The 54764-nt window shown below is 71.7% G+C and carries 32 protein-coding genes; 17 read left to right on the top strand and 15 right to left on the bottom strand.

The annotated features are described in order from the left end of the window. Window positions 1–186 precede the first annotated feature (186 nt). Window positions 187–984, bottom strand: a complete 798-nt coding sequence (locus ACFQV6_RS07770; RefSeq protein WP_378026652.1) for a patatin-like phospholipase family protein — start codon at window positions 982–984, stop codon at window positions 187–189. Between the two features lie 172 nt (window positions 985–1156). Here ACFQV6_RS07770 and ACFQV6_RS07775 point away from each other — a divergent pair, with 172 nt between their 5' ends. Further along, complete coding sequence (locus tag ACFQV6_RS07775) at window positions 1157–1696, top strand: DUF5565 family protein (protein WP_378026653.1); 540 nt, start codon at window positions 1157–1159, stop codon at window positions 1694–1696. 70 nt (window positions 1697–1766) lie between these two features. Here the strand turns inward: ACFQV6_RS07775 and ACFQV6_RS07780 are convergent, their stop codons facing one another. The 4 genes from ACFQV6_RS07780 to ACFQV6_RS07795 all read right to left on the bottom strand — a co-directional run bounded on the left by ACFQV6_RS07780 (window position 1767) and on the right by ACFQV6_RS07795 (window position 6543). Next, the gene (locus ACFQV6_RS07780; protein WP_378026654.1) at window positions 1767–2498 is read right to left on the bottom strand and encodes an HAD family hydrolase; all 732 of its coding nucleotides are present in this window, start codon (window positions 2496–2498) and stop codon (window positions 1767–1769) included. An 83-nt stretch (window positions 2499–2581) separates the two neighbouring features. Further along, window positions 2582–3328, bottom strand: coding sequence for a hypothetical protein (locus ACFQV6_RS07785; RefSeq protein ID WP_378026655.1), 747 nt, complete (start codon window positions 3326–3328; stop codon window positions 2582–2584). After that, window positions 3325–4851, bottom strand: coding sequence for a type VII secretion protein EccE (eccE, locus tag ACFQV6_RS07790; RefSeq protein ID WP_378026656.1), 1527 nt, complete (start codon window positions 4849–4851; stop codon window positions 3325–3327). The genes ACFQV6_RS07785 and eccE overlap by 4 nt, the downstream gene beginning before the upstream one ends. Before the next feature lie 33 nt (window positions 4852–4884). Continuing rightward, window positions 4885–6543, bottom strand: coding sequence for a right-handed parallel beta-helix repeat-containing protein (locus ACFQV6_RS07795; protein ID WP_378026657.1), 1659 nt, complete (start codon window positions 6541–6543; stop codon window positions 4885–4887). Between the two features lie 254 nt (window positions 6544–6797). Between ACFQV6_RS07795 and ACFQV6_RS07800 the strand changes: the two genes are divergently transcribed. Continuing rightward, entirely contained in the window at window positions 6798–7115 is a 318-nt protein-coding gene (locus tag ACFQV6_RS07800) for a WXG100 family type VII secretion target (protein WP_378026658.1), read from the top strand. 50 nt (window positions 7116–7165) lie between these two features. Further along, window positions 7166–7471 (top strand): WXG100 family type VII secretion target, encoded by a 306-nt coding sequence (locus ACFQV6_RS07805; protein WP_378026659.1) that lies wholly within the window; start codon window positions 7166–7168, stop codon window positions 7469–7471. A 217-nt stretch (window positions 7472–7688) separates the two neighbouring features. Here ACFQV6_RS07805 and ACFQV6_RS07810 read toward each other — a convergent pair whose 3' ends face one another. Then, window positions 7689–8999 (bottom strand): S8 family serine peptidase, encoded by a 1311-nt coding sequence (locus ACFQV6_RS07810; RefSeq protein WP_378026660.1) that lies wholly within the window; start codon window positions 8997–8999, stop codon window positions 7689–7691. Between the two features lie 229 nt (window positions 9000–9228). On the opposite strand from ACFQV6_RS07810, the gene ACFQV6_RS07815 reads away from it, so the two are divergent. The 4 genes from ACFQV6_RS07815 to ACFQV6_RS07830 are packed head-to-tail and all read left to right on the top strand — an operon-like array spanning window position 9229 to window position 28438. Beyond that, window positions 9229–9573, top strand: a complete 345-nt coding sequence (locus ACFQV6_RS07815) for a YbaB/EbfC family nucleoid-associated protein (RefSeq protein ID WP_378026661.1) — start codon at window positions 9229–9231, stop codon at window positions 9571–9573. Window positions 9574–9583: 10 nt separating this feature from the next. Further along, window positions 9584–9910, top strand: a complete 327-nt coding sequence (locus tag ACFQV6_RS07820; protein WP_378026662.1) for a hypothetical protein — start codon at window positions 9584–9586, stop codon at window positions 9908–9910. Window positions 9911–9920: 10 nt separating this feature from the next. Beyond that, complete coding sequence (locus tag ACFQV6_RS07825) at window positions 9921–27569, top strand: hypothetical protein (RefSeq protein WP_378026663.1); 17649 nt, start codon at window positions 9921–9923, stop codon at window positions 27567–27569. After that, window positions 27566–28438, top strand: a complete 873-nt coding sequence (locus ACFQV6_RS07830) for a DUF6406 domain-containing protein (RefSeq protein ID WP_378026664.1) — start codon at window positions 27566–27568, stop codon at window positions 28436–28438. Before ACFQV6_RS07825 ends, ACFQV6_RS07830 begins: the two co-directional genes overlap by 4 nt. Before the next feature lie 25 nt (window positions 28439–28463). On the opposite strand, the gene ACFQV6_RS07835 is transcribed toward ACFQV6_RS07830, so the two are convergent. From ACFQV6_RS07835 to eccCa, 5 genes are all read right to left on the bottom strand, one after another. After that, the gene (locus tag ACFQV6_RS07835; RefSeq protein WP_378026665.1) at window positions 28464–29048 is read right to left on the bottom strand and encodes a hypothetical protein; all 585 of its coding nucleotides are present in this window, start codon (window positions 29046–29048) and stop codon (window positions 28464–28466) included. 19 nt (window positions 29049–29067) lie between these two features. Beyond that, on the bottom strand, window positions 29068–30159 hold the full coding sequence (locus ACFQV6_RS07840) for a WD40 repeat domain-containing protein (protein WP_378026666.1): 1092 nt from the start codon (window positions 30157–30159) through the stop codon (window positions 29068–29070). A 134-nt stretch (window positions 30160–30293) separates the two neighbouring features. Then, the gene (locus ACFQV6_RS07845; protein ID WP_378026667.1) at window positions 30294–32090 is read right to left on the bottom strand and encodes a hypothetical protein; all 1797 of its coding nucleotides are present in this window, start codon (window positions 32088–32090) and stop codon (window positions 30294–30296) included. Window positions 32091–32126: 36 nt separating this feature from the next. Beyond that, a complete protein-coding gene (locus ACFQV6_RS07850) occupies window positions 32127–32954 on the bottom strand; it encodes a hypothetical protein (protein ID WP_378026668.1) in 828 nt (275 codons plus the stop codon). An 89-nt stretch (window positions 32955–33043) separates the two neighbouring features. After that, complete coding sequence (gene eccCa / locus ACFQV6_RS07855; protein WP_378026669.1) at window positions 33044–37006, bottom strand: type VII secretion protein EccCa; 3963 nt, start codon at window positions 37004–37006, stop codon at window positions 33044–33046. A 106-nt stretch (window positions 37007–37112) separates the two neighbouring features. Between eccCa and eccD the strand changes: the two genes are divergently transcribed. Beyond that, the gene (eccD, locus tag ACFQV6_RS07860) at window positions 37113–38504 is read left to right on the top strand and encodes a type VII secretion integral membrane protein EccD (protein ID WP_378026670.1); all 1392 of its coding nucleotides are present in this window, start codon (window positions 37113–37115) and stop codon (window positions 38502–38504) included. Window positions 38505–38524: 20 nt separating this feature from the next. Further along, window positions 38525–39913, top strand: coding sequence for a type VII secretion protein EccB (gene eccB / locus ACFQV6_RS07865; RefSeq protein ID WP_378026671.1), 1389 nt, complete (start codon window positions 38525–38527; stop codon window positions 39911–39913). A 111-nt stretch (window positions 39914–40024) separates the two neighbouring features. On the opposite strand, the gene ACFQV6_RS07870 is transcribed toward eccB, so the two are convergent. The 4 genes from ACFQV6_RS07870 to ACFQV6_RS07885 are packed head-to-tail and all read right to left on the bottom strand — an operon-like array spanning window position 40025 to window position 44165. Continuing rightward, window positions 40025–40645, bottom strand: a complete 621-nt coding sequence (locus ACFQV6_RS07870; RefSeq protein WP_378026672.1) for a hypothetical protein — start codon at window positions 40643–40645, stop codon at window positions 40025–40027. Then, entirely contained in the window at window positions 40645–41808 is a 1164-nt protein-coding gene (locus ACFQV6_RS07875; protein ID WP_378026673.1) for a hypothetical protein, read from the bottom strand. The genes ACFQV6_RS07870 and ACFQV6_RS07875 overlap by 1 nt, the downstream gene beginning before the upstream one ends. A 10-nt stretch (window positions 41809–41818) precedes the next feature. Beyond that, window positions 41819–42364, bottom strand: a complete 546-nt coding sequence (locus ACFQV6_RS07880; RefSeq protein ID WP_378026674.1) for a hypothetical protein — start codon at window positions 42362–42364, stop codon at window positions 41819–41821. A gap of 40 nt (window positions 42365–42404) precedes the next feature. Next, complete coding sequence (locus tag ACFQV6_RS07885; protein ID WP_378026675.1) at window positions 42405–44165, bottom strand: hypothetical protein; 1761 nt, start codon at window positions 44163–44165, stop codon at window positions 42405–42407. 169 nt (window positions 44166–44334) lie between these two features. On the opposite strand from ACFQV6_RS07885, the gene ACFQV6_RS07890 reads away from it, so the two are divergent. The 8 genes from ACFQV6_RS07890 to ACFQV6_RS07925 all read left to right on the top strand — a co-directional run. Then, on the top strand, window positions 44335–45336 hold the full coding sequence (locus ACFQV6_RS07890) for a hypothetical protein (RefSeq protein ID WP_378026676.1): 1002 nt from the start codon (window positions 44335–44337) through the stop codon (window positions 45334–45336). 48 nt (window positions 45337–45384) lie between these two features. Then, on the top strand, window positions 45385–46836 hold the full coding sequence (locus ACFQV6_RS07895) for a glycosyl hydrolase family 28-related protein (RefSeq protein ID WP_378026677.1): 1452 nt from the start codon (window positions 45385–45387) through the stop codon (window positions 46834–46836). A gap of 75 nt (window positions 46837–46911) precedes the next feature. Beyond that, window positions 46912–48711 carry a hypothetical protein gene (locus ACFQV6_RS07900; RefSeq protein WP_378026678.1) on the top strand — a complete coding sequence of 600 codons (1800 nt, stop codon included), beginning with the start codon at window positions 46912–46914 and terminating at the stop codon, window positions 48709–48711. Beyond that, window positions 48708–49850, top strand: a complete 1143-nt coding sequence (locus tag ACFQV6_RS07905) for a glycosyltransferase (RefSeq protein WP_378026679.1) — start codon at window positions 48708–48710, stop codon at window positions 49848–49850. The genes ACFQV6_RS07900 and ACFQV6_RS07905 overlap by 4 nt, the downstream gene beginning before the upstream one ends. Beyond that, entirely contained in the window at window positions 49847–50935 is a 1089-nt protein-coding gene (locus ACFQV6_RS07910; protein ID WP_378026680.1) for a glycosyltransferase family 4 protein, read from the top strand. The genes ACFQV6_RS07905 and ACFQV6_RS07910 overlap by 4 nt, the downstream gene beginning before the upstream one ends. Before the next feature lie 46 nt (window positions 50936–50981). Next, complete coding sequence (locus ACFQV6_RS07915) at window positions 50982–52157, top strand: glycosyltransferase (protein WP_378026681.1); 1176 nt, start codon at window positions 50982–50984, stop codon at window positions 52155–52157. Then, window positions 52154–53611: a hypothetical protein gene (locus ACFQV6_RS07920; RefSeq protein ID WP_378026682.1), complete on the top strand. Its 1458-nt coding sequence runs from the start codon at window positions 52154–52156 to the stop codon at window positions 53609–53611. Before ACFQV6_RS07915 ends, ACFQV6_RS07920 begins: the two co-directional genes overlap by 4 nt. Continuing rightward, the coding region (locus ACFQV6_RS07925; RefSeq protein WP_378026683.1) for a hypothetical protein at window positions 53608–54764 on the top strand (1157 nt) is incomplete at its 3' end. The genes ACFQV6_RS07920 and ACFQV6_RS07925, both read left to right, overlap by 4 nt.

Here is a 54764-nt window from a genome sequence, read left to right on the forward strand (position 1 = left end):
CTGGCTCTCAGAGGCACCTCGCGGGCGGTGAGGCAGCGCTCACGACCAGCTGGAGGTGCCCGGCTGGCTCTCAGAGGCACCTCGCGGGCGGTGAGGCAGCGCTCACGACCAGCTGGAGGTGCCCGGCTGGCTCTCAGAGGCGCCTCGCGGGCGGTGAGGCAGCGCTCACGACCAGCTGGGGCGGGGTTAGGGGTTTTGCCAGGTTTGGCGGGCTGCGGCTGCGGCTACGAGGGCGTGGAGGAGGGGTAGGGCGCGTTCGGTGGCGGCGCGGCCGGCTTCCTCGAATTCGGGGATGCGGGAGAGTTCCCAGAAGGCGTACTCGTCGACGTCGGGGCAGAGGACCAGGTCGGCGTCGTCGGCGAGGGTGTCGGTGCCGCCGGGCTGGAGGGTGCTGACGGCGACCATGATGTGCAGGAGTGTCGTTGGTGGGCGGCGCGGCAGGGGGCCGGAGACGTCGACTGCCACGACTATGTCGGCGCCCAGTTCGCGGGCGAGGGCGGCGGGGACCATGTTGACCAGGCCGCCGTCGACCAGGAGGTGACCGTCGCGGTCCACCGGGGGGAAGACGCCGGGGATGGCGGCGCTGGCGAGCACGGCGCTGCCGACCGAGCCCTCGCGCATCACCACCTCGCGGCCGGTGGTGAGATCGCAGGCCACGGCGGCGAAGGTGCGCTCGAGCTTGTCGAAGGTGAGGCCGCCGACGGCGTTGTCGAGGAAGGCGGCCAGCTTGGCGGTCTCGAAGAGGGCCTTGCGGGTCCGGGCGGGGCGGATCAGCTTCGCCCAGCGGAGGGCCTGCGCCAGCTTGGCGATCTCGGACGGTGTGCGGCCGGCGGCGTAGAGGGCTCCGACCAGGGCGCCCGCGCTGGTGCCGGTGATGACGGCGGGTTCGAGGCCGGCGCGGTCGAGGACGTCTAGGACGCCGATGTGGGCGGCACCTCGAACGGCGCCGCCGCCCAGCGCCAGGCCGATCCGGATGTCGTTCACCTTCCCACCCTGCGGTCCGATCGGCTCGGAGACAAGAACGTATTCCGCCTCGTCCTGACGGGAGACAGGAGCGAATTCCGTTTTGTCCTGGTGGGAGACCGGGAGGCATTCCGTTTTGTCCTGGTGGGAGGCGGAAGAGTATTCCGTTTTGTCCTCGTGGGAGCATGCCGCCATGAACAAGATTCCGACGGTGTTCCTGCGTGATCCGGATGATCGTAAGCGGACGCTGCCCGAGGTCAACCCGGTCTGTCAGTGGGTGCTCGACGGCGCCGGGACGCCGACCCGGAAGTACGACGGGACCTGCGTGATGCTCGACGACGACGGGGTGTGGTGGGCCCGCCGGGAGGTGCGGCCCGGGCGGACACGGCCGCCGGGTTATCAGGCGGTGATGACGGACGAGGTGACCGGGAAGACCGTGGGCTGGGAGCCGATCGCGCAGTCGACCTACGCGGCGTGCCATGTGGAGGCTGTCGCGGCCGGGAACGAGTGGCGGCCGGGGACGTATGAGCTGATCGGGACCAAGATCAACGGGAATCCGGAGCGGGTGGACGGGCATCGGCTGGTGGCGCACGCGGAGGCTGACGTGCTGGAGGTGCCGCGGGACTTCGACGGGATGCGGGCGTGGGTGCTGGCGCATCCGCAGTTCGAGGGGATCGTGTGGCATCACCCCGACGGGCGGCGGGCCAAGCTGAAGTACCGGGACTTCGCCTGAGCGGCGACCGTCGGGTCAGGTGGAGCCCGGCAGAACTGCGGCGGTGAGGCCGGGGACGGCCACCGTCGGGTCAGGCGGGGACCAGCAGGGCAGCGGCGGCGGTGAGGTCGGAGACGACGGCGGTGGCGGGTGGGTCGTCGGGGGTGAGGGCGTGCTCGCCGGTGCGTACGCGGATGGAGCGTGCGCCCAACGTGGCGGCCATCGCGATGTCCTTGGTGGGGCGGTCGCCGATCATGACGAGCTGCGAGGGGGCGGCGCCGAGGGCCGCGGCGGCGTGTCGCAGGCCTTCGGGGTGGGGCTTGCGGGCTGCCGGGCCGCCGAGTTCGTCGGTGATGACGACGGCGAGGAAGGCGTCGGTGAGGCCGGTCGCGGCGAGTTTGGCGCGCTGGATCGCGGGGGTGCCGTCGGTCAGGCAGACCACCGGATAGTGAGCGCTGATCGTGGCCAGGGCGTCGGCGGCGCCGGGGTAGAGGGGCAGCCTGCGGGGGCGGTAACCGGTGAAGGCGGCCACGAGCGCGGGGATCAGTTCGGTGGCGCGGGCGGTCGATACGCCGTACGCGAAAAGGGCTTGATCGAAGATGCCGTCACGATCGGAACCGGCGATGAGCTGGCGCCGGACCGCTCGGGCCAGGCGGAAGGGGCACAGTCCTTGGGCAGCGCCGGCGCGGCCGACTGCGCGGGAGGCGCCGTAGAGGTAGGTGGACTGCGGATAGAGCGTGTCGTCGAGGTCGATCACGACGCCGGCTGGTGCGGGGCCGGTCCAGCCGGGCGGAGTCACGGGCGGCGTCACGGGCGGGTGCATCGACAACCTCCGCTGATCCGGCGACCACCGGTTCCGGTGGCGACGTGTTCATCGGCGGCGGAACGGCCGGTATGAGGGTTGTGTCAGCGAGGGCCGCGCGCCGGTGCCGGCGGGTGCACGGACGGTGCGGTCATGACGGGGTAGGCGAAGCGGTCGAGAGGACCGACCACGCCGGCCTCCACGTCGGTCGGGCCGAGCATCACCCAGCGGACGGTGCGCTGGCTCAGCACGGCGACCATCGACGGCCTGATCTGAGTCAGCCACTGCTCGATCTCGGACAGCCCGGTGGTGGGTGCGGCAACCGCCGCCTCGGCCGGGGTCAGCTGCTGCATGATGGCCGCGTCGACCCGGGTGAGCAGGTCGGCGTCGACGGCGGTGACCTCGTGCCGGACGACGAGCGCGGGAACGTCGGCCGGCACCGGGCGAAGGTAGTCGCCGGTCACCGGGCCCACGTCGATGACCACGGCGCGCGAGCGGCCGGCCGGGGCGACCTGGATCGGCTCACCCGGTTGCGCCGGGATGAGCAGCTGCGGGCCGATGCCGGTGCGGTGCACGAACGGCGCCCACTCCTGCGGGCGCAGGGACTGCACGATCACCTGGACGCCGAGCGCCACCAGGCGGAAGACCATCAGCTGGGCCATCGGCAGGCCACCGACGAGCAGCAACCGGGTCGGCTCGGGCCGCAGCACCCGCAGGGTGACCGGGCGGCTCTCCCGGTCGCGTCCCACCATGAGGCCGTCGCCGGCGACGGTGGGCGTGAGATCGGCGAGCGCCGCCGCCGGTGCGAGGTGAGGCGCGACCTTGCTGACCGCCGACGGGTATCGGATCACAGCAGGAAACCTCCGAACGGTAGGGTCGCCGCCAGCCCGGCGGCCTGACGGCCGTCCAGCCGCTCGACCTCGCCGCCGATCGCGCCGAACAACTCGGCGAGCCGCTTGCCGGCCGTCTCCAGCGCCACCTGGTCGGGTGCCGCGAGCCGGATCACCAGCTCCATGGCGATCTTCCCGCTGTCGCCGGTGTGAACCGGGTCGCTGGTCGCGGCGACCGCGACGGTGGCCGTCGTGGTCATGTTGCTCAGCAGCCGGTCGATGGTCCACTGCTGGGTGGGCCACCGCTTGATGCGGAACGAGGCCTGCACGGTCCGTCCGGTGGTGACCCTGTTCCAGCTCTCCCGGGCCGGCACGGCACCGTTGGCGGACGGGCCGGACACCCCGGGTTCGAGGCGGGCCAGCACGGCGGCGGCGACCAGCAGCTCCTCGGGGCCGAGCAGGCGGTTCGGCAGCTTGTCCTGCCGCAGGCGGCGGCGTGCGCGCTGGATCGCGTTCAGCAGGGCCGGCCGCAGGTCGTCGTCGTGGCACGCCTCCGGCGTACGCCTGACCTGTACGCAGAGCCAGCCCTGCCGCTCGGTCGGCACCTCACCCTCGGTGAGAAGCCGGTAGGAGTCGAAGGCGGCGCCGGCACCCGGCCACGCGGTGACCGCCTCGGCCCGGATCAGCGACTGGACGACAACCGGCGGAAGGTCGGGTTCGCCGACGGGCAGCAGCGACACCAGGTCGGGCAGCCGGCGCGACTCGGCACCGAACAGCGTGTGGTTGCCGGGCGCCAGCTCGAGCACCGCGGTGATGCCGCTCGGGTGGGCGATCGTGGCGACCGCCTGGCCGTCGACCTGGAGCTCGCCGACGACGACCGACGGCTGCAACTGCTTGAGCAGCGCCAGCCGGGGATCGTCGAGCGCGCCCGGCCGGGGGCTGTGCCGGGTCCGCCAGGAGTAGCGCATGCGGAGCCCGAGCCACTGGTAGAGCCAGACACCGCGCCACGGCAGGCCGGTCACGATCAGGCAGACCGCGGCCACCACGGACGCCGCCGCGGTGACGGCCGGGTGCCGGCCCCAGGTGACCAGGATGGCCACGATCGCGATCTGCCAGGACAGCACCTGGGCCACACCGAGGCGCCGGGCGCCGGGGGTCTCGGGCCTGGCGAACCCGGCCGGATCGCTGACCGGGCCGCGCGGGCCCGACGAGGAGGACGCCGCGCGGGGAGCACCCACCGCGGCCGCACTGCCGGTGGCACCGACTCCGGTGGCCGTGACCGCGGCGCGCGCACCGGCGGCGACGCGAGCCGCCTGCCGGGCGGCCTCCGCACCGGCGGTGCTCGTTCCGGCGGCACCGGCATAGGCCCGCTGGTCGGTACGCGGCGCGTACTGCGCCGGGACGGCGGCACGTGCGTCCTGCTGCTGGACCGCCTGTCCACGCTGGTCAGCCTGGGGCACGGGCACCCGTGCCGACCCGCGCACGGCGGCCCCGCTCTGCTGCTGCCACTGCGGTTCGGACTCCGGCACCTGTGGTGCGGTCATGACGGCACCACCCCCCGTGGGACGAAGACCATGTCAGCGCGCCTGGATCGCGGCGAGCACGTCCGGCACCGCGATGTGCCGTAGGTCGTCCATGCTCGGCATCCGGCCCAGTGCCCGGAGTCGCTGCGCCTGATATTTGCGGACGACTTCGAACAGGGTCCGGGCCTCACGGGCGTTACCGAAGTTGGGCCCGCGGTCGACGGTGGTGAAGTGCTCCACCAGCACGCTGAGCACCTCGGGCGACAGGACATAGGAGTCGGCCTCGGCGATCCGGACGGTGATCTCGCCGAGCTCCTCGGCGGAGTAGCTGTTGAACTCGATGGTCCGGGTGAACCGGGAGGCGAGACCCGCGTTGGCGGCCAGGAAGTCGAGCATGTCGGCCGTGTAACCGGCGGCGATCACGGCCACCTCGTCGCGGTGGTCCTCCATCAGCTTCACCAGCATGTCGATGGACTCCTGGCCGAAGTCGGCGCCGGCGCCGGCCGATCGCGACAACGTATACGCCTCGTCGATGAAGAGCACGCCGCCGAGCGCCTCGTTGAACACTCCCGCCGTCTTCTCGGCGGTGTGGCCGATGTACTGACCGACGAGGTCGCGCCGCGACACCTCCTTCAAGGTGTCCTTCGGCAGCACACCCAGGGCGAACAGGAGTTTGCCGTAGAGCCGGGCGACGGTGGTCTTACCAGTACCGGGGGCGCCGGCGAAGATCAGGTGGCGGCTCACGCTGGAACTGCCCAGACCCGCCAGCCGGCGCCACTCGCTGACCTGCATCTCGTCGATCAGGCTGCGGACCTCGGCCTTGACCTCGGCCAGACCGGTCAGGCTGTCCAGCTCGGCGAGCAGCTCCTCGACCTTCTCCGCGCCGTCGCCGCTGGTGTCGGCGCCGACACCGACCCGGGCCGTGACGGGGGCCTCGACGATCTCCAGGGTGGCCCCGGGGTCGATCGACATGCCGGCCGAGTCGACCTTGCAGCCGTCCAGGACGCCGCCGCACCCCGCGTCGGCGGAGATGCCGAAGTCGTCGGTGTCGCGGACCGCCGTGCCGCGGATGGTGGGGCTGCTGCCGTGCGCGATGGCGATGCCGACACCACGGGTGCCGATCACCTCGCAATTGGCGATGGTGGGCTTGCCATATTGGTAGATGTAGATGCCGCGATTGCCGCAGTTGCGCACCGTGGTGTCGGAGATGACCGGGTCGGCGCCGAGGCTCACGATGATGCCGTCGCCCCCGATCTCCTCGACGGTGCAGCTCTTGACGGTGCCGGAGCAGCCCTCGAGCGACAACCCGTACTGCGAGCCGCTGAACTTGGAGGACTCCAGCGCCAAACGGGCGCCCTGGCCGACCTGGACGGCCACGCCGTATTCGGCGGCGGCCTCGCAGTTGTTCAGCCGGATCTCGCCGCCGTCCACGGCGATCGCGGCGCCGTAACCACCGCGGACGGTCACGTCGGACAGTGTCACCGTACCGGACTCCACGCGCAGCACCGGCTCGGAGGAGTCGGAGCAGAGCACGACGGTGCCGGGGCCGTCAGCGGCCGACAGGGTCACGTCGCGGCCTCGCAGGAGGAGCGCCTCGCGGTATTCCCCGGGGGACAGAGAGATGGTTCCGCCGTCGGCGGTGACCTCGAGTGCCTCACGAACGGTCGGGACGGCACCCGGGCGGTCGGACGAGACGATAACGGTGCGTGCCATGGCTCCGAGAGGGGGTCGAGGAATCGTCAGGCGACACTACAACAGCCGCCTCTTCGTGGTGCGGAGCCGTCAGACTACTCGCCTCCGGCACGCCTTCGTCGTCCCCCGCGTCGCCATTGTCGCCATTGTGGAGATTGGGGCCTCCCCCGTCTTTGAGCGGTCCGGTAAGTTCGATGTCTGAACGTAGAAGACCATCACTCCGGCCGGTCGCCGCGGCGCCGCTGCCGGAGGACGACCGAAACGGGTGGATGACCTTGGCCAACGAAGTCAATGCGGTAACCGATCAGCTGCTGGCCGGAGCGAAGGACGCCGACCAGACCGCTGAGAACATCACGGCGAGCCTCGCCCGGCTGATGGGCCAGCTCGACGATCTGCCGGGCGGCTTCAAGGGCGCGGCGGCGACCACGTTCGAGCAGACCAAGATCTCCATTCAGGGCAAGCTCACCAACATCACCGACGCACTGCACAGCGTCTCCAACGGCATCACGAGCTCGAGCCACCAGTTCGAGGCCGCCGACGTGGAAGCCGAGCGCGAGGTCTCGAGCATCCTGTCCGCCCTCGGCGGATCCTGACCCGCCGCACCACAACCGGCACCGACAAAAGCGGAACAGAGGAGACGAGAATGAGCGGCGACGGTTACGGCGGCATCACTTATACGTACGCCACGATCGAAAACGCGGCGGGGAACATCGATCAGTTCATCAGCTTCATGAACTCGGAGCTGAGCGACATCGAGAGCAAGCTCAAGCCGCTGGAGACCGACTGGACCTCCGACGCCCAGCAGGCCTACCTCGCGCAGAAGAACAAGTGGAAGACGAACGCGGAAGAAATCGTGCAGGTGCTGGGCCAGCTGAAGTCGGCCCTGAACTCCGCCGGCACGCGCATGCAGGAGGCCGATCAGGCCGCCACCCGGATGTTCCCGGGCTGACGCCGGTCCGCCGCCGCCGGCCCCGGCCGGCGGCGAACGCCGGGTCTCCGCTTGTCGGATATCCGATTGCCCCACCATCGGCGCCCGTGGCCGGTCGGCATCAGCGACCAGCCGCGGGCCCGATGCGTTCGCGGGTACGGGATCGTTTTTCGCGCAGTGCGGAAAACCGGCCGCCGTTTCCGCGTACGAAATGATCGGTGGTCTTCTGCCTGGTGAGTCAGTCTTCCTCGAGGTCGTCGAAGAGGCGGCGGTTGCCCTCGGCGGGTGTGCGCGGAGCCGGCGGTTGCGCCCGGCCCGGACGCCAGCCACGGCGCCTGCCCCGGGGCATCGCGAAGCCCGCCACGCCGGCCGCGGCTGCCACCGCTATCACCACGAGGGCGATCACCAGGGCCCAGCGGATCTGGCGGGCCCGGACCGGGTCGGTCTCCTCCGGTACGTAGACGCTCAGTGCCTGCGGCTTGCGGGGCTCGGCCTCGACCGGCCGCTCCATCACGGCGCGCAGCGGCTGCACGATGCCGAACCCGTACCCCGTGCCGTTCGCGGGGGCGCGCACCGGCGTACCACCGAAGCTGGGGTCCGCGGTGGCCAGGAGGCGCTTGGTGACCTGGTCGGCCGGCAGGTCCGGTTCCCGGGAGATGACCAGCGCGGCGGCGGCGCTGACGAACGGCGCGGCGAAGCTGGTGCCGGTGTAGCGGGTGTATCCCGAGGCGCGGGCGGCGGCCACCACCTGGTCGCCCGGTGCCATCAGGTCCACCCAGGGTCCCACCGGGGAGGTGGCGGCCCGTGCCCCGGTCTGGTCGACCGCGCCGACCCCGATCACGCCCGGATAGCCGGCCGGATAGGGCGTCCGGGTCTGCTGTGCGCCGTCCTTGCCCACGTTGCCGACGGCGGCCACCACGACCACGCCGGCGTCGACCGCCTCCCGCACCGCGTTGCGCACGGGGGTGACGTCGTCGTACAGGACCAGCGAGATGTTGATCACCCGGGCCTTGGCCTGTACGGCGAAGCGGATCGCCGCGGCGAACCCGGAGGCGGTGCCCGGCTCGCCCTCGCCGTCGTCGGCGCCCTTCTCGCTGACCACGACCGGAAGGATCTCCGCCCGGGGCGCGTAGCCGCGGAAGGCGATCCCCTCCTCGCCGCCGCCGGCGATGATGCTGGCAACCGCGGTGCCGTGGCCGATGCAGTCGAAGTCGCCGGCTCCGCCACCGGGGAACAGCAGGTCACGCCCCGCCCTGACCCGGCCGGAGAGCTGCGGGTGGCCACTGTCGACACCGGAGTCGATCACCGCGACCGTGACGCCGCGGCCGTCCGACAGCGGTGCCACCTTCTCCGGGTCGAGGCTCGCCTGATGCCACGGCAGGTCGGCGATCGGCTCGCCGGGATCGGAGCACTGCCGGTCGGCCGGGGGCCGCTGTGCCACCCGCTCACCAGGTGTGGCCAGCGCGATTCCGGGCGCGAACATACCGCTGAGAACCGTTACCAGCGAGACGGCGGACAGCCGTCGCAGCAGCAGAAACCCGCGCCGCACATCGCCTCCCTCCGCCGTGTCAGTCGCCGCGATGGTAGTACTGTCGGGCAGCCCGCCGCGGGCCGGGACATCGCCGCGTGCCGACATTGACTATCGTCGGAGGGCGATACGTGATGGCGTGTTGCGGGGTGCGTTCGTGCGGTGCGCTGGTTCTTCGGTGCGCTGGTTCTTCAGTGACGGGGGAGATATGGATCCGGCAGGAGGAGAGTCTCGGCAGCGTCTCGAGTCGATGCTGGAGGACGCCCACAAGCTGCTGGGCAACGCCGCCGAGATGAAGCGCAAGCTCGAGGAGCTCAGCGTGAGCACGAAGTCCGAGGACGGCTTCGTGGTCACCACTGTCGACGCTCGCGGCCGCCTGGTGCAGCTCGACCTCGACCCGAGGATCTACCGGTCACCCAACGCCGGCGCCCTGGCCCGCCAGATCATCGAGGCCTATCAACGCGCTGTCGACAAGGTCGACCAGGACAGCCGTACAATCCTGGAGAAGTACCTGCCACGGGATTTCGACGTCGATCAGTTCTCCAACATCGACTTCGACAAGTACGCGTCCCGCCGCGACGTGGCTGACTACTGAGGGGGTCGCGATGTCCAACAACCTTTGGCTCGACGCTCGTGGAGTGGCCGCCGGCACCGCTGACCTCAAGGCCAGCGGCGACGACCTGAAGTCCAAGTTCACCGAACTCGCCGCCGCGACCTCCCGGATCAACGATCTGGCCGCCGCGAAACCGGCCGGCACCGACGAGACCGGCACCGAGTTCGACAAGACGCACCAGGAGCTGCTCGCCGGCTTCATCGAGCAGGGCAAGCAGGTCGCTGACGTGATCAAAGGGCTCGGCCTGGACGCGGAGCAGGCGCTGGTGTTCTTCACCAAGACAGACCTGGAAAGCGCCGACGACCTGAAGCTGGACTGAGGCCTGCCGGATGGGATTGAGCCTTGACTGGCTGATCGAGGAGATCGACACCTGGCCAGAGCCCATCCGGGACGCGGTTTCGGTCCTGTTCACCGGCCAGAGCTGGCCGGAGGGTGACGAGGACAAGGTCTGGGAGCTCGCCGAGGCCTGGACCCAGTTCGGTGAGCAGCTCGCCCGCATCCACGAAGAGGCGAACGCCGGCGTCGAACAGGTGAATCGCAGCTGGGCCGGCGACGGCACCCCGGAGGCCTTCTCCCGGGCCTGGCTGGAGATCTCCTCGCCCAGTCCGGGCTCCCCGATGGGTTCGCTCTATGAGAGCGCCCGTCTGATGTACGACACGACGTTCCAGGCCGGTCTGCAGATCTCGCAGTCCAAGTACGAAATCGTCATCGAGATCATCATGCTCCTCGTCGAGCTGATCATCTATGCGGTCCTGCTCCCCCTCACCGGCGGTGGCTCGACCGCGGGCATGGCGGCCTCGGTCGCGCTGCGCCGGCTCGCGATCAACCGGATCATGGCGACACTGCGGTCCCGGATCGCCGCACTCGGTCTCCGCCGGATCGCCACCACCGCCGCCCGCCGGACCGGCGCCACCGCGCTGCGGTCCGGCGCCCGGCACGCGGCGAACAGCGTCCGCGACAAGGCCCTCTTCCAGCTCGCCAAGGAGGGCGTCAAGGAAGGCGCCGAGGAAGCGGCGACGAACGCGGCGGCGCAGGCCGGAGCCCTGCAGGACGCCGGCAAGGACCCCAAGGACATCGACCTGGGCCAGGTCGGCACCTCGGCGTGGGCCGGTGCGGCCGGTGGCGTCGGGGCCGGGTTGACCGGACGAGGGCTGAACAAGCTCGGCCGGGGTGGCCGGCCGGACATCACACCCGGTGCTCCGCCGGCGCCGCGGTCGCTCGGGCAGAAAGCGGGCGACACCGTCAAGCGGGCCGCTACCGACGCGGCGGTTGAGGTCGGTGGTGAGGTCGCGGGGTCGGCGGCGGTCGGGCAGTTGCCTACGCTGGATGGGCTGGGTGGGTCGGCGCTGTCGGGCGCGGTGACCGGGCGGGTGCATGAGGGTGTCGAGGCCGCTTCGACGCGGGCTGATCAGGCGCTGGCGAATCGGTTCGGCCAGAATCCGCCGGTCAGTCCGCCTGTCAGCCCGCCGGTCAACCCTGATGAGAATCCGCCTGTCAGTCCGCCCGTCAACCCTGATGAGAATCCGCCTGCCAGTCCGCCCGTCAGCCCTGAGCAGAGTCCGCCGGCCAGTCCGCCGGTCAGCCCTGAGCAGAGTCCGCCGGCCAGTCCGCCGGTCAGTCCTGAGCAGAGTCCGCCGGTCAGTCCGGATCAGGATCCGTCGCGCGACCAGACGCAGAACCCGGAGGGTTCGGGTGATCGCGGCACGCAGACCGGGACGGACCCGGCTGGGAGCCAGCCTCCGGTGGTCAATCAGGGGCAGCCGCCGGGCACCCAGCAGGCGCCTGGTGGGAGCCAGTCGCCCGGTGGGAGCCAGTCGTCCGGTTCGCAGTCTTCGGGATCGCAATCATCCGGATCTCAGTCCTCGGGGTCTCAGTCGTCGGGGTCTCAGTCGTCGGGGTCGAGTGATCGGTCCTCCGGGTCCGAGTCGAGTCAGACGTCCGGAGGCGGCCAGGACTCCTCCACGGGGAGCCAGGAGTCGTCGGCTGGAAGCCAGGAACCATCGACTGGCGGCCAGGATTCGTCGGCCGGGAGTCAGGAACCGGCGGCTGGGGGCCCGGAACCGTCGGCCGGGAGCCAGGAGACCTCGGTCGATTCGAGCGGGTCGACGTCGGAGCAGTCCACGTCGGACTCGCGGACCACTGTGGCTGCGGAGACCGGACCGACGACGCCGGGCACGATCGGCGCGGATTCGGCGCAGTCGGCGCTCGGCGTGACCGCGAACGGTCAGAGCGGCATTGGGGACAGCAGCAGCGGGGATCCGCAGAGCAGTACGAATGGGGGCGGGCCGAGCACCTCGACCGCCGGCTCCGGTGGGCCGGGTGTCACGGTTGCTCCGGGTCTGACCGGACCGTCCGGGCCCTCGACAGTCGGTCAGGCCGGTCCGTCCAGTACGCAGGCCGGTCCGTCCAGTACGCAGGCCGGCCCTTCCGGCACGCAGGCTTCCACGAGCACGTCGCAGTCGCCGTCGCCGTCGACCAGCACCAGCACCAGCACCAGCACGACGCCGGGCAGCCGTTCGGACAATGCGACCAACACGACGTCGCAGACGACGACAAGCACAACGGACACCACCAGCGGCACGGAGACCGACACCACCGCTGACACCGAGACGTCGGCCACCACGGACAGCTCGACCGAGACCTCGAGCGAGACGGCCACGAACACCTCGGCCGAGACGTCCGCCGACCCGTCGACGGAGACGTCTCGGGACGACGATGTGCTGCTCAGCGGCTCTGCCACGCTCACACCGACGCCGGACACCACGACCTCGACGCCGCCGCCGGTCGCTACCGACGGGTCGCGCTCGACCACCGGCCCCGCAGTCACCGTGACCAACCGGCCAGGGGCGAACACCAACTCGTCCACCACGACCGACAGCACGCCGGACAACCAGGACCAGGACACCGAGCCCAGCGCCCTGGATCCGGACGACCTGCCGGTCTCGTTCGGCGAGACCGACGCGGACAGCGACACCTCACCGGACGACGACGATGACGGCCCGGTGTCGTTCGGCGAGTCCGACCCGGATGGTGAGACTGACCCGGACGGTGAGACCGACGCGGACGACGAGTCCAGCGCGGACGACGAGACCGACGGGGACGACGACGGTTCGGTAGACCTCGACCAGTCGGAGACCGGCGGCGGCGCGCCGGACAGCGAGCCGCCGGCCGCGGGGCCCACGAACGCGGAGCTGGAACAGCAGGCGATCGACGCGCTGAGCGACGCCGAGCGGGAGTTCTTCATCGCCGCGCTGGCCGACGCGGAGCTGACCGCCAACCGGGTCCTGCGTGACCTGCGGGCGGTCATCCGTGATCTGCGGAGCCGGGACGACAGCGGCGGCACCCTGCCGAACGGCTCCCCGGTCATTCAGGCGGTCAGTACCGAGCACCGGGTCAAGACGCTCGGCTCGCTGGCCCGCAAGTTCCTGGACCAGGCCGGTAAGCGCGGCGGCACCACCGACCCCGCCGAGTTCCTGCGGCGTAACGACGACGTGGTGCGCTTCTCACTGCGGCTGCCGGCGGGCAACTACGGCAACCTGGCCCTGGAGGCGCTGCGACTGCTGGAGCAGCACGGCGGGCAGACGATGGACCCGGACCGTCAGGATCGCATCAACCACAGTTGGGAGCGCGGCAACCGGTACTACGGCGGCAGCGTTATCCTGACCGACCCGAACGGGCAGCGGTTCGAGCTGCAGTTCCCCACCCCCGAGTCGTACGACATCGGCCACCTGACCCACGAGCTGTACGAAACTGTCCGTGCGGAGGTACGGGGTGCCGGCGTTGAACGGGTGGCGGCGTTCTTCGAAATCCTGCAGATCAACCACCCGATCCAGGATGCGCCGTTCCCGGATACCGACTCCCTGCCCGACGCCCGTGAGCGTAATTTTGCGAAATGGATCGGCGGGGACGGCGAGTTTGCCTGGGACGAAGCTCGGGACCAGCTACTCGACCCGGATGGCGACCCGAACATCCTGGATCTGATCGAGCAGTTCCACCTCAGGGAGAACGATCTTCCGAACCCGGAGCAATTTGGAGTCACCTATGAATCCGGAGAGCCTCACCTACTGGGTGATTCTGGAACCGAAGGGTCCGGTGTCCCCGCAGGCGATCCTCGTCTCGGGCCGGGGGACGGGACCGATCAGCTGGGAACGGACCCGGCCGCGGTGGGAACACGACCGGCCGGGGATGTACTCGGCGATGACCGAGGCGGGCCTGAAGATGACCTCTCGGGACCAGCTGGACCCGAGCAAGCCGGCACAGCGGATCGACCGGCCGACGGCGGTGGACCTGGCGGCGGAGATGGGGCTGACCCTGCCGGAGGAGCCCGAACTCTGGACGATGATCAGGGCGGGAGTCGAGAAGGACCACGCCCAGCGGTGGCAGGCGAGCCTGATCAGGGCGTACGGGCGGCCGACGACGAATCTGGGTATGGGGGCGCCGATGGCGCAGTACCCGGAGACGCGGCAGACGACGTACTACGCGTCGTACGCGACGGACGAGGCGCCGTGGCCGAACGGGCTGGCGATAGTTCAGCCGTGGAGGGCGTACATCCGGTCGGTGGCGTGGTCGCCGAAGAAGAAGCGGTGGGTGTACGCGGACGTGCTGAAGTTCCTGGTGGACCCGAACAACAGCATGCGGAAGGAAGTAGTCGACCGGGCTATGGCGGAACAGATCTCCCTGCGGGTGAACAAGACGCCGCTGCCGACGGACGAGGAGATCACGGAGATCTGCGACCGGGCGATAGCGAAGCTTCCGGGGAGCCAGTATCTGAAGAATCTGGAGCGCGGGCCCGCCTAGACGAGGCGCTCGACTCGGTCGGTGGTGCCAACGCGATCACCGTTGGTGGGGAGCCGGCGCTGATCATCGCCGGGGAGGGGTTTGCCGGGGGGCTGAGCGATCTTGAGACCGCGATGTGGGCGGCTGGGTTCGAGCCGGACGGTGAGCCGCGGAACGGGTGGCTGACCTCGGATGGGCCCGGTGGGATCGAGACCACCTGGCGTGATCAGGCGACGGGCGAGACGGTACGGATCCGGGTGCACACACCGGAGAGTCTCCTGGCCACGGAGGCGGCGGAGCGGCTGGCGGCGGCCGGTCCGGGCAACCAGGAGGCGCGGGAGCGGCGCGCCGAGCGGACCCGTAACCTCTCCGGCGCGCCGGACGGTGTCGAAGGCCGGGCGGCGCGACAGAGGCAGACAGAGGAGCACTATGACGGCGACCCAGCGGCCCGATGGTCTGTGGATCACGTGGAAGGGCCGGACGCGCCGGGCGTGGGAGACGTCGGACCCGCCGGGGACGGTTCTGGTGAATCTGGATCCGGGGGAGCAGATCCCGGCCCGGTATCAGCGGGACGACGGGACGGAGGACTGGGTCTACCTGCCGGAGAGGGAACTGGAGGAGATGTTCCGTCTGCGGACGTGGGCCCTGTGGCAGGGGATGCGCTGCCCGGTGGATCGCCGGATCGGGGAGGACCGGATCCTGCTGTCGACGCCGCTGATCTCGCAGGAGAGGGCGGCGGAGCTGGGGATGACGCCGACGCTGGACCGGGGGATCTACGCGGCGGAGGTGCCGGTGACGGACGTGACGGAGCTGACCCAGGAACGGACGGAGATCCCGCTGGACTGACCGGCGCGGACAGGACTGAGGGCACCGAGGGCACCGAGCCGGACGGCGACGACGACGATCCGGTGTCGTTCGGTGCCGACGATGACGACGGCGGGCCGCTCGGGCCGGACGAGGTCCAGCGGGCGGGCGGTGGCACGACGTTCGGCGGTGCCCTGCTCGACCCGGACACCGCGCGGACCAACGAGGCGATCCTCGCCGGTATGCGGGCCGCGGTCGGCGACGGCGTCACGATCGACACCGACCCGGATCGCCCGAACACCATCGTCGTGACGACGGCTGCCGGGTCGTACTCGATCCGGTTCGACCTGATGCCGCCGCTGTCCTCGACCGTGTCGCCGGCCGCCATGATCGATGCCGCCTCGGACGGTGGCACCGTACGCGTCTCGACCGGCGCGCACCCCGACCTCATCCGCCGGGCCGTCGTCAGCGCCGTGGCCGAACTGGCCGCCGGCGCCCGGACCAGGGCCGAGACCAGCACGAGCCGGCCGCAGGGCACCCGCGTCGACGCCACCCCCGCCCTGGTCGAGGGCGCTTTCATCCCCGGCCAGCCGCATCAGCCGGGTCGCCCGGAGGCCGGGTTCCGGCCCACGCTCGCCGAGCGCGACCTCGGCCGGGTGGCCGAGCTGCGGCTGGTGCTGAGCGACCTGCGGGCCGCGGAGGCGGCCGGCGACACCGCGCGCGCCGCTCAGCTGCGGGCCGACGTGGTGGGCCTCGCCGTCAGCATGGGCCTGCTCGAACAGCCGTCGACGGTGCACCGGCACGGCAACAGCCGCCCGGTGGTCGGCCCGGCCGCTTCCCTGGTGCGCCGGCGGGCGGTCGTGGCGGCGCTGCGGACGGATCCGGCAACCGGCCGGCCCCTTCCGGACGGTGCGCTGGACGCGAGCGCTTTACGCCGTACCCTCACCAGCCCTGAGGCCGCGGCAGACGTCGAAGCGGTCCGCGCGGCACAGGCCGCATTCCGCGACGCGGCTCGCGCCTGGGCGCAGGAGGCCGGTGCCCGCCGGGACGCGGCCGACCGCGAACTCACCGAGCGGATCAACCGCGAGCTGGGAACCGACGGCCGGGGGCACGTCTTCGGGCGGGTCATCATCGGCAACGGCTGGGCCGCCACGCAGTCGTACGCGACGATGGGCGCGCCGCCGCACGACGGCGCGAGTCCCGATCTGCCGCCGGTGATTGCTGTCGGTGACCAGCAACAGCAACCCTGGGCGCAGCGCGGTGAGCTGATGCTCGGGCAGGTGCCCAGCGAGTACCACCTGCCGGGCATGCCGTTCCAGGTGGGCGACATGGCCGCGAGCGCCACCCAGTTCACCCCGGCCAGCGTCTTCACCGACGCGGTGAACGCCGGGCGGGCCACCGCCGGCATGCCGACGTACGGGGGACGCGCCACCCGCCTGGAGGCGCGCTCCGGCAGCGACACCGACTGGCCGGACGGCGCGAATTTCCGGATCACTGTCGGTGACCGGACGTTCTATGCCGAAGCGGTCGACGTCACCGGCGGTCCCGGGCCCGGCAGGGTGGCGTCCGCGCCGTTCGTCGCGAACGGCGTCTACGTGGACCCGGCGACCGGGTACGCCGCCGACTGCACCGCGGCGCCCGAGTTCCGGGACGCCAGCGGTGCACCGGTCGCGGTGAACGATCTTCCCGCCGGCGATTACACGTGGCGGAACGCGAGCAACGAGTACACGATCCGGCACGAAGGTGGCGGGGTCTTCGTCGACAGCAACGGCAACCCGCTGGACCGGAACGCGCTGCCGTTGGAGACGTTCAACGGCCCCGGCGGTCACACCGTGCGGCGGCAGCCGGTCTACACCTCACCGACCGGCCAGGAGGTGGAACCGGAGTCGCTGCCCCCGTCGGCGCGGATGGCGCTGGCGACACCGGACCGGCAGACGCACGCCCTCCCGCTCTTCTCCGATCCGGCCGGCCGGCTCACGGACCCGCGCGTGGTCGACCCGGTCAGTGGTGCGAGCGTCAACCCCAGCGTGACCCCGGCCGCGACGGACCCGGACGGGAACCCGGTCGGGCTGGGCGACCTGCCGCCGGGTGACTACGTCGACGCCGACACCGGCAACCGCGTGGTGATCGGTGACGACGGCACCTTCACCGGGCCGGACGGCAACCAGTCGCGGCCCGCCGACCTGCCGTACGGCAGCTACGTCTCCCCCACCGGCCACTCGTTCGACCGGGCGCCGGTCTACACCGACAGCTCCGGCACCGTGGTGCCGGAGAGCGACCTGACCCCCGAAGCGGCCGCCGCCCTCAGCGGGGTCGAGCCCGGCCAGAGCCGGCCGCAGCTGGCCTTCGGCGGGCAGAACATGGCGGGTGACTACGCCGACGGCGACCGGATCCTGGTGTTCGGCTCCGCGGCCTCCGGCGCGTGGGACGTCGAGCAGGCTTCCGGGCGGCCCGGGCCGGACAGCAACGAGGCGCAGCCGCGGGAGCCGGGCGAGAGCGCGCCGGACCGCCAGGTCGAATGGACCGCCGATGTCTCGATGCCGGCGATGGGCGACATCGACAACCAGACGCCCGCGGTGCAGCGGCTGATGCGGCGCTACCACGACAGCGGCACCTCGCCGGAGTTCCGGCGCGCGATCGAGCTGCGGTACGCGTTCTTCCACCAGGGTGGCTACAACCGCCGCAACACCGTGCCCGGCCTCGGCGCGTTCTCCCGGGACGTGATCTCCCGTGCCGAGCTGCGGCTGTCGGCGATCAACAGTGTTCAGGCCACGCCGGACGGCCGGCTCCACGTGCGGTTCGCCAACGGGCAGACGCAGACCTTCGATCACGTGGTGCTCTCCATCGGCCAGGACGCCGGATACGTCGGCGGGCCGGGCAACCTGCTGGGCGGCGTGCCCGGTGACATGCCGGCCATCACCGGACCGGCGACCAGCTCCCGGCCGACCGATGTCCTCGGCGTTCAGGACGCGTCCGGGCAGATGCGGACACTCGGCTACGCGTCGGTGACCCCGCCGGTCGCCGGGCGGATGAACGCGGCGGACCGGACGGCGGCGACCCGGGCGCAGCCCTCGGAGCTGCCCCCGGACTCCCGTGGCATCGGGCCCAGCATCCGGGCGCAGGCCATGCGGATCGCCGAGGCGAACCGGTCGATGCCCCGCCCGCCGGCTCCGCGCGGCACCGGCCCGGCAGGCGGGACGCCCACCGGCGGTGCCGGATCAGACCTGGGTGTAGTCGGGGGCGAACCGGGCGTGCGCGCCGGAGAGCCAGACGAAGGGGCCGAACTCGGCGTCGAGGAAGTCACCGTAACCGGGACGGTGGACCTCGAGCTCGGGGGCGGGAGCGTCCCAGCTGGTGCTGACGGTGGACGCGACCTCGGCCAGGAACGGGGTGACCATGATCCGGTTGTCGGTGAATCCGAGGTAACGCAGCTCGGGCAGGACCTTCCGGGCGGACGCACCGAGGGCGTGGGCACCGGGGACGTCGATCCGGCATCGGTTGAGGCCCAGCCAGCGGACCCCGCCGAGGTGGGGCGAGGTGAGCAGGGCCCGGAGACCGTCGTCGCGGAGGGCGTTGTCACTGAGGTCCAGGACGTCGAGCCGGGCCAGGAGGGGACTCCCGGCGAGCTCGGCGGCGACAGCGGCGTCGACCTCGGACAGGACGGCACCACGCCAGGGAACGACCCCGCTCAGTTCGGCACCCCGGGCGAGGAACTCGGCGCCGGACATGGTCAGGATCTCGGCGAAACCACGCCGGACGAAGGTGCCGGTCGGGGACTGCCCGATACCGGCGCTGAGCCGTCGGGCGAGCTTGGCGACCAGTCCGTTGACGTGCCGGACAGCGGCGGGGTCGCGGACCGGGTCGCCGGCGATGGCGAGCCGGTCGTGGGCGATCTGGAGCCGGATGAGCTCGGCGTGGTCGGGGTCGGTCCCGGCGATGGCGTCGGCGTAACGGAGCCGGAGGTCCATGTCGCGGGGGTCGGCGAGAACGGCGGCGTGGAGGTCGGAGGCGTCGGTCACCCCGGCAGCGTATCCACCGGCGCCGACTCCGTCGGCCCGGAGCCACCGACGAACGAGGGTCCGGACGGGACGGTCACGCTTTCCGACGGCACTCGGGTACGGCCGGCCTGGTCCCGCCGTGCGCTGGCCGGCCAGGCGTCGTTCGAGGGTTCGCTCGCCGATCGGCTGCCGCCGGGGATGACGGCGGAGGAGTTCCAGCGGCTGCGCCAGTTGCCGCCGCGGGACCTCACACCCGAGCAGGTCGCCCAGATGCGCGCGGTCCGGGACAGCGTCCAGACGCCCGCGCGAGTGCCGGTGCAGCGTGCCCTGCCTGCGGAGACGCTGCGGAACTACCTGTCGAACAACCCGATCCCGGGCATCTTCGACCCGGGCCGGGCGCGGGGCTTCACCTCGCGGTACGTGGACACGCAGATGCTCGACACTCCGGACGGGGTGTACGAGGCGCTGCGGCTGGACTACACCGATCCCGGGTACGTCGGCCGGAACGGGCGGCCGCCGTACCAGCCGGGGGACGCCGGAGTCGCGGTGATGCGGTTCTCGCTGCGGGATCCGGGTGGGCTGTCCACACCGTACGGCGGGCCTACGCCGGAGGACCGGGCCGCTATCGGCGGCAGCGTGGAACAGTCGGCGCCGTTCACCGGGAACGGGTTCACCGGTAGTGCGCAGCACGCCGTACCCGAATTCGAACTGGCCGAGAACGAGATTCCGAACCAGGCCGAGATCTATGTGCTGGACCGGGACGGGAACGAGACGCTTGCGGCTCGGTTCCGGGCGCGGGACGGGCAGTGGGTGGTCACCGCCGAGGGTCAGGCCATCCTTGACGATGCGGGGTGGCCGGGTACGGTCTCGGCGTCCCCCGACCCCGCCGCTTCCCCTGACCCCGCAACCGCGACCGACCCGGCCGCCTCGACGGATCCGGTGGCTGAGACCGATCCGGTGGCTGAGACCGATCCGGTGGCTGAGACCGATCCGGACAGCGATGGGGATCCGCAGCCCGCCGCGGAGCCGGAAGCGCCGCCGGCTCGCCCGGGCTTCCCCCCGGTGAGCGACGCCGAGGCGCTGGCCCTGATGGCCGCCAACGCGCGCGTCACCCCCGCCGGGGTGCTGGCCTTCGAAGCCGGCCCGGCGATGCCGCTGCACGCCGACCGGCTGCACGGCGTCCCCGGCCACGTCACGATCGCCGCGCACACCGCCCGCGACGGCAGCGTGCTGGTCGGCGGCCGCCGGCTGACCCCCGAGCAGTTCGCGAGCGCCCTGAACGCCCTCGCCGCGCAGGGCGCCATCGACCTCGGCCCGCAGGGCACCCCGCTGCGCCTGGTGATGTGCCGGTTCGCCGCCGGCCAGGGCGCCGCGACCGTCGCCGCGATGACCGGCCGGCAGGTGCGCGCCGCCACCGACCTGGTCTGGGCCTGGCGGGACGGCTCCGAGATGGTGGCGCCGGCCGACCCCGCGCGCGGTGGCCTGCCGTCGCAGACCGAACGGGGCGAGTGGCGGACCGTCGACCCGGACGGCACGGTCGTCACCACCGAGCCGGGCGACCGCGTGATCCCGCCGAGGGACGGCGACCCGGTGAACTTCGGCGCCGGACGTGGCCCGCCGCACCGGGACCAGCCGCTGGTCAACGAGGCCCTCGACCGGGCGGCTGCCGCCATGCGCGCCGCCGCCGCGGGCCGGGACGTCACCGTCGAGCAGCCCCGGGCGAACACGATCGAGGTGCGCACCGAGAACGGGCGGACCCGGACGATCCGGTTCGCCGCCGCCGAGGTCGCGAACATCCGGGTGGGCCGCTCGTTCACCGGTGACGTGCTCGTCGAACTGCCGGCCGGTCAGGTGTCCGACGCGACCACCACCGACGCCGACCGGGACCGGCTGGTGGCACAGGCGATGGCACTCGCCCTCGGCGAGGCGGACGCCAACCGCAGGATGCGCTTCGGCGGGCGTACGCCGTCCCCGGTGACCGATCAGCGGCGTGCCTCGGCCGCCGTCGCGGCCGGGCAGGTGCGGCTGCTGCAGGTTCAGCTCGCGGCCGCGCCGGAGAGTGCCCGCGCCGCGGTCGAGGCCGAGCTCCAGCGCTTCATCGAGCAGCAGCGGCTACGCGACGGCATGCCGGACGCGCAGGCACGCCGGGCGGCGCTGGCCCGTCACCTGCCGCCGGCCGCCCTGCGGTTCCTCGACGAGCAGCGCAGCGTGCACCGGGCACCCAACCCGGCGGCGGCGACGGTGCGGCGGCTCCTCGCCGAGGGATCGCCGATGCCCGGCGCCGAGGTGCGGGCCACGCCGCGCCAGGACACCTTCCGGATCTTCCCGGCGGGCTGGGCGGCGCGAGGCCTGGCGTCGTTCACCGTACGGGTGGTCGCCGCCACCACCCCGGACCAGTTGCTGATCCGCGACGTCGTCGACGGCCGCCACTTCGACCTGGTCGTCGACCCCGCCCTGCTGCCCGCCGGGCCGGACATGACGGCCGACCAGGTGTGGCAGGCGCGGGAGGAGCTGAACGCCCGGGTCGCCGAGGCACTCCAGGCGATGGCCGCCCGGCAGGCCCAGCGCCCGCCGGAGTTGCTGGTAGGGCTGCGCAACCGGCTGGTGGAAATGGCCGGCCCGCTCGGCGGCGCGTTCCTTGCGACCATCACCGCGGCGACCCTCACCCAGATGACCCGGGCTTTCCGGCCGATCGCCGCCGGTCTCCTCGACTCCGCGGTCAACCCGCTGCTGGGCCGCCGGTCGGCGCTGCACAAGGTGGACCGCTCCCACGACCGGGCGCTGGGTACGGCGCTGGAGCAGCCGGAGGTCAGCCGGGCGACGGTCCAGTCCGACATCGCGGCCACCCGGCAGCGGATCAACGATCTCGCTCGTACCCCTGACGTTCTGGACTGGTCCACCCCGGAGACCCCGGCGCCGAGCGCCGCCGATTCCGAGACGAACGCGGCCAAGATCCGCAAGGCGCTGCACCGGGCCATGCGGAACCTCGCGCGGGACCCCGGTTCGCGGATCGAGGGACTGCGGGCCATCACCATGCCGCGTGCCGACGAGCACGCGGCCACCAGGCGGTACCGGCTGCGGATCCGTGGCGGGCCCAACGTGACCGTCTGGGTCCGGGTGGTCACCAACCCGTCCGACGCCTCGGCCATCGGATCGACGAACCAGCCCGACGGCATCTCCCTGGACGTGCCGGCGACGCTCACCGACCGGGCCGCGCTGGCGCGTGCGCTGCGCGAACGGCTCAGCACGATCGTTGCCGGGCGGCAGCGGCACGGGCGGAGCCTGGCCAGTGTCGCCGTCAACCTGCGCCGCTTCCTGCTGCCCGATTCGTTCCAGTTCGCCGGTGGCCGTACGCACGGCAACCAGGTCCGTGGCCCGGTCGCACCGCCGCCGCCCGGCACGCCGGCGACCCGGCCGGAGCCGACCCACGTCGCCGACGTGAACTTCGCCAACGCCGCCGGCCGGGCGCTGGGCGAGGTCGCCAACGCGGCCAACCGGCTGCGGCGGGAGCGCGAGCTCAAGGAACTGCGCAAGGCGTTCGACGGTACGCCGCCCCCGATCGAGCCCAGGCCGGGACGGTTCGGCGCCGAGCAGGCGATGCCGATGCGCGGCTCACAGCGGCGTACGGTCGCCGAGCGCCTCGCCGACGTCTTCGGCAACGGGACACGGCTGGCGGACGACCTGCGTCTCCAGGTCGATCCGTCGTCCACCCGGCCGTTGCCGGCGACTCCGGCGTTCAGCGTGCAGCCGGACACCATGGCGGCGGCGCGGCAGGCCATGCGGGCCGCGTTGCGCGGTGGCTCGCGGATGATCCGGCGGATGCCGATCAGCTTCCACCCGAGCGACTCCACCACGGGGCAGGTCGAGGTACGGATCGTCAACCGGCGGTTCCGGCAGTCCCGCGTCGACATCGGCATCCCGTCCGGCCTGGAGCAGGCCGAGGTGGTCCGCCAGGTCACCGAGATCGGCGTGGTGCTGCGCAACCGGCGGCTGCACGGCATCCGGCGGCTCGGCCCGTACCTGCTGAGCCGGATCCCGTCGGCCATCGTGATCGGCTGGGGCGGTGCGCAGACCGCCACGATGCTGAGCAACTTCCCGGCCCTCGTGGTGGGTGGTGTCGCCGCGCTCGGCACGGTGGCCGGCGGCTACAACAACTACCGCAACGATCGCCGCGCCGCGATCGCCGAGGCCGTCGAGACCATCAGCGACGATCCGAGCACCATGCCGCCCCGTCAGCTGCGTGCCGCCGCACAGCAGCATCAGGAGGCGGTGGAGGCCCTCGAGGCGGCGGTCGCGGAGCGGCAGCGGCAGCTGGCCCAGGACTACCCGGAGGCGGCCGACCGGATCGCCGCGCTGGGTGATCCGCCGCGCCCGCTGGCGGAGATCGTGAGCGGCATCCGGGACGCGATCGCCGGGGTCCAGAGTCAGTTGCCGGTCCGGGCGACCCTCGCCCCGGTCGACAGCGACGACCCGAACGTGCTGCGGATCGACTTCCAGACCCGGACCGTGCCGCCGCGGAGCTTCACCTTCACCTTCGACGTGGCCACCGGGCAGACCACCCGGATCGTCGAGGGCACGCTCGTCCGGTCCGACGTGCACGCCTCGGTCATCGTCGATCCGACAGCGCGGCAGGAGGCCGTCGACCGGCGGCTGCTGGACTGGCTTTACGCCGAGATGGACGCGGCGCTGGAACTTCCCAACAGCACGCCGACCCCGGGCATGCGCGCGACCGGCGCCGGGGTGTCCGGGCTGGGTGCCGCGGTGGGTACGGGTGTCGGCCTCGCCGCCGGCGGGGCACTGGGTGTGCTCGGCGTCGGGCTGGCCCAGTCGCTCGGCTCCACGGCCGCCTCGGCGACGAGCGACTCCCGGCACGACGTGGCCCGGCAGAACGCGGCGGAGGAGGGTGAGCGGCGCCTGCGGGCCACGCACACCGACCCGTCCGACGCGCAGTTGGCGGCGGCGGAGAACCGCAGCCGGAGCCTGGTCGACCGTACCGAGGCCGCGGCGCAGCGTGCTCAGGAGCTGGACCGGCTGGCCGCGGAGCTGGAGAAGGACCGCGACGACCCGCCTCCAGCCGGCCCGAACCCGAACCCGGATCCGAACGGGCCGGATACTTCGCCCCAGAGCGGGCCGGACCCTTCGCCCCAGAGCGGGCCGGACCCGGACCAGAGCGGCTCGCAGCCCGGGCGCGGGACGGATCCGGTGACGGCGGTCGGTGTCGACGGCACCCGGATGGGCGGCCGGTTCAACGTGCGGCCGGAGCCCGCGGCGGTGCTGGACACGGCACGCCGGGCGCTGCCCGAGGTGGTCGCCCGGGTGCTGGGTGACCGGGTGCGGCAGATCCAGGACCTGGGCGACGGGCGGTATCTGATCCACCCCGCCGACGGGCGGCCGTTCGAGATCACCATCGACGCGGCGGATCTGAGCGGCGTACGGACGGGGCGCGGCCGGGACGTCGTGGCGCACACGACACGGGCCGGGCGCTCCGATTACCGGGTGCGGATCTCCGAGCGGCTGGACACGAATGCCGTACCGGAAGCCCTGATCCACGAGTTGCGTGAGGTGCTCGCGCTGCGCTCCGGATCGCTGCGCCAGCGTCTGACCACCCGGTTCCGCCGCGACGCGCTCACCCGGGGCACCGAGTCGTCCACCGCGCCGCTGTCCGGCCACGACCACGGCGGCCTCGGCCAGCTCGACCTGCACGGCGACGACGCGCAGGCGCTACGGGGCAGCGGCTGGCCGTGGGTGCGTACCGTCTTCGAGTCCGCCGCCCTGGCCCGCCACCTCGGCCTGGATCCGGCCAACCCGGCCACCGCGGCCCGGACCGAGCGGCTGCACGCCGACGGCGCGATCAACACGGCCACCCGGGACCTGCTGGCGCAGCTCGGTTATCAGTCGTCGCTGACGCCCGCCGAGCTCCTGGTCGTGCAGATGGCGCACTCGCTGGCGGCCAACCCGCCGCGGACCGACGACCCGGCCGGCCTCTACGCCGGATGGGCCCGCGCGGTCGCGGACCTGGGCGACAGCCTCAACCATCCGCGGTTCGCCGGTGAGCTGGTCAGCGGCTTCCTCGGCGACATGGACCCGACGCACCTGTCACAGGTCGGCAGCCGCAACACCGCGCTGGTCCAGCGGCTCCAGGCCATGCTGCCGCCCGGTCCCCGGCCGACCGGCCGGCTCCCCGCCGCCGAGTTGCGTGACATGGCCACCGCCTACCCGTCGGCCGACGACGCGGGCCGGCTCGCCATCCGGCGCCAGCTCGCCGCCACCGTCGACAGGTACCGCGGCCAGCGTGACCACGCGGCCGCCGACCGGCTGCTGCTGGACATCCCGCCGGACGTCCGGCCGTTCCTCGACCAGCTGGCCCCGCCGAGCCTCACTCCGGCACAGGTCCAGCAGGTCACCGCGAACCACGTGCCGGGCGCTCTGCCCACGACGGCGTCGCTGCAGTCCGCCGACTTCGCCCGGCACCTGCTCCACAACGGCCAGGCGCTGCCCGGCTCGGCGCTGCGCGACGTGCTGGACCGGCTGGCGGTGGAGGGCGAACGGGCCGTCACCAGCCTTCCCCGCCTGCCGCACCTGGCCGGTCAGGTGGTCCGCCCGGACCCGGCGCTGATGAACTCGCTGGCCGCCGCCGACCAGGCGCTGGCGAACCGGGTCTGGCAGGAGGGCATCTACGTCGACCTGCGCGGTGTCGCCGACCTGACGCCGTTCATGCCGAGCGGGTTCAGCCCGGTCACGCTGGGGCCGGTCGGCAATCACATGGACGCGTCCACCCCGGGCGGGCGGGCCGCGATCGTGCTCGACGACATGCGCCGCGCGGAGGTGACCTACGGTGCCGGGTACGTGCCGTCGCCGCAGGTCACCAGCGTCCTGGCCACGCACCGGTTCCACCACGCCGGTGACGTGCGGACGATGATCCCGGTGCCGGCCGCGCTGGCGAACGTGGTCGCGGCGATGAACCCGAGCCCCGCGCCGCCGGTGGCTCCGTCGACGGGTGTCCAGGTCGACCCGGCGACCGGCAACGTGCGGCTGGTGGCACACCGGCCGGAGGCGGTGCCGACGAGCCAGGGCACGGTGACCTACGGGAACCCGCTGGACTCCGCGACCGGCCGGATGCCGCTGTGGCAGGGGCAACCGACCCGGGAGCAGTTCGGGCAGGGTGCGCTGGGTGACTGCGGCACCATCGCGACGATCCGGTCGGTGGCCGGGCGCCGGCCGCAGGCTCTGGGCCAGGCGGTACGGGACAACGGCGATGGCACGTACACCGTACGGCTGGCGCAGACGGTGCAGAACGGCGCCGTCGTCACACCTACCGGCCGCTTCATCGACGTGGTGGTCGACGGGTCCCTGCCGATCCTGAACGGGACGCCGCACCGGTTCGCGTACGGCCGTCCCGCCGGCGCGGCCTGGGGTGCGCTCATCGAGAACGCGCTCGCCGCCGTCGGACAGGCGTGGGACGTGGCCCGTCAGGTCAGCGACCACCAGACGTGGTACTGGGGTGAGGTCGCCAACAGCCAGCAGAACAACACTCCGGCACCGGACCGCTTCCGGGCGGCGCCGGACGGGTACCGCCAGATCGTCGGTGCGCCGCTGACCCGGCTCGCCGAGATGATGACCCAGCTGACCGGCCATCCGGCCCGGGTCGCCGCGGTGGACACCACGACGAACCGGGACGCGGTGATGCTGCGGCGGCTACGTGACCTGATCGCCGCGAACAGCCCGATCCTGACGTGCACCCGCGCCGACACGCAGTACACCGACCCGGCCCTGCAGGCGGCGCTGCCGCACAACCTGCACCACAACCACGCGTACGAGGTGGTGGCGGTCAACCCGGACGGCACTGTGGTCCTGAGCAACCCGTGGAACGCTCCCGGGCAGGACCCGGACCCGATGCCGATCGGGGACTTCCTCAACCTGATGGCGAACGAGTTGGTGCACCTGGACGTGGCGCTGCAGGCACCGCCCGCGCAGCCGCCGGCACCCACCCCGCCGCCGGTCCCCGGCCCGTCGCCCACCCCGAACGTCTCCAGGCAGCCGGGACCGGAGCCGGACCCGGAGAGGGAGACACCGGACCTCACACCGGAAGGTTCCCCGGCGGACCGGATCAGAGGAGCCCGCCGCTACACTCCGCAACTGGTCACGGTGAACTACTACGTGGTGCGGATGCCGGACGCCACCGACGTGGGTGTGATCATCCTGGTCAGCCGGGACGGTTCCATCATCAGCGTGTGGCAGGTGGCCGGTGACGGCGGCTGGCAGCAGGGCGCGGGCCCGATCCTGCCGCCCGGCGGCGGTCACCCGGTGCCGATCGACCGGGCCGGCGCGGAGGTGGCCTGCTGGGAGGCGCTGGGCCAGCCGCTGCCTCCGGAACCCTGGCTGAAGTCCCTGGCCGGATGAGCGACGTCAAGGAGATCGAGATGGCAACGCCCGAGCCACAGAAGCTGGTCATTTCGTCGTCCCTGCGCCGGGCGGAGACGACTGACGGGACGTGGATCTCGGTGCGCGGCGTGGACAGGTCGCAGCCCCGGGTTCTGCTCCAGCTGCCGGTCGACGGCCGGTACGACGAGTTCTGGCTGTCGCTCGGCGAGACCGCCACGGCGGGCGGCGAGACGTGGCGCTTCGAGAACATCGAGTTCGGGCAGACGGCGAGCCAGTGGGAGATCACTGTCAGCCAGGTTCTGGCCGGGTCACCGCCGTACGAGCCGCCGGCGGCACCGGACAGCCAGGTCTGGCAGCCCGCCGTGCTCCGGCCGAACGGCACCCTGGACGAGCGTGCCCTCCTCGCCCTGGAACAGCGCATCGGCGGCCCGCTCCCCCGCCTCTACCGGCAGTGGCTGGCGGACAACAACGGCGCCTCCCCCGCCCAGGACGTCTGGATCAAGGGCTGGAACTTCTGCCTCAACGAGATCCACCCGCTGCTCGGCATCCGCCCGGACGTGCCGCACCTGGATCTGAGCTTCGGCGAGAGCCGCCGCAGCCCCTGGCTGACCGACGACTACCTGGTCGTCGCCGTACCGCTCGGCGGCCTGCTCGCCGTGAAGCTGCGCGACGTCTACGCCGACCAGATCGTCTTCCTCAGCGACGCGGCCTGTCACGCCGCGAACGCCTACGACCGGAGTCAGTACACGTCACCCGCCGACTATCTGAGCCGGACCGCGCTGTTCGCCGTCGCCGGGTCGATCCACGAGTTCTGCCAGAACCTCCAGCCGGCCCCGCCGGTCACGCCCGCCCGCATCGACACCCCCGGGCAGCCCTCCACCTGGTAACAGCCCTCGACCTGATAAAAGGCCGTCACGCGCCGGCCAGGAACGCGGTGATCTGGCCGGCCATCGACTGGTACTCCGCCTCGTCGCGGACCAGACGGTCCCGCCGGAACGCCTCCGGCTGCCGCTCCCGGATCAGCCGGCCGGTGTCGGTCCAGAACGCCTCGGCGGGCACCTCGTCGGCACCCTCCGGCAGGAACTTGCCGATCTCGGCCAGCGCCGAACAGGCCGACTCGAGGTTCTTCGCGATCTCGTTCACCGCGTCCGGCGTGAGCGCGCCACCGCCGGCCTGCTCCAGCAGGATGCCGATGTTGGCGGCGGCGAAGTCCTCGACGCCCCGCCACTGACCCGCGTCGATCAGGACGGACGGTTCGGTGCCCTCGCCGTAGAACTCCCCGGGGCGGATGTCGCCGCGCAGCGCCACCGACGGCACCACGATGGTGAAATCGTGCTGCTCACCGTCGTGCACGCCGTTGACCTGGAGCACCCGGTGACCGTCGACATAGCTCAGGTCGGTGATCTGGCGGAGGTCGACCGGCACGTTGCGGCCGACGACCAGTTCCACAAAAAGGTACGCCTCGGCCAGGGTCCTGGCCTCCAACTGCGTGGTCATCGCGCCAGCCTATCCATCGTCACGGAAGGGTGAAGGTCCTGAGCTCGTAGCCGGCCCGGTCGGCGGTCTTCGCCAGGCTCAGGACGGCCCCGGTGTCCGGGGTGACCATCAGCTGGTCGGCACCGCAGACGTCGAGCACCGTCGTGGTCTTACCGTCGGCCAGGGTGGTGCGGTCGATCTCGCCGTACTGGTTGGCGGTCACGATCGCGCTGCTGTCCGGGCTGAACCGCATGGCGCCGACGATCGACCACTGCGGTGTGACCTGGATGGTGCGCTCGGTCGCGATCTCGACGACCCAGACGTCGTGCCGGCTGGACGGTTGCTCCGGCCCGTACTCGCGGACGGCCAGGTATTTCCCGTCCGGACTGAAGGCCACCTCGATGGCACCGGAGCCGGGCGAGTTGAAGCGGTGTTCCACCTTGCCGGTGCCGGTGTTCCACACCAGCACCCGGCCGCCGGCGTCACCGAGTGCCACCAGCTTGCCGTCCGGGCTGAACGCGAGGCGGCTGGCCTGATAGCCGGTCGCACCGTCGAACTCGGACTTCTCCTCCATGGTGGTCTCGAGCGCCCCGGTCCGGACGTTCCAGGTCCGTACGAGCCCGTCGGTGGTGCTCAGGGCGACGAGCTTGCCGTCCGGGCTGACCGCGGTGTCCTGGATCCGTCCGCGGTCGTCCTTCTTCTCGGCGAGCGGCTGGAGGCCCGGGAACACCTGGATCGCCTTGTCACCGTCGACCGGCCACACCGCGGCGCCGGGGACCCGGCCGGCCTCGTTCTCGAACTGCTGGAGGGCGACGAAGGAGGAGCCGTCGGCGCGGAACGACATCACTTCCGGGGCCGAGCCGTCGTAGTGCCGGACCGTCTTGCCGGTGGTGACGTCGAGCAGCGCCGGTTCGTAGACCGGCCACAGCAGGTGCCGGCCGTCGGGGCTGAGCATCGCGTGCAGGAACGAGGTGGTGTCCTGCGGGACTGCCAGGTCGGTGCGGAGCACCGCTGAGGGGCCGGCGCAGTCCCTCTTGTCCGCCCAGGGCATCGAGTCCCACAGCGCGATGACCGCGCCGCCGCCGAGTAGACCCAGCGCCACGACTCCGGCAATGACTTTGGTGCGGCCCATACCTGTCCCTCAATCGATGTAACGGCCCGGCCGGAGGAGACCTGCGTGTAACGGCCCGGCCGGAAGCAGAACCGCGCCGCCGACCGGGCCGAAGCCCCGCCGGCGGCGCCGGGTTCACCTACGCCGGAGCCCGGTCAACCGGCCTGGCCGATCGCCGGACCGCGCTCGTCGCGTTCCTGCTGTTCCGGTGTGTGGATGACCGGGGTGGCGGTCTCCGCCTCGGTCACGCCGTACTCGTCGTCGCTGAGCGGCGTCGACTGGTGCGACCGGCGCGCGGCCGGCGGTTCGCCGTGTGCCGCCGGCTGAGCCTGCCGTTCCCGGCCGAGCACCGGTGGTGCCGCGTCGCGGGCGGCGAGACCCGGACGGCGGGTGAACTCGTCGCCGTCGGCGCCGGGCTGCTGCCGGCGTGGGGCACCGCCCTGCGGGCGACCGCCGATGGCGTCGTGATCCATGCTGGTCGGGCGCGTCGGGCGGCTGGTGTTGCTGATGGTGGGCGGCGGCGTGCCCCAGGCCGTGTTGCCGGGACCGATCGTGCCGGGAATGCCGTCCTGGCCGGTCGGCTGGTTCTCCGTATTGCGCCGGTCCCGTCGCTGGGCGGGTGGCGGCGTGCCGTGCTGGCCCGGCCCGTCCTGCCCGGGCCGGCGCCCGATGACGCCCGGCCGCTGACCTGCCGGTGGGGGCGTGGCGCCCCGGCCGGTGCCACCGCGGCCACGCTGGCTCGGCGGCGGGGTCGCCGGCTGGCCCCGGCGCTGCTGGCCGGCCGCGGGCGGCTGGGCGCCGCCACGCTGGGAGCCGTCGGTCGGCCGTTTGCCGATCACGCCCTTGCCGGTGCCGGCCGAGGGTGGCAGTGCGGGCTTGCCCGGGGCGCCGGGCCGCTGGCCGATCACACCCGACTTCTTCATCGAGTTACGGCCGGGTGACGGCGGCGCCCCCAGCCCGGGCCGCTGGCCCTTGCCCGGCAGGTTGGGCGCGGCCGGCGGGGTGACCCGGGGCGCGCCTCCCCCGCCATTGCCGAGGCCGGGCTGGCCGGGCAGGTGCAGGCCGGGGACCAGCGGCGGGATCGGGACCCCGGGCGCGTTCGGCGCCGGCGGCACGGTCGGCGGGTTGAGCACCGGCGGGGCCGGTGGCGCCGGGGTGCCGACCAGTTCCGGGCCGGGCACCGGTGGCACGCCTGGCGGCGGCGGAACGACCGGCGGCGGCGGAGCCACCGGCGGAGTGGGTGTGGGAGTCGCGTCGGTGGGCAGCGTCGGTGACGGCGGGATCACCGGAACGACGGGCACGTTCGGGATGTTCGGCGAGCCGGGGATGTTGGGCGCGCCGGGCACGCTGGGGATCTTCGCCGCGAAGAGCGGGCCCTTGTACGCCGGAAGCTGGGGACGGCTCTCCTCCGCGAGGAGGTAGGCGTTCTCCAGCGTCCGCATCGCGGTACGGGCTTCCTCGTCGAACTCGGCCAGCTTGTTGGGGTCGATGAACCCCTCGCCGCCCATCCAGTCCGGCCGGTTGTTCCAGAGGTCTTCCCAGGGGTCGACGAAGATGTTCCCCAGGACGGTGTCGTCCGAGAACGCGTCCTCGGCGTCCTCCTTCTGGGCGATGTACTTCGCGCGCCGGCTGTTGATCTCGTTCATCTTGTTCTGAGCGACGATCACCGCGTCGGCGGTGTCATACATCATCTCGGCGAACTGCCGCACGGCCGCGGCGTAGGAGTTGAGGGTGTTCTGGACGTCGGCCATCTTCTCGCGGAAGGCGTCACCGCCCGAGGAGTTCCAGTCCGGCGCGATCTGCTTCGAGTAGTGCCCGAGGTTGTCGCGCATCGCCTCGAACTGTCGCGCGAGCACCTTCCAGCCCTCCGCGGAGGACCGCTGACGGTAGGCGTTCTGCTCGTGGACGGCCTGGTACATCCGGGGGAAGTCCAGGCTGTTCCAGTCCGTCACGGCGTTCCCTTCCCCTCGTCGGCGGTCGGCTGATGGTCAGGCAACGGTGCCTCCGTTGTTACCCGACGAAGTGCCGGGGGCGCCCGGAGCGGTGACCTCGACGGTGCCTTCCCGCCACTCCTTCTCGGCCTTCTCCTGGGCCTCCTGCGCCTCCTGCGCGTCCTCCGCGACCCGCGAGTGGTACTCCTCGTAGGCCTCGTGGAAGACGCCGCTCTCCTCCTGGGTCGGCGCGGCCAGGTCCTGGGGCTTGGTGTAGCCGGCGCGCTCGGTGTACTTCTCGTCCTCCGGGGTGTCGTGCTTCGAGTTCTCCCCGGAGAAGTCGGGTTTCTTGCCGCTCGGGGTGGCCGCGAACGGGATGTCGCCGTCCTTCTCGCTGATGATGCCGTCGTTGTTGAGGTCGAAGCCGTCCGGCAGCACCTTCCACTGGTCGGCCGGGGGAAGCTTCTCCGTGGGAGTGCCGGGCTTGCCGGGCTCCGGGAACATCATCTCCACCTTGGAGACCGACAGCGCGTTCGCCTCGTCGAGGTTCTTGTAGGTCTCGGCGAGATCGGCGGCGGCCTTCTGCAGCGCCTCGATGCCCTTGCGGATGAACTGCACCTTGACGTTCACGTCGGTGTACGACCCGACGTTCTTCCCGTGCATCTCCACCGCCTCGGCGAACGCGGTGGAGCTGCCCTTGGGGATGTACTGAGCGCTCAGTGGGTGCATGACGGAGCCGCGGGTGTCCCACCGCTCATACTCGGCCTCGAAGTCCTTCAGATCGTCGAGCAGCTCGGTCGACAGCGTCTTGAGCGACTCCACCTTGACGTCGAGCTTGTGGCCGACGCCCGTGGGGCCGCTGCCCCCCTCGTCATACCTGACCATGTCTCCCCCGCTCCAGTTCCTGGCCCTCCGTGACCATCCACACTATCGAAGCCTGGGAATCGCCCCAACCCCGCCGAGACGCCCGCGGGTCATCCGGCCGGCGGTGTCCAGGCGAGCTGGACCAGTTGCGTGCCGCCACGGCGGGTGATCAGGTGACCGCGGCCCGGCGGCAACTGCTCCGGGCGCCGGTTGCCGAGCAGCACACCCTCTTCCCGGTTGCCCGACATCATGATGCCCGGCGTCGCCAACTCCCGCAGGCGCGCGATGACCGGCTCGAACAGGGCACGCGACGCGCCGCCGCTGCGCCGGGTCAGCACCACGTGCAATCCGACATCTCGCCCCTGTGCCAGATAGTCCAGCAGCGACATCACGGGGTTCGTCGCACCGGCCACCAGGTCGTAGTCGTCGATCAGCACGAACAGCTCGGGACCGGTCCACCAGCTGCGGTTGCGCAGCTCCTCAGCGGTGACGTTCGGGCCGGGCAGCCGGCGCTGCATGCCGGTCACCACGTCGCGCATCATGTCCGCGGTGGACTGAGCCGACGTGCCGTACGCGAGCAGGTACTCCGGAGGCACCGACCCGAGCAGGCTGCGCCGGTAGTCGACGGCGATGATCCGTGCCTCCGCCGGCGTGTATCGCTGGGTGATGCCGCGGATCACGCCGCGCAGGAAGCTGCTCTTGCCGCACTCGAGATCGCCGAGCACCAGGCAGTGCGGCTCGGCGTCGAAGTCCAGGTGGACCGGCTGGAGGTCGTTCTCCGCGATGCCGATCGGGATCCGGCCGGCCGGCCCGCCCGCCGGTACCGGCAGCTGGTCGTAGCGGATCTCGGACGGCAGCATCCGGACCTGCGGTGCCCGCGGTCCGGTCCAGGCCTCGTTCATCTGGTGCACCAGCTTGGCCAGGCCCTCGTGGACGGTCTGCGGGTCGGCCGCGCCGTCGATGCGGGGCAGCGCCGCCAGGAAGTGCATGCCCTCGGCGGTCACACCGCGGCCGGGCGAGTTCTCCGGCACGTTGAGGGCGGCGCGGCGGTCCATCACCGAGTCGGTCGGGTCACCGAGGCGCAGCTCCATCTTGCTGCCGAAGAAGTCACGCAGCGACGGGCGGACGTCCATCCACCGGGCGGCGGAGGCGACGACGTGCACACCGAAGGTGAGACCCCGGGCGATGACGTCGGAGACGTCGAGCTCGAGGTCCTCGAACTCCTTGCGCAGCGTGCCCAGGCCGTCGACGACGAGGAAGACGTCGCCGAACGGGTCCTCGGCGAACTCGCCCTGTGCCTTGCGCCGGCGGTAGACGGCCATCGACTCCACCGCGTGATCGGCGAAGAACCGCTCGCGGGCCTCGAGCAGGGAGCGCACCTCGGCGACGCTGCGGCGCATCCGGTCGACGTCGAGGCGGCTGGCGACGCCGCCGACGTGCGGCATGTCGCGCAGTGCCGCGAGACCACCGCCGCCCAGGTCCAGGCAGTAGAACTGGGCCTCCTGCGGTGAGTGGGTCAGCGCCAGGCTGATGATCACCGTACGCAGCAGCGTGGTCTTGCCGCTCTGCGGACCGCCGACCACGATCAGGTGGCCGGAGGCACCGGCCAGGTCCAGGCTGAACACCTCGCGGCGCTGGTCGAAGGGCCGGTCGACGAGGCTGACCGGGACCTGCAGGGCACCGCGGCTCTCCGGGACGCTCACCGTGAGGCCGTGGTCGGGGGCCACCACCAGCGGCGGCATGATCTGGTCGAGGGTCGGCGGCACGTCCAGCGGCGGGAGCCACACCTGGTGCGCCGGCACGCCGCCGCCCTCCAGCCGCTCCACCAGAATGTCCAGGACGCTGTCGCCCATCGACTCCTCGTCGCTCATCTCGCCGGGCACCACGGCCGGCGCCTCGGTGACCTTGGGAGCGACGTACTGGGTCGAGTAGGGCAGGGCCGGGTCCATGTCCGGGGTGAGTTCGGCGACGGTGGCGCCGGAGGTGTCCTCGTACTTGCCGGAGACGTAGGCCGCCCGGAAGCGCACCAGCGCCTCGGTGCCGAACTTGAGGAAGCCGTGACCGGGCGCGCGGGGCAGCTCGTAGGCGTCCGGCACGCCGATGGCCGCACGACTCTCGCTGCTGGAGAAGGTCCGCAGGCCGATCCGGTAGGACAGGTGGGTGTCGAGGCCGCGCAGGCGGCCCTCCTCCAGCTTCTGCGAGGCAAGAAGCAGGTGTACGCCCAACGAGCGGCCCACACGCCCGATCTGCACGAACATGTCGATGAAGTCCGGCTTGGCGCTGAGCAGCTCGGAGAACTCGTCGCAGATGATCAGCAGGTTGGGCAGCGGGGTGAGGGGTGCCCCGGCCGCGCGGGCCCGCTCGTAGTCACGCTGCGAGTCGTACTTGCCGGCGTCCTGGAGCAGCTCCTGCCGCCGGATCAGCTCACCGGAGATGGCGTCGCGCATACGGTCGACGAGCGACAGGTTGTGGCGCAGGTTCGTGATCACAGCGCTGGTGTGCGGCAGCCGGTCCAGCTTGGCGAAGGTCGCGCCGCCCTTGAAGTCGACGAGCACCAGGTTGAGGATCTCCGAGCTGTGCGTGGCGGCGAGCGCCAGCACGAGCGTACGCAGAAGTTCGCTCTTGCCGGAACCGGTCGCACCCACCAGCAGGCCGTGCGGGCCCATGCCCTCCTGTGCGGACTCCTTGATGTCGAGATCGATCGGCGAGCCGTCGGGCGCGATGCCGATCGGGACCCGCAGCCGGTCACGGTTGGGCCGGATGCCCCACGCCGTGGCCGGATCGAACTGGTACGGGTCGCCGAGCCCGAGCAGTTCGGCCAGGCCCATCTCGGTGCTGAGCCGCGACTCGCTGCGCGACGCGACGGAGAGCCGCAACGGCGCGATCTGCCGGGCCAGCCCCAGTGCCTGCTCCTCGTGCAGGGCGTCCGGCCGGCCCACCCGGGTACGGCCGTCGATACTCGACGTGTACAGGTCGCCCTTGTCGTCGAGCTCCAGCACCAGCGAGGCGCGGTCGAGCATCCGCGGCGGCGCGGTGGTGAGGTCGACGAGCGTGACGCCGTCGATGCCACCCTCGGTCATCAGGTGGTCGGAGCCGCCGATGTCACCGCCGTCGAGCACGACGATCAGGTGCGGGCTGACGGTCATCACGGCGTCCGGGTCGAACCGGGGCCGGGAGGCGACCACGTCCTCCAGGATCGCCTCCAGCATCGGGATGTTGGAGGCGACCATCCGCAGCTGGCCGAGGGCGTCGGTCTTCGTCGGATGCAGGGCGTGCGGCAGCCATTTCGCCCACTCCCACTCGGCGGACGTCTCCGGGCCGGCGCAGACCGCGACGAGCAGGTCGTCCGGTGCGTGGAAGGTGACGGCCTGCGCGAGCATGGCGCGGACCAGGGCACGGGTCTGCTGCTGCGGCCCGCGCAGGTAGACCCGGCTGAAGCCGGGCAGCGAGAGGGCCACGGGAAGGTCGGGCACCACGGCGTACGTCTTGACGAAGCGCCGCAGAGCGACGGCACAGACCGGCTCGAGGTCTTCGACGCGGCTCGTCCGCGGCGGCACGATCGGCGTGGCCACCTCGAGCGGGCCGAGGCCGAGCCGGACGGTGCCGAAGTCACCGTCGACCGGCCGCCGCTCCCAGAGGCGGTGACTGGCCACCGTGGACCACAGCGCGTCCGGGTCGGGGTGCCGGTAGTACATCGCCTGGCGCTGCTCGGTGATCACCTTGATGATCTTTCGGCGGTGCTGGCTCAGATGGTGCATGTACTTGCGGCGGGAGGCGGTCATCTCCGCCTTGCTCGGCTGCCCGTTGCTGCTGACCACCTGGGCGAGCAGCATGCCGAGCATGCTCACGCCGAACATGGCACCGACGATGTAGCCCAGCGGTCCCGGCTTCTGGAACGAGAACATCATCGCCATCGCCGCCGAACCGGCCACCATCGGCAGCGTCATGAGCAGGTTGCTCCAGCCCTTGTTGCCGGGCGGGGGCAACTCGGGGGGCGGATCGAGCACGACGTCACCGGAGGGGATGGCGGGTGCGGGGCGCCGGGGGTACCGCTTGACGGTCACCGTGCTCACGAACTGCTCCCCGTTGGATCGACGACTGGCTGGACGCCATGTTAGGCAACCGGCTGCTAGGTTGACAGCCGCGGTAAGCCCTGAACGGACAAACGGGAGTGCAACGGTGACCACGACACCCGTCACTGGACTGGCGCGGGTGACCGTCGCCACACCGGATCGTCGTATAGACCTGGCCCTACCGAGCAATGTAGCGCTCGCGGGCCTGCTTCCGAGTCTCATGCAACACGCCGGTGAGAGCTTCGCTGACGCCGGGGAGACGCATGGCGGCTGGTCACTGCGCCGGACCGACGGCACGGAACTACGGACCGACCTGAGCCTCGGCGCCCAGGAGGTGCGCGACGGCGAGCTGCTCCACCTGGTCCCGCGGTACGCGGAGTGGCCGGAGCCGGACTACGACGACGTGGTCCACACGATCGCCGCCGGTTCGCGCCGGCACGGCAAGCCGTGGGAGCCCGCCACGACCCGCCGGGCCGCGCTGACCGTCGGCACGTCCCTGCTGACCGTGGCGCTGGTCGTGCTGCTGCTGTCCGGGCCGTCCTGGCTGGTGCCGGGGATCGTCGCGCTGGTCCTGGCGGTGATCCTGGTGGTCACCGGGATCGCCCTGTCGCGGGCGATGGCCGACTCGATGGCCGGCGTGTGGGTCGCCGGTGTCGGCCTGCCGTTCGCCTTCACCGGCGGGTTCCTGGTCATCGCCGGTGAGGAGCCGCTGGCCGAGCTGGGCGCGCCCAGCCTGCTGCTCGGTTCGGTGCTGCTCTGCGGTGCCGCCCTCATCGGCTACGGCGGTGTCGCCGATCGGACACGGGTGTTCGCGGCCGGTGTCGTCCTCGGTCTCGTCGGCACCCTGGCGGCCGCCATCACCCTGGCCGGGCTGGAGACCACCGAGGCGGCGAGCGTGGCGCTCACGGTGGTGGTGCTGCTCTCACCGATGGCGCCGCTGATGGCCATCCGGCTCGGCAAGATCCCGGTGCCCGAGCTGCCGGAGACCGCCGGCGACATCCTCGAGGACCAGCCGCGTACGCCCGCGCCCAAGACCTTCGCCGCGGTGGCCCGCGCCGACGACATCCTGACCGGTGTGCTGCTCGGCGGCAGCATCGCCGCGGCGATCTGCCTGGTGATGGTCGGCTGGTCCGGCGGGGTGGCCACCTCGCTGCTGGCCGGGCTCTGCACCGCGGCGCTGCTGATGCGGACCCGGATGTTCCTGGCCACCCGGCAGCGGGTGCCGCTGCTGGTCTCCGGCCTGATCGGGGCGGCGACGCTGACCGTCGGCCTGTCGATGATGCTGCCGCCCGCCCTGCGGTCGCTGGTGGCGGTGCTGGTGCTGGCGCTGGTGGCCGCGGGGGTGATCGCGGGTGGCCTGGTCTACAGCCGGCGCCAGGCCTCGCCCTACGTCGGCCGGTTCCTCGAACTGCTGGACACCGTGGTCCTGATCACCATCATCCCGGTCGCCTGCGCCGCCGTCGGTGTGTACGCGACCGTACGCGGTTACTTCGGGTGACCCGGGAGAGGTGACGCGACATGGCAACCCGTAGGGACCGACTTCAGTCCTACCAGTTCCTTCTGCAACGCGTGGTGTCCGCACTGGTCATCCACGAGACCGACCCGCAGGTGTCGCCGTTCAAGCGCTTCGCAGGCTCGGCTTTTGCCGGCCTGATGATCGCGGTCATCGCGGTCGGCGGTGTCGCGGTGTTCGGCATGCTGAAGAGCGGCGGCAAGACGTCGTGGCGCAACCCGCAGGCGATCGTCCTGGAGAAGGAGACAGGCGTGCGGTACGTGTACCGCAACGACGTCCTGTACCCGGTCGCCAACCAGGTCTCGGCGATGCTGCTCGGCGCCACCCAGCCGGTGTCGGTGTCGCGCAACTCGCTCTCCGGCACACCGCGCGGCGAGACGCTGGGCATCCCCGGCGCGCCGGACGTCGTCCCGCGCACCACCGACCTGCTCACCTCACCCTGGAGCCTGTGTGTCCGCCCCGGCGCCAACGACCAGGGCGCGCAGACCGTGCTGCTGGTCGGGTCGGCGCCGTCCGCCGACAAGCCGCTCGGCACCGGCGCGATGCTGGCCCGCGCGACCGACGGCGAGGACGGTGCCCTGCACCTGATCTGGAACGACCGCCGCTTCCAGATCCGTGACGCCGACGTGGTCCTGCGTGCGCTGACCTGGGAGGGTTACGACCCGGTCCCGGTGCGGGCGGCCTGGCTGAACGGTCTGCCGGCCGGCACGCCGATCAGCCGGTTCTCGCTGCCGGACGAGACGTCGTCCTTCCGCGACGTACGGGTCGGCCGGTTGTTCTTCGTCCGCAACACCGCGGGCAACACCCAGTTCTACGTGGCGATGCCGGACGGCCTGGCGAAGGTCACGTCGATGCAGGCGGACATCATGCGCGGTGACCCGGCGCTCAACCCGGACGGTGTGCAGCCGGAGGAGATCCAGGCCGGTCAGCTCGTCGAGAGCGAGGCGGCCTTCACCGCCGAGGGCGACGTCCAGCCGCCGGCCGCCACGCCGAAGCTGGTCACACCCGCGGCCGCGGACGCCCCGTTGTGCGCCGTGTTCCCGGCCGGAGGCGGTGCACCGTCGGTGCGCAGCGACGCGACGATCCCGGCGGGTTCGGCGGCCGGTGACACCGCGGGCGTCGCCGACCCGGGCACCGCTTTGGCGGACCGGGTGATCGTTCCGGCCGGCCGCGGCGCCCTGGTGCTGTCAGCGGGCTCACCCGACGCGAACACCGGCACGCTGCTGCTGGTGACCGAGCCGGGCCGGGCGTTCCCGGTGACCCCCGACGTGGCGGAGAAACTCGGGTACGGCCCGGGCAGCGCGGTCAAGATGCTGAGCAGCGTCGTGGGCCGCCTCCCGGTCGGCCCGGCCCTCGACCCGGGCGGCGCGGGCCTGCCCGCCGCCCGCCCCTGAGCAGGCCAGCCCACCGCCCGCGTCTGCCCACCGCCCGCCTGGAGAAAGCCGAGTTCCAACGGCCGGGCGTCGAACAGCCGGGCTCGAGGGGCGAGCGCCGAACCGGCGGGCTCAGTCCGCGTCGCCGAAGACCAGGCGCCCGGCGTGCTGCAGCGTCTGCTCGTCCACCTCGGACCACCGATACCCCCGGGCCCGGATGTGTGCGAGCAGCTCCGGCTCGGGCGGCAACCCGTACGTCTCGGCGAAGTAGGCCAGCGACTCCGACCACACCCACACCCCGTCGGTGTGGATGTGCAGCGGCACCACTGGCAGGTCACCGTCGTACGGGTCCTCGCCGGTCCCGTACGCCGCCAGGGCCAGCGGCGCGTCCCGCAGGAACGCGACGATCTTCGGCCGTTCCGCCACGGGCAGGGCAGCATCGGGCGGCGGCAGCCGCGCCGGCGTCGACGCCTCGGCGAGCCGCAGCGGCGGCCCGGCGGTGAATTGCCGCTCCGCCTCCGTCAGCGCCGACTCCCAGCCCGCGATGATCCCCGCCGCGAACTCCGCGGAAACCTCGACGAGCACGTCGTCCGGGTCCTCCGGGTCGTTGTCGCGGATCACCTCGGTCGGCTCCCAGCCGCCGCCGTGCCGGTAGATCTCGTCGATGGAGCCGCGGCGCAGCACCGCACCGGGCCTGCGGACGGTCTCACCGGGCCGGAGCCGGACGAAGTGGGTGATGGTCGGCTGGGTCATCAGTCGTCCTCGTCGTCGTCGGCGGGTTCGGGCCACCTGGTGATGAACTCGGCGAGCAGGGCGGCGCGCTCGGCTCTCGCCGTGACCAGCACGGATCGCTCGAAGGCCGCCGGGTCGCCGCGCAAAGCGTTGCGCCCGGTGGCGGTGCGGAACTCCTCGGCGGGCACTCGATCCGTGCCGTCGGGGATGAACTTGACCACCTCGTCGACGGCGGTGGCGCACCGGGCGAGCAGGGCCGTCATCTCGTCCCAGGCGACCGGGTCGCGCCAGGCCTCGGCGGGGTCGACGGCGTTTCCCAGCTGCTCGGTGAGCTGCCCGAGCGTGGTGGCCGCCAGCCACCACTCTCCCGGGTCGAGCAGCTGCGACGGCGGGTCTGCCGGGCCGCTGAACTCGTCGTCACCGGCGCTCTCCTCGATCGGCAGGAGAAAGGTGAACTGCCGGTCCCGGCCGCAGGTGGCGCACGGGCCGGTGTACCTGACCCGCTGCAGGCCCCGCTCGGGCAGTTCCTCCCAGCTCACGTCGCGGTCGAAGCCGCTGTCGCCGCAGACGCAGGGTCGCAGGTCCATGAACAGGACCGCCTCGGCAACACTGCGGGCGGGCAGTGGGCGATGGCCGGGCGGTGCCGGTTCACCGGCGAGCTGCCGGTACAGGTCGCGCTGCTCGGCGAGCTGGTTCACGGTGAACCGGTCCGGGCCGACCTCGAACACCGACTGTCCCCGGGCGCTGCGGAACGACTCGGCCGGGACCGCGCTCGCACCGGCCGGCACGAACAGCAGCGCCTCCTCGACGGCAGCGGCGGCAGCGGCCAGGTCGGTGCACCGCTCGATCGCCTCGTCGGGCGAGAGGACACCGTCCTCGGCGGGATAGCTCGCATACCGATCAGCGACCCACAGCCACTCGCCGGGATCCAGCAGCTCGGACGGCGCGGTCAGGGCCGACCAGGCCGACGGCGCCAGGATCGGCACGTCCTGCGAGACCCGGAAGGTGAAGCCGCGGTCCCGGCCGCACTCCTCGCACTGTCCCGAGTAGACGACCTGCCAGCCCTCGGGCCCGTGACCGTACTCCGCGACCCGGGGGAAGTTCGTCGCGCCGCACTCGCACGGGTGGAGATCCATGTAGAGATGGGCTTCGAGGTGTGACCGCGCGACGGGAAGCGAAGGCATGGCCGCCATCCTAGGTCTCGTACGCCGTGAGGATCTGCCGGTAGCCGTTGTCCAGGGCGGTCAGGCGGCGGCGGGTGAACTGGGCCGGATCAGCGCTGTAGACCGCCCGCCCGGACGGCGTGAAGAACGCCGACTGCGGCACCTCGTGGGCGTCGGCCGGCAGGAACTTGCGGACCTCGCTGAGCGCTGCCACCGCGATCACCATCGCCTCACGGGCGTCGGCGCGCTCGTCGGCCGGGCACCGGGCGGGATCGGCCGGCACCGCGGCGGCCAGGTCGCGGGCCACCGTGAGGAACTGGCCGGCGTCGATCAGCTGCGAGGGCTCCGGGCCGCCGAACTGCGGCGGGGCCGGCGGCTCCCCGGCCACGGTGAACTCGAAGTCGGCGGTGGTGGCGCACTGCTCACAGCGGCTCTCGTAGCAGCTGAGCAGCGCGCCGTCCTCGTCGGCGAGCCAGTGTGCGGTGACCTCCAGCGCGGGTGCGCCGCACTGCGGGCAGGTCTGCAGCTCCAGGTAGAGCCGGCTCTCCTCGGACGACCGGGTGGCAAGCGGAATCACCTGGTCACCGTACCCGGCGGGGACACGGCCGGACGACCCGTCATCCAAGGTGGAACAGGACCACGCCGGGGCGCTCCTCGCGGGTGATCCCGAGGCCGTCGACCGGCTTGGTGAACGTCTCGGGGGCCACCGGCTCGGAGTGGGACTCGCGCGGCACGACGACGGTACGGATGCCGCGCCCGCGCAGGAACGCCACGCTCGCCGCGTCGGGGAACGACGTCACCCTGGTCCGCAGTTCCTCCAGGCCGGGCGGGATGTAGCCGCTGGAGCCGTTGGCGACGGCCGGGAAGCCGTCGGTCGACCACAGCATGGTCAGCAGGTCCTCGAGCTTGTTGGCCGGCAGTACGAGCACCGGCTGCTCCAGCGACGCCAGTGCGACGGGTGCCTTCGGGATCTCCCGGAACGGCGTGATCTGCACGCCTTCGAGAGTGACCAGCCCGGCCGGGACGAGCAGGACGACCGCCAGCACCGGCCGCAGCACGGCGGCCCGGGACCGCTCGCGGAGACGGGCCGAGGCCTGCTCGGCGAGGGCGGTGATCAGGCCGGCCGAGAGCAGCCCGAGCAGCAGGGTCACCCAGAGGATCAGCCGGCCCGGGGTGCGGATCGCGTTGAAGCCGGGCAGCCAGTGGTGCAGCATCTGGTAGCCGTAGTTCCACGGCGCCCGCATGCCCATGCCGACCCAGGCGAAGGCGATCAGCGCGAGCAGCATCAGCACCCGGTGCCGCCGCGACCACACCGAGACGATCAGGCCGAGTGCCGCCAGGCCCATCGCGAAGAAGCCCGGCAGGTTCCACACCTCGCCGCCGCCCTGCGGGATCAGCGCGTCGCGCAGCTCCTGGTTGTCGCGTCCCCAGAGCCATTGGAAACCGGGTGCGGTGACGAACTGCCGGACGTCGCCGGAGAAGGAGTTGATCTCGGCGAGCGTCCGCGCGCTGTTCGGGTACGCCTGCTGCATCTTCAGGTACGGGATCGCCATCAGGCCGACCGTCGCGACGAAGACCACCACACCCGCCACATCGGCCCGCAACAGCCGCTTGGCGAACGGCGGCCTCCGGACCGTCCAGAACACCAGGGCGGCGGCGGTGAATGTGCCCAGCACGTACCCGAAAGGTAGTCCCAGCCCGAAGCCGAGCGTGACCTGCCAGGCGGCGGCCAGCCACCCACCCAGCGCCCAGCCCGGCCGGGCGAGTTCGGGCCGGTAGCCGTGCCGCAGCGAGTAACCGTGCCCGCGGGCGAGCATCGCCAGGCTCAGCGCGATGCCGCCGATGGACAGGATGTTGAGGTGCGACATGTGCGCGTAGCGCCAGGGCGCGTAGGCGAAGACCAGGCCGGCCACCAGGCTGCCGGAACGATTCGCGCCGAGCTGGCGGGCCAGGACGTAGGCGCCGAACGACGCCAGCGCGAAGACCAGCAGGAAGAGGATGTTGTACCGCAGGACGGCGGCTTCGCTTCCGGAACCGATCAGGCCGAACGGCAGATAACCGAGAAGCGTGTCGGAGTACGCGAACGACCAGCTCTCCCCGAAGTGGGCGTTGGTCTCCCAGAACCGGCCCGGGTCGTTGAGCAGCGCCCAGCCCAGCCAGGAGAGCTGCCAGGCCTGCAGCGAGGGATCCCAGAAGTCGGAGGCGAACGCGGTAGCCGGGTTCCGCATCAGCGGCCAGGTCATCGCCACCGCGACCAGCACGGATCCGACGGCGGCCAGGGTCCACTCGTGCCACAGCCACCGCGGCCCACGCCGGACCTCGCCAGCCTTCTCGGAACGGGCGGGGACCCGCGCCCGCACACTGGTCTGGTTGCTCACGTGATCAGTCACTTTCCCCGTCGCGGCGGCAGCCGCCATCGATGCCCGTGTGAACGGCGTCGGGATCATACGGTGCCGATGCGACCTTCCGATGACGGCTCCCGTACCGCCGTGTCCGAGATCGGCGGCGCGACACGCGTGCTGACCTGGTGCTGCTACCCTGCGGGCCGTGAACGAAGAGGCGACGCACAACTCGGCGGACCGCGACTGGAGCAACGACCCGGCGTCCGCGGATCGGCAACCGAAGGCCCCCACCTGGGACGGTCCTCCGGTGCCGTCGCAGAGTGGTGCGCAGACGCCGCCCTGGGAGGCCTCCCCCGATCCCCAGAGTGGACCGCCGTCGCCGTGGGGAACACCACAGCCGAACAGCGGCCCGCCGTCGCCGTGGGGAACAGCACAGCCGAACAGCGGCCCGCCCGCCCTCGCGTGGGGTGAGCCGGCCGCGCCGGAGACCTCGTGGGGCCGGCCACAGGAGGCACCACCGGCGGAGGAGTCCACGGCGCGGATCGTTCCGCCGCCGCCTCCCGCGCCGAAGCCCGCCCAGCAGTCCGGCCGGGCCGGCTGGATCGGCGGCATCGTGGCGGCCGCACTCGTCTTCGGTATCGGCGGCTACTTCATCGGCGCGGCCGGCGGCGGCGAGCCGTCGGACGACCCGACCGCCGGCCCGTCCCCGTCGCTGCCGCTGTTCGAGGCCACCCAGATGTCGGTCAACCGGGAGAAGCTCAACGGCGAGCTGGAGGGCCTGGCCGGTCCGTGGCTCACCTCGATCGACAACTGCATCAGCAACCAGGAACAGGGCGCGCCGGCGCTCGGCGGGGACGAGAGCCGGCATGTGACCTGCCGGTACGGCTCGGCCTGGGTGCATTTCGTGGTCTACAAGGGCGCGGAGCAGAAGAACGCCGCACGCACCTACCGTCTGCAACTGAACCTCAACGCCGACGAGGTGGCCCCGGGTGTGCAGGACCCCGCCCGGATCAACGGCGGTGTCTCCGGAGCCGGCGGCAAGGTGATCGAGTACGCGTTCCGGCAGCAGAACGGCCGGGCGCTGTGCGGCATGTCCTGGGAGCGTGACGAGGATCCGCTGGCCGCTTCGATGATCGAGGCGTACTGCGAGGAGGATCTCGGCGGTGACTGGGCGGCGCTGCGTGACCTCTGGCAACGTCACAGCTGAGACTCCGGCGGACGTGCCCCGCACCAGCCGTCAGATAGCCTTCCCGGCGTGACTCCATGGACGACCGTCATAGGCAACACGGTCCGCGTCCGGTGGAAACGCTGGATGGCGGGCCCCCGGACGGAGACCACATCGGGGACGGAGACGGCTCGAAGCGTGCCGTCCCCGTCCCGGCGTGCCCTCCTCACCGGCGGTGGCGCGGTCGTCGTGGGCGCGGGCGTCACCGGTGCGGCGGTCGGTCGCTACACCTCCGATACCGAGGTGACCTCGTCGCCCTTCCTGGACGTTCGTCAGTTCGGCGCCGCCGGTGACGGCAAGACCGACGACACCCGGGCGCTGCAAAAGGCTCTCGACGCCGCAGCGGCAGGGGCCGGCCTGGTCTACCTGCCGGCCGGCACCTATCTGACCCGGCGGCTCACGCTGGCGTCCAACGTGCACATGCGCGGCGCCGGCGGCGACGCCACGGTGCTGCAACTGCACCCCGGTGCCAACAGCGCAATCCTGGAGTCGGCCGGTTTCGCGGACCTGACCGGGACCAGCGAGCCCGGGGGAATCACCGGGTTCAGCGTCCGTGACCTCGCCCTGGACGGGAACAAGGACAAGAACGCCGAGGGCGGTTACGGACTACGGATCTACGGCTGCCAGTACGAGCTTTCCGAGGTGATCGTCTTCAACTGCCGTCAGGACGGCATCTACAGCGAGTGGAGCGGTGCCTCCGGCCTTCCCGGCCTGTCGCACCAGATGGAGGCACGGCTGACCGCGGTCCGCTCGCACCATAACGGCGGCACCGGGATCAACTTCAACGGCCCGCACGACTCGATGTTCGTCAACTGCCTGGCCTTCGAGAACGAGGGCATCGGGTTCCGGCTGGCCGGTGAGGCCCACGCCACCTCCCTGGTGAACTGCCACGGATGGGGCATCGCCCAGACCGTGTCGTTCGACCTGGCCGCTCTGGCGATCGGCTGCGTGAACTGTTATGCGGACTTCAACGGTGGCGTCGGCGTGCGCATCTCCCGTAACGACTGCCGCTGGTGGGGCGGGTTCGTGATCGGCGCCAACCACACCGGCAACCGGCGCGAGATCGGGATCCAGTTCGTGCCGGGGCCCGTCGACGGCGAGCCGGCGGGTTGTGTCATCGACACCAAGATCATGAATTGCGCCACGGCCAGCATCGACTTCGGCAACGACTTCGGTCACCGCTCGACGGTCCGTGCGTCGCTCACCCAGCCCGGTGTGCACGTCGAGGGCGAGTATGTGGAGGGCACCGGCGCACCGTGGATCGGCTCGCCGAGCCGTACCTGCCGTATCGAGATCGTCGAGGGCGTGAACGACCCGACCAAGAGCCTCGTGGTCAGCCCCGCCTTCGAGATGCGGGCACAGGAGGTCCCCGGCCGTCCGGGAGAGGATTCCGTGCGGGTCTTCGTGCGGACCTCCGGCGGGGACACTCAGCTCTGCGCCCAGTTCCCCAACGGAGTGATCAAGGTAATCGCCGCGGAGTGATTTCGGGACTGCTGTGCGGCATCGGGGTCCGTAAGATCCCACGGCGGATCCCCGACACCGCCAGGACGGACCTCAGTGACACAACAGTTGGCTTCCGACATCCATCCGCGCCCGGCGGGGGTCGGCGCACCGGCCCGTGCCGGCAGCCGTTCACTGAGAGTACTCGTCCACGAGTGGACCGTCGTCGCAGCCGCTTCGATCCTGCTGGCCGTCGCGATGACCTGGCCGGCCGTCAAGAACTTCCGCAGCTTCCCGGTCGACCCCTGGGACCCGTCGCTGCAGTCCTGGCAGATGGCCTGGACCGGGTGGTCGGTCAAGAACGACATCGGGCAGCTGTGGGACACCAACGTCTTCCTCACCGACCGCTATGCCCTGGCCTACTCGGACACGCTCCTGGGATTTCTGCCGTTCAGCCTGATCGGGACTGGCGTCGAGGCCGCGATCGTCCGCTACAACATCCTGTTCCTGCTCGCCTTCGCGCTCTGCTTCTTCGGCGCCTACGTGCTGGCCCGCCAGCTCGGTTCGCGGATCGCCGGTGCCGCGCTGGCGGGTGCCGTCTTCGCCTACGCTCCGTGGCGCTGGACCCAGGCGTCGCACCTCAACATCCTCTCGGTCGGCGGCATCGCCCTCTGCCTGGCGATGCTGGCCCGCGGGCACGGCTACTCCCTTCGCGACGGCTACCGCCCCGAGCGGGTCCGCCCGGGCTGGGCCCTCGCGGGCTGGCTGGTCGCCGCGTGGCAGGTCACCCTGGGCTTCGGGCTGGGCATGCCGTTCGGTTACCTGCTCGGTCTTCTCGTGGTGATCGCCGGGATCGGTTGGGTGTGGAAGCGGCCGGAGTTCAGCCGGCGGCTGCTGGCCCTCGACGCGGCCGGCATGGTCGCGTTCGCCGCCGTCACGGTGCTGATGGCCGTCCCCTACTTCAGGGTGCTCTCGCACTACAACTCGCAGGGCCGCGGACTCGAGGAGATCCTGTCGTACTCGCCGCCGTTCCGAGGTTTCCTCACCGCGCCACCGATGAGCCTGCTCTGGGGTGACGTCCAGCACGACCTGCGGGAGAGCTTCATGCAGGCCGGCGGCTGGGAATCGATCCTCCTGCCCGGCTTCGCCCTGTACGCGCTGGCCGTGCTCGGTCTCGTCCTCTCAGCGTGGCCGTGGCGGCGCCGGCTGCTGATCGCCGCCGTCACCACCGTGGTGCTCTGGGCGGCCATGGGCCTTCGGGCGCCGGTCACCCTCCCCTACCGGCTGCTCTGGGAGTACCTGCCCGGCTGGGCCGGTATCCGGGTGCCGGGCCGCCTGGTCGTCTTCGTCACGCTGCTTCTGGCCGTGCTCGCGGCGGGAGCCGTCACCGCGATCGGCGACCGGCTGGCAGCGTGGCTGCGTGGCCCCTCGCGCGAGCGGCTGCGGCCCGCGGTCGCGCTGCTCGGCCTGCTGCCGATCAGTGCCGCCCTGGTCGAGGGCGTCGCTACCGTCGACACCCCGCCGGCGCCCCGGTCACCGGTGGCCTTCCGCGAGGCGCAAGGCCCGATGCTCGTACTACCCACCGACTGGATGGACGACCAGGTCATGATGTTGTGGTCCGCGGACGGGTTCCCGCGCCTGATGAACGGGCAGAGCGGGTTCGTGCCGCCGGGCATCGTCCGGACCCGTGAGGTGACCAAGAACTTCCCGGACCAGGAGAGCGTCCAGTACCTGCGGGAGAACGGCGTGCGGACCGTGGTCGTCCTGCGCAGACCGCCGACGTCGCGGCTGGAGTTCCCGCCGGACGGCTCGGTGCTGCCGGAGAAGGCGTACTCGGGCCCGATCGACGGTCTCGGCCTGACCCGTCAGGAGACGCCGGACGCCGTGGTCTACCTGGTGGGCGGTGTGCCGCAATGACGATCTATCAGGCCTCCGGGCATCCGGCGCCCGGTCCGGCCCTGCTCGCCGGCCGCAAGGTGGCTGTGGTCCACGAGTGGTTCGGCGCAACCGGCGGTTCGGAAGCGGTCTTTTTGGCCATCGCCGATCTGCTGCCGCACGCACAGCGACTGATCCTCTGGGCCGACGAGGACGTGCCCGCCGACGAGCTGCACCTGCGGCAGTCGTGGCTGGCGCGGACCCCGCTCAAGTACAGCAAGGCGCTCTCGTTACCCGCGATGCCGCTGGTCTGGCGGACGCTGACCAGCGAGAAGTTCGACGTCGTCGTCTCCTCCAGCCACGCCTTCGCGCACACCGTGAAGCTCGGCGACCCCGAGCACACCCGGCACCTGAGCTACATCCACTCCCCCGCACGCTACATCTGGAGTCCCGACTTCGACGGCCGCGGCTCGCACCCACTGCTCAAACTGCCGCGCAGCGTTCTGCAGTCGGCCGACGTGCGGCTGAACCGGCACGTACACGCCTACGCGGCGAACTCGCGGGAGGTGCAGGGCCGGATCAAGCGGTTCTGGAAACGCGACGCCGTGGTGATCAACCCGCCGGTGGAGGTGGGCTACTTCGGTGACGCACCGGCCGCCCAGCAGCACCAGTCCCGCGACTACCTGCTCGGCATCGGGCGGTGGATCCCGTACAAGAACTTCGATGTGATGATCGCGATCGCGGACGCCGCGGGGCTTCCGCTGGTCATCGCGGGTTCCGGTCCCGAGGAGGAACGGCTTCGCCGGATCGCCGCCGGCTCCCGGGTGAAGGTCACCTTTGAGGTACGCCCGGAGCGCGACCGCCTCCGCGAGCTGTATTGGGGTGCCCGGGCGCTGCTGTTCCCGGCGCACGAGGACTTCGGCATGATCCCGGTCGAGGCGCAGGCGTGCGGCACCCCGGTGATCGGTCTGGCCCGTGGCGGGCTGCTGGAAACGGTCCTGCAGGATGAGACCGGGTTCCTGGTCGACGGCCTGGACCCCGGCCCGTACGCGGACGCGGTCCACAGGATCGGCGGGTTGTCGCCGGACCGGATCCGCACGCACGCCGCGGAGTTCTCCACCGGCCGGTTCGCGCAGCGCATGACCGATTGGATCGATGATGTGGCCGGAGGACCGAGATGACCACCACGATTGTCGACGCCAGCGGGGTGGGACCGGGCGGCATCACCCGGGTTCTGTCCGAAATCGTGCGGTACTGGCCCGCCGCTGAGCACCTGCGGATCGTGGCCGCCCCAGCCGGCTGGTCCGCACCCGAGGACCGGGCCACCGAGGTGACAGTGGTCAGCTCTCAACAGGGTGGCCGGGTCGGCACGATCGCCGAAGCCACGCAGACGTTGCGCAGGCTGACCGGGCGCGACGCCGGACCGGACGCCCGGGTGCTGTCGCTCAGCCCGTCGCTGGCCGTGCGCGGCAGCCGGTTGCCAGTCGCCACGGTGGTGCACGACCTGGCGTTCAGACTGTGGCCGAACGGCCTTTCGGCGTCGGTCCTCCAGTACCGGCGACTCAGTTACAGCACCGCGATCGGCCGGTCCGAACGGCTGCTCTGCGTCAGCGCACGGACCCGCCACGACCTGCTCGGACTCTACGGCGTGCGGTATTCAAGGACGGCGGTCTGGCACCCGGGCAGCGACCTCAGCGTGACGCCCGGTGCGCTGCCCGCACCGGTCGACGCGGTGCGCCGGCGTGACGGACGCTATCTCGTGGTGGCGGGACATGCCTCGCACAAGGGCGTCGAACTCGCCATCGAGGCGGTGGCGCAGCTTCCGGCGTACCATCTCATGGTCCTGACCGGTGGCAACCCGGTCGAGGAATTCCGCCGCACGGCGGGTGAGTCGGCAGCTGCCTCGCGGATCGTCTTCCTCGATCGTCTCTCCGACCCGGAGTACGCGGCGACGGTTGCCGGCGCTGCGGCGTTCCTGATGCCCAGCCACTTCGAGGGCTACGGTCTGCCCGCCGCCGAGGCGTTGCGGCTTGGCACCCCGACGGTGATCTCCCCCGACCCGGCGCTGCTCGAGGCCACCGGCGGCGCGGCCGTGCGGATGGATACCTGGACCGGTGAGGCGCTCGTCCGTGCGCTGCGGCAGGTGGAGGCGGGGCACCTGCCCCCGGCCGTGGCCGGGCTGGGCGGACGCTCCTGGCGCGAGTCCACGGCACACCTTCACGCACTGCTCGGCGGCGAGCTCACAGCAACCACGACCTCGCGATAGTTCGCGGTGGCGCGGTTTCGCGACATCTCGCGGTAGGGAGAGAAAGATGCGAATCGCCATGGTGCATTCGTCGTTCGCGATCCGCGGCGGAGCGGAGACCTATGTCCGCGACCTCAGCACCGCTCTGCTCGAAAAAGGCCATGACGTACGGGTGTTCAGCCGGCCGTCGGAGAACAGCGATGCCACCGATCAGGCGGTCCGGCGGCGCCTCGCCGAGCGGGCCGGTGACCTCACCGGTCCGCTGCGCAAGGTGTTGACCCACCTCGGCGATGTGGCGGACCCGACCGGCCTGGCCCCGCGTGACCTGGCCGGGTTCGCGCCGGACGTGGTGCACGTGCACAACTGGCAGGGGCTGGGGATCCGGCCGGTGGCCCGCATCGCGCGGGTGCACCCGACCGTCCACACCGTGCACGACTTCGCGATCGCCGATCCCAACAACGCCTTGGGCAACCTCGGCCGGTCCACCAGGCTCGACGCGCTTCTTGCCGCCCGGGCCAGGCGGGTGGTCCGCGGACTGCGCGACGTCACGCTGCTCTTCGGTTCCGAGCGCACCCGCGAGGTCCTGCTCCGGCACGTTCCCGCTGCGCGCGACCTCGACCAGCGAGTGGTGCTGCTCTCCCTGCCGGTACCGGCGGAACGGCGGGCGCTGCCGCCGGGCGACCGGACGACGTTCCTCTACCTGGGAGCGCTTGCCGAGCACAAGGGCGTGGCCGACCTGCTCCGGGCGTGGGCGTCGAGCACGCTGCGGGAACACGGAACGCTGCTGCTGGCCGGGGACGGTCCGCTGCGCAGCGCCGTCGAGGAGGCCGCCGCTCAGCACAGCTCGGTGCGCTATCTGGGCTACCTCGGTGAACCCGGCAAACAGGCCGCCTTCCGGCAGGCCGGCTGGCTGCTCTTCCCCAGCCGATGGCCGGAGACGTACGGTCTGGTCTGCGCCGAGGCACTGGTCGCCGGTCGGCCGATCATGGCAAGTAAGATCGCCGAACCGGTCATGGCGTCCCCCGGATCCCGGATGCTCTTCGACGGAGCAGACGATCTGCGCCCCCGGCTTGAGCAGGCGGCGGCCCTGCCCGACGCTGAGTACGCCGCGCTCACAGCTTCGGCTCTCGGGGACGGCGAACGACTGGGTTGGGAGAAGCATGTGGACGCTGTCGTCGCGGCCTACGTGTCGGCGCGGGCCGGCCGGCGCACGTCCCCGAAGCCGGAAGCTGTGGTGCAGTGATCGTCGATTTTCTCCAGGCCCCGTCGCTGCGGGTGTGGTGGCGTGACCTGCCTCCGGGAACCCGGCGCGCGATCTCCATCGGGATCGGTGCCGTGCTCGTGGGGGGCGTGCCGCTCTGCCTGCTCGCCGGAGCGTCTCCGGCGCTGCCGCCGGTCGCGCTCTTCCTGCTCTTCGTCGCGGTGCGCCCGTTCCCGGGGGTGATCTACCTGGCGACGGTCTTCTGCGTGCCGCTGGGCCTCTGGATGACCGGCGTACAGGCTCTTTTCGGTCACGCGTTCGGCGGTCGTGACTATGTGCTGAGCTTGTCCACCGCGGCGGTCGCCTGCACACTGCTGCTGGTCACGCTCGTGCGCCAACCCCCACCGCGCCGCCTGCTGCTGGTAGGTGCCGGCGTTGTCCTCCTCTTCGGCGTGTGGACCCTGATCGGCTTCGCCGACCACGGTGTCGCGCAGACCCTGGTCGGCGGCCGGCTCACCGCCCTGCCGCTCATCCTGCTCGTGCTGGTCTGCGCGCTCACCGCCCGGGAACTCGACCTGCTGGTCACCGTCCTCGCCGCGATGGTGATCGCCAACGCGGTCGCCGCCATCGTCGAGTACGTCATCGGCCCGGCCGACCTGATCGCCCTCGGCTTCGAGGAGGGCCGTTCGGTCCGGCTGATCGGCGACACCTTCCGTGCGCCCGGCCTCACCGAGGTCAACGCGGAACTGGGACTGCTCGCGGGTGGTTTCCTGCTCGGGTACGCCGCGCTGTGGCTGGTCCGCGATCTGCGCCCGCAGAACCGGATATGGCACGCGGCCGCCGTCGCCGCGGTGATCGGCCTGGCGCTGAGCACCAGCCGCACCGGCGCGCTCCTGCTTGTCGGCGGCCTGGTCAGCGCCGTGGTGCTCAACCGCGGCGGCGGTCCGGCGATGCGCAAACGTGCCCGGATCATCGGCATCGGCATGGTGGCGGTCGTGGCGGCCGGCTTCGTCGCGATCGGCGCGACCGGCTCCAGCAGCACCTTCGAACGTTTCCAGGTCTGGGGCAACCTGCTCAGCTCCGGCGCACCCTGGTACGGCCTCGGGCTGGGCGGTGTGGGTGCCGCCACCTCCTCCCGGGTGTCCGACTCCACCCTCGTCTTCGTCGACAACTACTTCGTCAGCATCTCGCTGCAACTCGGCATCCCGACCCTGATCGCGGTGGTAGCCCTACTCGGCTGGGCCGTGTTCCGGCTCTCCCGCGGCTCGGCTGACCGGCCCCACTACGCGGTCTACCTCGCCGTGCTTGCCGGTCTCACGCTGGCCAGCCTCATGATCGAGACCTGGGAGTACTCGGCCGCCATGATGTGCCTGGTGGTGTTCGTCGCGTACGCGGGCCGCACCACGCAGACCGCTTCCTCGTCCGCTGCTTCCTCCGCTGCCTCCTCCGATCCGGAGGCGACCGTGCGGATCTATACGACCGAGTTGCCGCAATGATCCGCAAGTTGCAGGGCTCGCAACTCTCGGTACAGGGGCTGTCCCGGCTCGCCAGCGTCGTCCTCTTCCTGCTCGCCTCCTGGGCCGACACCGAACACCTGCCGCTGGTCGCCCTCCAGGGCATCCTCCTCGCGCTGCCCTTCGCCTTGATGGAATCTCTGATCGGCCGGCCCATCTCAGCCGGGCTGCTGCCCGCACATTGGGACGTCGAATCATGGGCCCGCCGCGCCTCGGCCGCCACCATCCTCCCGGTCGCCCTGATCGCCTGGCTCTCCACCACCGTGGCGCTGCCCGAAGCAAGCTGGGACGACCGGCTGCTGATGCTCACACCGGTCCTGCTCCAGCTACCCCTCGAAGCGATGTTCTGGGCACAGGCCCGCACCCGCTCCACCGCCCGCGCCAACCTGATCCCCCAGATCGCCGCCGTCAGCACCATGCTCGCCGGCGCCGCCTTCGCCCTCACCGGCGTACGCGTCGACATCGCCGCCGTACCCGGCCAGCTGGCCCTGCTGATCTGGCTCCTGCTCCTCCAGCGCCGCCCGTTGCCCCCCGGCGTCATCCGCCCCGGCTACGCGGCCAGCCTCAAAATCGGCGCCACCTACTTCGTCACCGCCTCCGCCGACCTCGCCTACTCGGTGGCCCTGCCCTCCGTAGCAGGCGCCCTCGCCGGCCCACCCGCCGTAGTCGTGCTGCGCGCCCTCGAACTAGCCTTCGGCCCCTTCCACGTCCTGCTCTCCGCCACCACCCGCGAAGACGTCGTCCTCGGCCGCCGCTCCCGCTGGATCAACCCCGTCCGCCTCCTCACCGTCGCCGCCTGGGCCGTCGTCTCCCTGATCGTCACCCTCAGCCCCTGGGTCCGCGGCCTGCTGGCCACCGACCTCCGCGCCCTCCCGGTCACCGCCGTGGCGGTCTTCTGCGCCTACAAGGGCCTGCTGATGTTCGCCACCTGGATGTCCGTACGCCACATGATCTGGGCCCCACCCCGCCGCTACCTGATCTCCGGCCTCGGCTCCCGCGTCATCGCCCTCACCACCCTGGCCCTCGCCCTCCTCTGGGTCTCCGGCGTCCCCCACTTCCTCCTCTCCCTACTCCTCAGCGAACTCCTCGTAGTCCTCTGGTTCACCCACCGCCTCCTCCAAACCACCCCCTCCCC

This window comes from Actinoplanes sp. GCM10030250 (assembly GCF_042666575.1).
In the GTDB taxonomy this organism is placed as follows: domain Bacteria; phylum Actinomycetota; class Actinomycetes; order Mycobacteriales; family Micromonosporaceae; genus Actinoplanes.

Coding starts and splice junctions, on each gene's coding strand:
- ACFQV6_RS07775 (WP_378026653.1), top strand. CDS start 1,157: ATGAACAAGATTCCGACGGTGTTCCTGCGTGATCCGGATGATCGTAAG.
- ACFQV6_RS07780 (WP_378026654.1), bottom strand. CDS start 2,498: ATGCACCCGCCCGTGACGCCGCCCGTGACTCCGCCCGGCTGGACCGGC.
- eccE (WP_378026656.1), bottom strand. CDS start 4,851: ATGACCGCACCACAGGTGCCGGAGTCCGAACCGCAGTGGCAGCAGCAG.
- ACFQV6_RS07795 (WP_378026657.1), bottom strand. CDS start 6,543: ATGGCACGCACCGTTATCGTCTCGTCCGACCGCCCGGGTGCCGTCCCG.
- ACFQV6_RS07805 (WP_378026659.1), top strand. CDS start 7,166: ATGAGCGGCGACGGTTACGGCGGCATCACTTATACGTACGCCACGATC.
- ACFQV6_RS07815 (WP_378026661.1), top strand. CDS start 9,229: ATGCTGGAGGACGCCCACAAGCTGCTGGGCAACGCCGCCGAGATGAAG.
- ACFQV6_RS07820 (WP_378026662.1), top strand. CDS start 9,584: ATGTCCAACAACCTTTGGCTCGACGCTCGTGGAGTGGCCGCCGGCACC.
- ACFQV6_RS07825 (WP_378026663.1), top strand. CDS start 9,921: ATGGGATTGAGCCTTGACTGGCTGATCGAGGAGATCGACACCTGGCCA.
- ACFQV6_RS07830 (WP_378026664.1), top strand. CDS start 27,566: ATGAGCGACGTCAAGGAGATCGAGATGGCAACGCCCGAGCCACAGAAG.
- ACFQV6_RS07835 (WP_378026665.1), bottom strand. CDS start 29,048: ATGACCACGCAGTTGGAGGCCAGGACCCTGGCCGAGGCGTACCTTTTT.
- ACFQV6_RS07840 (WP_378026666.1), bottom strand. CDS start 30,159: ATGGGCCGCACCAAAGTCATTGCCGGAGTCGTGGCGCTGGGTCTACTC.
- ACFQV6_RS07850 (WP_378026668.1), bottom strand. CDS start 32,954: ATGGTCAGGTATGACGAGGGGGGCAGCGGCCCCACGGGCGTCGGCCAC.
- eccB (WP_378026671.1), top strand. CDS start 38,525: ATGGCAACCCGTAGGGACCGACTTCAGTCCTACCAGTTCCTTCTGCAA.
- ACFQV6_RS07870 (WP_378026672.1), bottom strand. CDS start 40,645: ATGACCCAGCCGACCATCACCCACTTCGTCCGGCTCCGGCCCGGTGAG.
- ACFQV6_RS07875 (WP_378026673.1), bottom strand. CDS start 41,808: ATGCCTTCGCTTCCCGTCGCGCGGTCACACCTCGAAGCCCATCTCTAC.
- ACFQV6_RS07905 (WP_378026679.1), top strand. CDS start 48,708: ATGACGATCTATCAGGCCTCCGGGCATCCGGCGCCCGGTCCGGCCCTG.
- ACFQV6_RS07910 (WP_378026680.1), top strand. CDS start 49,847: ATGACCACCACGATTGTCGACGCCAGCGGGGTGGGACCGGGCGGCATC.
- ACFQV6_RS07915 (WP_378026681.1), top strand. CDS start 50,982: ATGCGAATCGCCATGGTGCATTCGTCGTTCGCGATCCGCGGCGGAGCG.